Raw genomic sequence first — 50,434 nt, 5'->3', positions numbered from 1 at the left:
AGCCCTGACCGAACAAGCCTTCCCACCCACCCGCCCGATTGCCCCGCATCCACCCCTGGACGAACAAGCTTTCCCGCCCACCCGCCCGATTGCCCCGGGGTGCGTCGGATGGGTGGGGGGGGAGGGGAGAGTTGCAGGGGAGGGGATCGGGCCGAATGCGCCCGCAGTCGGCGACGCTCAGGAGGGGACGTGCCGGTATGTCTGCCCGGAGCACGGTTCGCGGCGCTCCCTAGCCGAAGAACCAGAGCGGCCACCGGACGATAGCGAGGACGGACATACCGGCGCGGCCCCGCCCCACAGACGAACAGCCCCCACTCTCCGGAACCGAAGCAGCCCAGCGCCCACAGACGGCCGGGCCCCGCTCCGCCGCCCAGCACCCTCCCAAAGCCCCGCCCCCCCCAGAGACGACCGAGCCCCACCCCCGGATCCGATGCCACTCAGCGCCCTCCCAAAGCCCCACCCCCCCACAGACAGCCAAGCCCCGCATACCGTGGCCCCATGGCCAGGGAAGGCGTGTGGGTGGGGATGTGGGGGCATGGGGCGGGGGCGTATCTCCGGAGTAGTGCGCCCTGGAGGGGTGTGGGGTATCTGGGCGGGGGTGTGCTGCTGGGGGTGGTTGTTCTTGTCGGTGGGGTGGTCGGCCTCAGCCTCGGGCTTGCCCTCGCCCTCGTGCTCGTAGGCCTCCCCCTCCTCCCCCTCCTCACCTTCGCCGGCATCCCCGTAGCCGCACTCGAACGCCGCCGCCTCACCCTCATCGACCCCGCACCCCCGGCCCCCACCCCCCACCGTACCCCCGAAGCCCCCGGCATCCCCGCCTGGTTCAAGCTGCGCCTCAAGGAGCAGGCCACCTGGCGCGAGCTCGCGTACGCCGTGCTGCTCGCCCTCGTCCTGTGGCCGCTGGACCTCCTCGTACTCGCCTGCACCCTCGGCGCCCCCGCCCTCCTCATCGCCACCCCCGCCCAACTGGCCCTGGACGGCGGCGAGATACGCGCGGCGAAGCTCTGGCTGGTCAGCGACTACCCGCACGCCTTCGCCACCGCCCTCCTCGGCCTCGCCCTACTCGCCCCGCTGCTCTACCCCCTCGGCGCCTACGCCACCGCCCGAGCCGCCCTGGCCCGCCTCCTCCTCGCCCCGCGTGACGTCGAGCTGAACGCCCAACTCGCCGAAGTGACCCGCTCCAGGGCCCGCCTGGTCGACGCCTTCGAGGCAGAACGGCGCCGGATCGAGCGGGACTTGCACGACGGAGCCCAGCAGCGGCTGGTCGCGCTCACCATGACCCTGGGCCTCGCCCGCCTCGACGCCACCCCCGGCAGCCCCCTCGCGGCCCAGCTCGCCACGGCCCACGCCGAAGCGGGGAACGTACTCACGGAACTGCGGGAGCTCATCCGCGGCATCCACCCCCAAGTGCTCGTCGACTACGGTCTGGCCGCCGCCGTCGAGGACGCCGCCGACCGCTCCCCGATCCCCGTCGACACCGACCTGGACGGCCTGCCCCGCCTCCCCGAAGCCGTCGAATCCGCCGCGTATTTCGCCACCCGGGAAGCCCTCACCAACATCGCCCGCCACAGCGACGCGCCCCGCGCCCGCATCGAGGCCCACCATCAGCACGAGACCCTGCGCATCCGCATACGCGACGAGGGCAAGGGCGGCGCCGACCCCGCCCACGGCAGCGGACTGACCGGCCTCGCGGACCGGATCGCGGTGCTCGATGGCACACTGACGCTCGCCAGCCCGCCCGGCGGCCCGACCGTCCTGTCCGTGGAGATCCCGTGCCGAGCCCAGCACCTCACAGACCCCAGGAACCTCAAGAAAGGCGCCACCGACTGAGGATCGTCGTCGCCGAAGACAGCGTGCTGCTCCGGGAAGGCCTCATCGGCCTGCTCACCCGCTTCGGCCACGAAGTGCCCGCCGCGCTCGGCGACGCGGAAGGGCTGCGCGCCGCCGTGCAGGAGCACGACCCGGACCTCGTCCTCACCGACGTACGCATGCCGCCCTCCTTCCAGGACGAGGGCCTGCGCGCCGCACTCGCCCTGCGCGGCGAACGCCCGGAGCTCCCGGTCCTCGTGCTCAGCCAGTACGTGCAGCGTTCGTACGCCGCTGAACTCCTGGACACCGGCGACGGCACCGGCGTCGGCTATCTGCTCAAGGACCGGGTGGGCCAGGTCGAGCAGTTCGCCGACGCGGTGACGCGGGTGGCGGCGGGCGGCACGGTCGTGGACCCGGAGGTCGTACGGCAGTTGATCAGGCGCCGCCGCGACCCCCTCGGACAGCTCACGCCGCGCGAGCGCGAGGTGCTCGGTCTGGTGGCCGAAGGCAGGTCGAACGCGTCGATCGCCGCCGAACTGGTCGTCAGCGAGGCGGCCGTGGGCAAACACATCGGCAACATCCTCGGCAAGCTGGACCTGCCGCCGGGAGACGGAACGCACCGCAGAGTGCTCGCGGTCCTGGCCTACCTCCGCGCGTAGCCCCGCCCGGAAACAGAACGATCGCACCGCTCAGAACCACCGACCTGACGATCCTTGCAGTGGCCACCGTTCTCGTCGATTACGATCCTGAACCATGAGCACGTCAGACCAGATGGGGGCAGGCCGGGCAGGCCTCACGCCGCGCCAGGCGCGGCGCATACGGGTCGCCGCGGCCTCGGTGCTGATGGCCGCGGCGGCCGTGGTGCTCGCCGTACGCCTGGCGAGCCGGTCGTCCGTCCTGGTCGTGGGGGTGTACGGGCTGCTGCTCGTCCTCTGCGGCCTGGTGATCGAACTCAGCAGGCGCGGAAGGACCCGGCTCGGCAGCTATCTCCTCGCCGTCGGCCTGGTGGCCGCCCTGCTCATGGACTGGGTGGTGCTTGCCTGACGAGGTCCCGCTCGGGAGAGGGCGCCTCGCGCAGCCCGTACCGCCGATGGATCTTCCGCAGCCGCGGCGGCGCCCACCAGGCACGGCGGCCCAGCAGCGTCATCGTCGCGGGGACGAGGAACATCCGGACCACGGTCGCGTCGATGAGCACCGCGAGCGTCAGACCGAGCCCGATCTGCAGGATCGGCGCGAAGCCCCCGGTCATGAAGCCGGCGAAGACGATCGCGAGCAGCAGCGCCGCACAGCTGACGACACGGCCCGAGCGGCGAAGACCCTCGACGGTGGCGGCGTGCGGGTCGCCGGTCTCCAGCCATGTCTCGCGCATCCGGGACAGGATGAACAGCTCGTAGTCCATGGCAAGGCCGAACGCGATCGCGATGATCAGCGGCGGTGCGGTCAGGCTCAGCGCCCCGAGCCCCTCGCCGCCGAGCAGGCTCGCGCCGTGCCCGTCCTGGAACACCCACACCACGACGCCGAGCGAGGCGCCCAGGCTGAGCAGGGTGGTGGCGAGCGTACGCAGGGGGAGCAACAGGGAGCCGGTGAAGGCGAAGAGCAGGGCGAACAGCCCGGTCAGGACGGTGAGTACGGCCCAGGGCGCGCGCTCGGCGAGCATCGAGCGGAAGTCGACGAGGCTCGCGGCGTTGCCGGTGACCCGGACGGGCTCGTCGCCCCGCAGGTCGCGCACCTGCTCCACGAGCCGGGTGGCGGTGGGGCCGTCGACCGAACCGGTCGGCGTCAGTTCGAGCAGGACCGTGCCGTCGGAGAGACGCTCGCTGTCGGCCGTCCTGATCCCGGGCAGGGCCCGGATCCTGTCCTCGTGGCCGGGTTCGGCGCCCGGCCCGATGAGCACCTGGACGGGGTCGGTGTCCGTGCCCGCCGGGTAGTGCTCGCGCGCGGTGTCGTACAACTGCCGCGCCTCCGTGTCGTGCGGGAGCTGCCGGGCATCCCCGATGTTGATCCGCATCCCGAAGGCGGGCAGCGCGAGAAGGGTCAGTACGGCGACGACGGTGGCCGTCACGGCCACGGGGCGCCGGGCGGAGAAGAGGGCGAGGCGGGCGAAGAAGGCACCGGGTGCGGGCGGCGCGCTGCCGGGCCCCCGCAACCGGGCCCAAAAACCCTTGCCCGTACGGGACTTCGACCCCGCCGGGGCGATCTTGCCGCCGAACAGGGCGAGCAGCGCGGGCAGCAGCGTCAGCGCCGCCAGCATGTCGACGACGACCACCGCACCGGCCGCTAGGCCCATGCTGCGCAGGAACGGGCTGGGGAACCAGACGAGCCCCGACAGGCTGATGGCCACCGTCAAACCGGAGAAGAGGACGGTGCGCCCGGCGCGGGCGACGGTCGCGTGCACGGCCTGCGCCACGCCGTGCCCCACTCCCTGTGTCTTCGCCCGCTCCTCGCGGAAGCGGATCACCATCAGGAGCGCGTAGTCGACGGCGAGACCGAGGCCGAGCATGGTGACGATCTGCACGGCGTAGACGGAGATCTCGGTGAACTGGCTGAAGCCGTAGAGGGTGAGGAAGGCGCCGGCGACGCCGCTCACGGTGACCAGGAGGGGCAGCCCGGCGGCCCGCAGGCCGCCGAAGATGAGCAGCAGCACGATCAGCACGGCGGGCAGGGTGATCAACTCGGCCTGCGCCACGTCCTCCTGGGCCCTGCCGCCCATCTGCTCACCGAGCAGCGGTCCACCGCTCACCGCCACGTCACCGGCGCTGATCCCGCGGATGCGGTCGGCCGCGTCGCCCACGGCCTCCTCCTCGGCGTCGTCGTCGAGACCGCCCTTGAGCACGACGGGGATGAGCAGGGCCTTGCCGTCCTCGGCGACCAGGCCTCGGGTGGTGTACGGGTCCGGCACCTGGGCGATGCCCGGCCGGCCGCGTACGTCGGCGATCGCGTCGCCCACCTGGGCGCGCAGCCGCGGGGTATCGACAGCGGGGCCTGACACGACGGCGGTGAAGTCCGCGCCCTCCGGGGTGAGTTCGGCCAGGCGTTCCTCCGCGAGGACCGACTCGCTGCCGGGGACGTCCTCGACCGACGCGGTCAGGTCGCCGAAGACGCCGGTGCCGAAGCCGAGGCCCAGGAGGAGGAGCAGGAGCCAGACGAGGACGACGGTCTTGGGGCGTTGGGTGGCTGTGCGGGCGAGAGCGGTCAGCATGGCTGCCCCTCCTCATCGGGCGGAGTGCGGTCGCCCTCCAGCGTCGTGCCTGCCCGGCCGGTGCGGATCGCCGTGAGGAGGGGTCTCGGGGGATCCCTCGCGCGGGTCAGCTCTCCGTCGGACGGGGGAGGCGCGGCCGCAGGGTTCAGTTCCCCGGAACGACGAGCCCCGTCTCGTACGCGCAGATCACCGCCTGCACCCGGTCCCGCAGCGCGAGCTTCGACAGGACGTTGCTGACATGCGTCTTCACCGTGTGCTCGCTGACCACGAACGACGCCGCTATCTCCGCGTTGGAAAGGCCCCGGGCGAGCAGCCGCAGCGTCTCCTCCTCGCGGGCGGTGAGGACCCCGAGGCGTTCGGAGGGCGACACGGCGGGTGCGCCGGACTCCGTGCGGCGGCGCCGCACCACGTCCGCCACCAGGCGCCGCGTCACCGTGGGCGCGAGCAGGGAGTCACCGGCCGCCACGACCCGCACCGCGTGCACCAGGTCGTCCCTGCGGACATCCTTGAGCAGGAAGCCGCTCGCCCCCGCGTACAGCGCCTCGTACACGTACTCGTCGAGGTCGAACGTGGTCAGCATGACCACCCGGCAGCTGGACTGCGCGCACACCTGGCGGGCCGCCTCGATGCCGTCCGTCCCCGGCATGCGGATGTCCAGCAGGATGACGTCGGGGGCGTGCAGGCGCACCGCGGCCACCGCCTCCGCGCCGTCACCCGCCTCCGCCACCACCTCGATGTCGGGCTGCGCCTCAAGGATCATGGAGAAGCCGCTGCGCACCAGCTCCTGATCGTCGGCCACCACCACCCGGATGCTCATCCCCCAAGGATGCCGTGGGCAGCGTGACGGCGACACGGAATCCACCATCAAGGCCGTTCCCGGCTTCGGCGGTGCCACCGCAGGCGGCGGCGCGCTCATGGATGCCGACCAGGCCGTGCCCCGGGTCGGCCGAGGGGGAGGTCCCGGCTCCGTCGTCCTGGACCAGCAGCCTCAACTCGCCGTCGCACCAGGCCAGCTGAACGACGGCCGTCGTCGCTCCCGCGTGCTTGACGCAGTTGGTCAGCGCCTCCTGGACGATGCGGTACGCGGCCACCTCGACGTCGGGCGCGAGCGGACGGGACGTGCCGCTCCCTCTCAACTCCACGCGCAGGCCAGCCTGTTCCACGAGAGCGGTCAACTCCGGGAGGGCCGCCAGCGTCGGCTGCGGGACCCGGCCGCCGCCCGGGGCCGACGGCTCTCTCAGTACGCCCAGGATCCGCCGCAGCTGCACCATCGCGTCACGCCCCGCCCCGGCGATCGCGTCGAACGCCCCCACCGCACGGTCCGGATCGCTGCGGACGACCACGGGGCCCGCCTCGGCCTGGACCACCATCAGGCTCACCGCGTGGGCGAGGATGTCGTGCATGTCGCGGGCGATCCTGGCCCGCTCCTGGCCGACCGCCCGCGCCGTCTCGGTGGCCCGCTCCCGCTCCAGGCGCCGGGCCCGGTCCTCCAGGGCGGCGGTGTACGCGCGCTGCACGCGGGCGAAGGCGCCCAAGGCGTACGCGCTGATGAGGCTGAGCAGGTGGAAGGGGTACTCGTACGGCTCGGCGTGCTCCTTGAACGCCATGGTGACGGCCGCCCCCGCCAGCCACCCCGCGAGCATGAAGCGCCGTTTCAGGGGCGTGCTCAGGGCGGCCACGGTGTAGAGGGCGACCATGCCGCCGAAGCAGACGTCCGGCGGCGGCCGGTGGTAGAGCGCCATGGCGGGCGTGAAGAAGGCGATCACGGCGGTACACGCGAAGGGCGCGCGGCGCCGCCAGATCAGCGGCACCGCCGTCCCGGCACCGAGGGCGAACCCGCCCGCGCTCAACGGGTCGCCGCCCTCGTCCGGGAAGAGGAACTGGAGCGAGACGGCGAAGAGCACCACGGCGGCGAGCGCGGTGTCCACCACATAGGGATGGGTGGTGCGCAGCCGGGACAGCGTGAGCAAGGGACGTCGCATCGGGCGGCTCCTCGGGGCAGGAGGCCGTGCCAGTATCCCGACGGCCCGACGGCGCTGTCCTCACCGGTGCGGGGGATATGTGGGGCAGGGCGAGGCGCGTCAGGACTCCAGGTACCGCAGCACCGCGAGCACCCGGCGGCTGTAGCCGGTGGTGTGCGTGAGGTCGAGCTTGTCGAAGATCATGTTGAGGTTCTTCTCGACCGAGCTCAGCGAGATGTGCAGCTTCTGGGCGATGGCCGCGTTCGTGTGGCCCTGCGCCAGCGCCTCGATGACGGTGCGCTCGCGGGGCGTGAGGCGGGCCAGGGGGTCGGTGTGCGTGGTGCGGATGACCAACTGGCGTACGACTTCGGGGTCGATGGCGGCTCCGCCGGCGTGGATCCGCTCCAGCGAGTCGAGGAACTCGTCGACCTGCGCGACCCGGTCCTTGAGGAGATAGCCGACCCGCTCGACGTTCGAAGTCAACAGCCGCGCCGCGTAGTTGCGCTCCACGTGCTGGGAGAGCACGAGCACGCCGACCCCGGGCCAGCGCTCGCGGATCTCGACCGCGGCGCGCAGCCCCTCGTCGGTGTGGTCCGGCGGCATCCGGATGTCGGTGACCACGACGTCCGGGCGCCGCGCCGCCACCTCGCGCAGCAGCGAGACGGCGTCCCCCACCCCGGCGAGCACCTCGTGGCCCTCCTCGGCGAGCAGCCGGATCAGCCCTTCTCGCAGCAGGGTCGAGTCCTCGGCGAGGATTACGCGCACGGTAGCTCCGCGGTGATGGTGGTGGGCCCTCCGGAGGGGCTGTGGACGATCAGTCTGCCGTCGAGCGCGGCCACCCGGCCGTGCAGTCCGGACAGACCGCTGCCCGCCGGGTCGGCGCCGCCGACGCCGCTGTCGCGGACCAGGACGGCGAGGACCGTGTCGTACGCCGTGACCCTGACGAGGATGTCGTCGGCCGACGCGTGCTTGGCCGCGTTGGTCACGGCCTCGGACACGACGAAGTAGGCGGCCGTCTCGACGGCGGGCGGCAGCGGTTCGGGGGCGTCGTACTCGATCCGTATCGGGATGGCGCACCGCTCGGCGACCCCGCCGAGCGCCTCCCGCAGACCGAGGTTGTCGAGAGCCGACGGATAGACGCGCCAGGCCACTTCGCGCAGTTCGGTGAGGACTTCCCGGGACTCCAGGTGCGCCTGTTCCAGGAGGGCGTCCGCCTGTTCGGGCACCTTGCTGCGGCGGGCGCGGCCGAGCAGCATGGCCAGTGCCACGAGGCGCTGCTGGACCCCGTCGTGCAGATCGCGCTCGACGCGCCGCCGTTCCGCGTCCACCGCCCGCACCACCGCGGCGCGGCTCGCGGCCAGTTCGTCGATGCGCCGTTCCAGGAGCTCGCGCTCCGAGGGCCCGAAGCACTCTCGGGCCAGGCGTGCGTCCAGGGCGGCAAGGGAGTACAGGCCCTGTACGTCGAGGAAGAGCAGGACGCCGCCGAGCACCACCTGGCCCAGCAACTCCCGCCAGGTCAGCGTGGACCGGGCGATGCCCGCGGCGAGCAGCCCGGCCAGGACGACGCCGAAGACGAGCAGCCCGACGACGACACCGCACAGCAGTCCGGTGTACGTACGGGCCGCGAGGTAGCGCAGCACCTGCTGATCGGAGGCGTGGTGCTCGGGAAACCTGTCGCGGAAGAAGAGCGAACGCCGCCCGCGCTCAAGGGCGGTGAGCCTGCGGGCCCCGGTGGCGAGCAGGACGTGGGCCCGGCCGCGGGTGCGCGGCCACAGCAGGAAGGCGCCGAGCAGGGCGCCGGCCAGGATGAAGTACAGCAGGCCGAGCAGGGCGGTGAAGCAGCCGAGCAGGACACCGGCGGCTCGAAGGACGCGCGGATGCGTGTCCGTATCTGCCTGCTCCCCCTTCACGCTTGGCGACAGTAGTGCCGGCGCACCGCCGGGACAAGATCGCCCGGCCTGGGCGGGAGCCTCTGCGGGAAGGGGGCGGCTCTCCGTCGCGTCGCCGGTCATCGCCGCGGGTCAGGGCGTGCGTCGGTGCTGGGGCTGGGTCTGCGGCTGTTTCCTCGACCGGACGCGCGTGACCACGTAGAGGGCGATGGCGACGAGGACCAGGACGAGGACGGCCTTGGACAGGAACCCGACGTAGGTCTCCACGGCGTCCCACTGGTCGCCCAGCCAGTAACCCGCCATCACGAGCACCGAGTTCCAGACCAGGCTGCCGAGCGTGGTCAGGGACAGGAAGACCGGCAGCGGCATGCGCTCCACACCGGCCGGAACCGATATGAGGCTGCGGAAGATCGGCACCATGCGGCCCAGGAGGACGGCCTTGGTGCCGTGCCGGGCGAACCACCGCTCGGTGCGCTCCAGGTCGAAGCCCTTGACCAGCGGCAGCCTGGCCCAGATGGCGTGCATGCGCTCCCGGCCGAAGAGCACGCCGATCCAGTACAGGACGGCGGCGCCGACCACCGAGCCGAGCGTGGTCCAGAACAGCGCGGACGCCAGGCTGATCACCCCCTGCCCGGCGGCGAAGCCGGTCAGCGGCAGGATCACCTCGCTGGGCAGCGGCGGGAAGAGGTTCTCCAGGGCGATGGCGAGACCGGCTCCCGGACCGCCCATCGTGTCCACGAGGTCGGCCGCCCAGCCCGCGATGCCGCCCGCGGGTTCCTGGGGCAGGGCGAGGGTCACGAGATCCATGCGGTTTCTCCAAGCTGGCGGGACGGCGGCTGCGGTACGGCCGCCGGGTGTCACCGGCAACGCTAGGAACCGTGGATCACCGGCGGTACGCGGGTTGCCGTCGGCCGGGGTGGGGTTTTCCGCAGGGTCGCGGGGTGTGCGGGACAGCCGAGAAAGGTAGGCGAGAAACGCGAAAGGGCTTCTCGGAAAACCGAGAAGCCCCAGGTCAGCGACCTAATCGCTAGTGCGCCGTCAGGGACTCGAACCCCGGACCCGCTGATTAAGAGTCAGCTGCTCTAACCAACTGAGCTAACGGCGCCTGCTGACTCGAAAATAATACCTGGTCCTGGAGGGTGCTCAGGACCGCCCGCGATCCCCGGCCGTACGTCCCTAGATCGCCAGCGAGAGCAGCACCGGCGCCGCCCCCCGATTGAGCGTCTCGGCGGCTTCCCGCAGCCGGTGCGCGTGCTCCACCGGCAGGGAGAGCGCGAGGCAGCCGACCGCGGAGCCCGCGGTGATCGGGACCGCGGCGCAGACCGTGCCGACCGCGTACTCCTGGAGGTCGAGGACCGGGACCGTGGCGGGCTGGGCCGCGAGGTGGCTCAGCAGGACCCGCTCGTTCGTGATCGTCCGCGAGGTGAGGCGGGCCATCTTGTGGCGGGAGAGGTGGTCCCTGCGGCCGTTCAGGTCGAGCTGGGTCAGCAGGCTCTTGCCGACCGCGCTGGCGTGCGCCGAGGAGCGGAAGTCCACCCACTCGTTGACCTTCGGGGTCTCGGGGCCGTCCGCGAAGTCGGTGATCTTGATTTCGCCGTCTTCGTACCGGCTGATGTAGACGGCCGCGCCGATCGAGTCGCGCAGCCCGTCGAGCGTCCCCTTGAGCTTGTCCCGCAGGGTCTGGTCGGGGCGCTGGGCCGAGCCGAGGCGGGTGAGGGATTCACCGGTGACGTACGCGCCGTCGGTGATCTGCTCCACGTATGCCTCGCGGCGCAGCATGCGCAGCAGGGCGGAGAGCTGGGAAGCGGGCAGTTTGGTCTGCCGGGCGAGCTCGGCCTCGGTCACGCCGGTGTTGTGCTTGGCGACGATTTCGAGCACCCGCAGGGCGCTCTGTACCGAGTGCTGCGGCGTCGCCGGCTCGTGCTTCAGCGCCACGGCTTCCCCCTGCGTGGAACGGTTCCGGACAGCTGGGCTCTGTCCCACGATAGCCGCCAAGGGGCTGATGTGGGGCTGCTGTTGACGAGATTGGTGGCGCGTCCCGGCACCGTCAGCAGGAACGCGCCACCCTGGCATATGCCAGTGTCACCATCCAAGGCCAGAGCCTGCTCGATGGTGGCGCACGGTCACAGGACCGCGCTGAGGAATTCCCGGGTGCGCTCGTGCTCCGGCTCGGTGAAGATCTTCTCCGGCGTCCCGGATTCGATGACCCGGCCCGAGTCGAACATCAGGACCTGGTCCGAGATGTCACGCGCGAAGTTCATCTCGTGGGTCACGCAGAGCATCGTGATGTCCGTGGTGTGCGCGATGTCCCGCAGGACGTCGAGGACGCCCGCCACCAGCTCGGGGTCGAGCGCGGACGTGACCTCGTCCAGGAGCAGCACCTGCGGGCGCATCGCCAGGGCGCGCGCGATGGCCACCCGCTGCTGCTGGCCGCCGGAGAGCTGGTTGGGGTACTTGTCGATGTGCTCGGTGAGCCCGACCAGTTCGAGCAGGCCGCGGGCGCGCTCCTCGGCCTCGTCCTTGGAAAGCCCGAGGACCTGGACCGGCGCCTCGGTGATGTTTCTCAGGACCTTCATGTTCGGGAAGAGGTTGAACTGCTGGAAGACCATCCCGATGTTCTTGCGGACCTCGCGGATGTACTTCTCGTTCGCCGGCACGAGCTTGCCGTTCTTCTCCTCGTGCGTGAGGTAGCGCCCGCCGACCTTGATCGTGCCCTCCTCGGGCTTCATCAGGGTCATGAGCAGCCGAAGGATCGTGGTCTTGCCGGATCCCGACGGGCCGATCAGCGTGACGTGTTTGCCCGAGTCGACCGAGAAGTCGAGTTCGTCCAGGACGGTGTTCGAGCCGAACCTCTTGGTGACCTTGTCGAAGCGGATCAGCTCGCTGCCGTCCACCGCCGGATTGGTCGTTTCCTTGGGGGTGCTTTCAGACGACAAGACGACGCTCCAGGGCTCGGAGGAGGAGGGAGGACGGGTAGGCGATGACGATGAAGGCGACGCCGACGACGGTCAGGGCCTCGGTGTACTGGAAGGTCTCCGCGGCCTGCAGCCGGGAGCGCTGCAACAGCTCCAGGACGCCGATGCTGGCGAGCAGCGGGGTGTCCTTCAGCATCGCGATCACGTAGTTGCCGAGGGCCGGGATCACGCGGCGGATGGCCTGCGGCAGGATCACCGCGGTCCACGTGTGGCGGTAGGGCAGGCTCAGCGCGGTGGCCGCCTCCCACTGCCCCTCGGGCACGGCCTCGATGCCCGCGCGGTAGACCTGCGCGGTGTACGTCGAGTAGTGCAGGCCGATCGCGATGATGCCGGTCGTCAGCGCGGAGAACTGGATGTCCCACTCCGGCAGGACGAAGAAGAAGAAGAACAGCTGCACGAGCAGCGGGGTGTTGCGGATGAACTCGGTGATGATGCCGACCGGCCACCGCACGAAGCGGCTGGGCGCACGGAACAGGAGCGCCCACACCAGGCCGAGCGAGAACGAGATCAGCGAGCCGAGGGCCAGGATCTGCAGGGTGGTGAGCACGCCGTCCCAGAAGTGCGGCATGAAGTCGGAGACCGCGCCCCAGTCCCACTTGTCAGTTCCGTCGTTCATGCGCCGCCCCCGCTCTTCGGAATCTGTGCAACTTCCATCTCCTGGCGCCAGTTGAGCTTGGACATCAGGCCGCGGGACTCGGTCTTCTGCCCGATGCCCGCCTTGGTCTTACGCTCCAGGGAACGCATCCCGCGGGTGAGCAGGAACGCGATCACGAAGTAGATGACCAGGGTGATCGTGTAGATCTCGGCGCTCTCCGTGGTCGCCAGGCGCACCAGGTTCGCGGCGAAGGACACGTCGCCGATGCCGAGCAGCGAGACCAGGGCGGTGCCCTTGAGGAGCTCGACCAGCAGGTTCGAGAACGGCGGGATCATCTCCGGGATGGCCTGCGGCAGCAGGATCAACCGCATCCGCTGCGCCGGACTGAAGCTCAACGCGACCCCCGCCTCGCGCTGCGCCGGTGCCACGGAGTTGAGCGAGCCACGCACGATCTCGGCGCCGTACGCACCGTAGGAGAGTCCGAGCGCGAGCACGGCCGCCCACATCGGGACCAGCGCCCAGCCCACCAGCTGCGGCAGGACGAAGAAGATCCAGAACATCAGCACCAGCGAAGAGGTGCCACGGAAGATCTCGGTGTAGAAACCGGCCAGGAAGCGCACGGTGCGCAGCCGGTGGGTGCGGGCCATGCCCACGCCGAAGGCGACGGCGGTGGCCAGGGCGGCGCTGTAGATCGTCAGCTGGATCGTGATCCAGATACCGGGCAGAACCCAGTGTTCCCACAGTCCCGCTGTCATTTGCACAGCTCCTCTGCGGTGAGCGTGGTCATCTCGTCCTTGGTGAAGCCGAACGGCTTCAGGAGCCGGAAGAGCTCGCCGCTCTTCTTCATCTTGTGGATCTCCACGTTGAAGGCGTCGCGCAGCTTCGTGTCGGTCGGCCGGAAGGTGAAGCCGCCGCCGTCGATCTGCTTCTCGCCGTCGACGATGGGCGCGAAGGCCTCGGTCGCCTCGGCCTTCGTGCTCTTGCGCACCACGCCACGGCCGGTCAGGGCGGTGCCCGCGAAGAAGTCGATGCGACCGGCCTCGACGGCGTTCATGCCCGCGACCGGGTCCGGGAAGATGGAGATGTCGTCCCGCTTGTAGCCCGCCGCGATCCCGTAGTCGATCTCCGCGTAGGCGGGACCGGTGCCCATCTTCGCCTTGGCCTTGAAGGCGTCCTGGTAGTTGAAGAGCTTCTTCGGGTTGCCTTTGCGGACGATGAAGGAGTCCAGCATCTGATACTCGGGGTCCGAGAAGATGACCTGCTGGCAGCGGTCCTTGTTGATGTACATCCCCGCCGAAACCACATCGAACTGCTGCGTGTTCAGGCCGGGGATGAGCGAGCCGAACTCGGTCGCCACGGGCTGCACCTTGGGGACACCCAGGCGCTTGAAGATCTCTTTGGCGAGCATCACCGCCTCGCCGGTGAACTCCCCGTCCTCGTCGATGTACCCGTACGGCGCCTCACCCGCGATCCCGAGCCGTACGGTGCCCTGCGATTTCAGCCGGGCCAGCGTGTCCCCCGTGGGCACCTTGCTGCAGCCCGCGGCGCCGAGCGCGCCCACCGCGCCTATGGCAGCCGCGCCGAACAGGAGTGATCGTCTGCGGACCCCGGAGTTCCGGGGCACCGCACTCGGTCCCGCGCCGACGGCACGGGAGCTCTCTGTCTCATTGCTCTCTGGGTCGTTCCAAAGTGGTGGAGCCATGGGCGCGCGGCTACCCGACTCGACGCGGAATATGCGGGCCAATTTCAGCCCCTGATGCAATCGTTGTGGTCTTGACCCAGGGAGGAGCATGGGACACATGGCAGACCGATTCATCGAAGTCTCCCTCGCCAAGCGGGGAGTTCAGTGCACGGCAAAGCTGCTCGACGACCGGGCCCCGGTGACCTGCGCGGCGGTGTGGGAGGCGCTTCCGCTCAGCGAGGACGTCTATCACGCGAAGTACGCCCGCAATGAGATCTACGCCCTCTTTCCGGCTTTCGCGGACCGCGAGCCGCCCCTGGAGAATCCGACGGTCACCCCCATTCCCGGTGACCTCTGCTATTTCTCCTTCAACGGGACACAGCTGGGCACCCAGGCCTATGGGTACGAACCGGCCGCGGACGTCAAAGCGGGCGCCACGGTCGTCGACCTCGCCCTCTTCTACGAACGCAACAACCTGCTGCTCAACGGGGACGTCGGCTGGGTCCCCGGCATCGTCTGGGGGCAAGTGGTCGAAGGCCTCGACCAGATGGCCGAGGCCTGCAACGACCTGTGGCGCGCGGGCGCGCAGGGCGAGACGCTGAACTTCCGCAGAGCGTAGGTCCGGCCCCTGGACCCGGACCGCGGGTTCAGCCGGTGGTGGGCGGTGCGATCCTCGCGCCGCCCGCTTCGTACAGCGCGTGCGCGGCCCGCAGGACGAGCGCGTCGGCGTGTCGCGCCGCCACGATCTGTACGCCGATGGGCAACCCGTCCCGGTCCACCCCGCAGGGGACGGTCGCGGCCGGCTGCTGCGTCATGTTGAAGGGGTACGTGAAAGGCGTCCACCCCGTCCACCGGCGATGGCCGGAACCTTTCGGTACCTCCGCTCCCGCCTCGAACGCGGTGATCGGCAACGTCGGTGTGACCAGGAGGTCGTACGTCTGGTGGAAGCGGCCCATGCGACGGCCGAGCTCCATGCGTACGTCGACTGCGGCAAGGTAGTCGAGCGCGCTCGCCCGTGCGCCCTGCGCACAGACCTCCCGCAGCCCCGGGTCGAGCAACTCCCGCTGCGCGGGCGGCAGATGCTGGATCACCCGGGCGGCGCCGCTGAACCACAGCGTGTGGAAGGCCTCCACCGGGTCCGTGAAGTCGGGGTCCGTCTCCTCGACGTACGCACCTTGCGCGGCGAGGGCCTCCACCGCCTGCCGCACCGCCGCGGCGACCGCGGGCCGCACCGCGACCTGACCGCCGAGCGAGGGGGAGTACGCGATGCGCAGACCGCGTACGCCGCCTTCGATACCCGCGCGGAAGCTGCCCGCCGCCGGGCCCAGCTGCGACCAGTCGCGCCAGTCGGGGCCGCTGATGACGTCCATCAGGAGCGCCGCGTCCGCCGCGTCCCGGGTCATCGGGCCGACGTGCGCCAGCGTGCCGAACGCGGACGCCGGATACAGCGGCACCCGCCCGTACGTCGGCTTCAGCGCGAAGATCCCGCAGAAGGAGCCCGGGATCCGCACCGAGCCGCCGCCGTCCGTGCCGAGCGACACCGGCGCCGCGCCGAGCGCCACGGCGGCCGCGCTGCCGCCGCTCGATCCGCCCGCGGTGCGCGAAGGATCGTACGGATTGCGGGTGATCCCGCTCTGCGGGCTGTCCGTGACGCCCTTCCAGCCGAACTCGGGCGTCGTCGTCTTGCCGATGAACACCGCGCCGTGGTCGCGCAGCCGGGCCACCGACGGCGCGTCCTCGTCCCAAGCCCCCGCCGTACGCACGGTCTTCGAACCCCGCAGCGTCGGCCCGCCGCGCTGCAACAGGATGTCCTTGACCGAGACGGGCACCCCGTCGAGCAGGCCCTGCGGCTCGCCCCGCCGCCACCGCTCCGTACTGACCTCCGCCTGAGCGAGGGCCTCATCGGCGTCCACACGCACGAAGGCGTTCACCGCGGGCTGCACGTCCTCGGCCCTGCGCAGGGCCGCCCGTGTCGCGTCGAGCGGACTGAATTCGCCCTTGCGGTAGGCGTCGACGAGTTGCACCGCGGTGAGATCCGTGAGCTCGGTCATGCACGCTCCTCAGGGGGAGGGAAGTGGCTCGGTGGGGGGAGTGATCAATTCCCCGGTACATACCCACGTTTCTTGTCGACCACGTTGGACAGGGGCCTTCCGGCCGCCCATTCCTCGTACAACTCGACGAACTGCGCGCCCAGTTCATCGCGCCAGCCGACCACGTCGCCGCTCATGTGGGGGGACACGAGCAGCCCCGGCGCCGTCCACAGCGGGCTGTCGTCCGGCAGGGGCTCGTGCTCGAAGACGTCGAGCGCCGCCCCCGCGATCCAACGCTTCGACAGGGCCGCCGCGAGAGCGTCCTCCACGACGAGCGCGCCGCGCCCGATGTTGATGAAGCGTGCCGACGGCTGCATCATCCCGAAGCGCCGCTCGTCGAACATGCCGCGCGTCTCGTCCGTCAGCGGCGCCGCGCAGATCACCCAGTCGGCGCGCGCCATGAGCCGGTCGAGCTCGTCGGGGCCGTGCACGCCGTTGCGGGCGCTGCGCCCCACCAGCGCGGTGATGATCCCCAGCCCCTTCAGCATGCGGACGATGGCGTGCCCGATCGGGCCCGAACCCACGACACACGCGCGCGTACGGGCGACACGCTGGGTCTCGCGGTGCTGCCACGTCCGCTCGTCCTGGAGCCGGAGGGTGCGCGGCAGGTCCTTGGCCATGGCGAGGACGAGGGCGGCCACGTACTCGGCGATCGGCTGGTCGAAGACGCCGCGGGCGTTGGTGACCAGCGTGTCGGACTCGGCGAGCTCCGGGCACATGAGGCGGTCCACGCCGGCGCTCGCGGTGTGCACCCAGCGGGGTCTGCGGCCCTCGCCGGGCCAGGCGAGGCGCACCGCGTCCGAGAGGAAGTCCCACACCAGCAGCACGTCGGCGTGGGGGAGTTGGGCCGCCAGGGTGTCCGCGTCCGCGTGGACGATCCGGGTGCGTCCGGTGAGGCTGCCCAGGCGGGGCGGCGGCGCGGGGGACGGGGCGTCAAGGACCAGAACGGTTGTATCGGACATCGGATCAGAGCTTGATTCGGACATCGGGGAGAAACCGTTTCGCAATGAGAGTCCGCTTCCCTGAGATTCGTGTCGGCCAGAGCCGTCTGAGATGCGCGGATTGACCACGCTCGCACCTGAAACTACCTTCGTCAACAGAGGTGCTCTATCACAAGCACCCCACGGCTGAGTACGCTCTGTACGAGGCCGTAGCACACTCTGTAGCGCTTTCTTGGCGCCCTTTGCCCCATCCCGACGTCCCGGCGCGTCGCCGGTTCCGCATCTCCCGGCCCCCGGCCGGTCCCTCAAATGCACGCACGCACGAACTTGGGGCCTGCTCATGGACGTCTCCTTCCTCGGCGGACCACACCCTCAACGCGGTGTAGGTGTCGTCGCCCCTTTCGACTTCGCACTCGACCGGGAGCTCTGGCGCTGGGTGCCGGACGAGGTCTCCCTGCACCTGACACGCACTCCCTATGTGCCCGTCGAGGTAAGCCTTGACCTGGCACGACTCGTCAGCGAGCACGAAACGCTCGCCGAGGCGGTGCGCGCTCTGAGCGCCGCCGAACCCGAAGTTCTCGCGTACGCCTGCACGTCGGGCAGCTTCGTCGGCGGCATCGCCGGCGAGCGCGCGATGTGCGAGGCCATGAACCGCGAAGGCGCCGTCTCCGCGGTCACCACATCGGGCGCGCTGCTCGAAGCGCTCGACGATCTGGGCGCGCGGCGCATCGCGCTCGTCACGCCCTACACCTGGTCGGTGACGCAGTCCCTGGAGCACTATCTGGCCGAATCCGGTGTGTCCGTCACCGGCCGCGCCTACCTGGGCCTGACCCGGCACATCTGGAAGGTGCCGTACAAGGACGTGGCGGAGATGGCCCGCAGGGCGGTGCTCGGCGGGGCCGACGCGCTGTTCATCAGCTGCACCAATCTCGCGACGTACGACGTCATTCCGCAGCTCGAGGCGGAGCTGCGGATGCCGGTGATCTCCGCGAACCAGGTCACGATGTGGTCCGCGCTGCGCCGTCTGGGTACGCATGCGGTAGGGCCCTACCAGGCGCTGATCAATCCGAGCGCCAGGCCGGGCGCGGGCCCGGTCACCGGGCCGGGCTCGATGCCCGGTGTGGTACCGGTCGATCCGCCCCAGGGTCTGTCCGAGGGTCTGCCCGAAGGACCACCAACGCTGCCTTGAAGGAGGCTGGAAGTGACCGCACTTGGTTTCCTCTATCCGGGTCACTCGGCTGAGGACGACTACCCCCGCATGGAGCAGATGCTCGGGAGTGACGTCCGGCTGCAGGTCGTCCACACCGACATCGGCGAGGACGCGCACCGGGTCGACGCGCTCCTGGAGATGGGATCGGCGGATCGGCTCGCCGCCGGGGTCGAGGAGTTGCGCCTGGCCGGGGCGGAGGCGGTGGTGTGGGCCTGCACCAGCGCGAGCTTCGTCTTCGGCTGGGAGGGCGCGCACGACCAGGTCCGCACCCTCGCCCGGACGGCGGGTCTCCCGGCGTCCAGTACGTCCTTCGCGTTCGCCCACGCGGTACGTGAGGTGGGCGCGAGCAGGGTCGCTGTCGCGGCGACGTATCCGGAGGACGTGGCCTCGCTCTTCGCCGGGTTCCTGAAGGCGTCCGGCGCGGAGGTCGTGTCGGCGCAGGGGAACGGCATCATCACGGCGGCGGAGGTGGGTACGTGGGGCTGGGAGGAGGTCAGGGCCATGGCCCACGCGGGCGACCACGCCGACGCGGAGGCGATCCTGCTTCCTGACACGGCGCTGCATACGGCGGCGTACATCCAGGACCTGGAGCGGGAGCTGGGCAAGCCGGTCCTGACGGCGAACCAGGTCACGGTCTGGGAAGCGCTTCGGCTGGCCGCGCGGAGGGTTAACGCTCCGTCCCTGGGCGCGCTGTTCACCAAGGAGCCGGTGGTGCAGGTTCGGGAGTAGGGGCGGGGCCGGAGGGTGCTGGGTGCGGTGCTGCTCCGTCCTGGGGGCGGGGCCGCGCCGGTATGTCCGTCCTCGCCATCGTCCGGTGGCCGTTTTGGTTCTTCGGCTGGGGAGTGACAGGAACCGTGCTCCGGGCGGAAATACCGGCACGTCCCCTCACGAGCGCTCCCGACTGCGGCAGATCGCTGGTCGCTGCGGGGTAATCGGGTGGGTGGGCGGGAAAGCCTGTTCGTCCAGGGTCGGATGCGGGGTGATCGGGCGCGTGGGTGGGGAGATCCGTCCGCGAAGGGGCACCCCACGGGAATAAAGCGGAGTCGGCCTCCTGTTGGCCCTGCGGAGTAAGAAATACCGCAGAAGCACGCGCAGCAGGAGGCAGGCCCCCGTGACAGTGGACCCGAGCGACGACATCCGCGGCGAGCGGCACGGCAGCGCGCCGGTCCCGCTCTCCGTACTGGACCTGGTGACCGTGGGGGCGGGACGCACCGCCACCGACGCCCTGAAGAAGAGCGTCGAGATCGCCAAGCTGGCCGAGGGGCGCGGATACCACCGCTACTGGGTGGCCGAGCACCACTCCATGCCCGGAGTGGCCTCCTCCTCACCGGCGGTCATCCTGGCCCACCTCACCGCCCACACCGAGCGCATCCGCCTGGGCTCGGGCGGCGTCATGCTGCCCAACCACGCCCCCCTCGTCATCGCGGAGCAGTTCGGCACCCTGGAGGCGATGGCCCCGGGCCGCATCGACCTGGGCCTTGGGCGCGCCCCGGGCACGGACGGCGCGACCGCCGCCGCCCTGCGCAGGACGGAGCGTCTCAACGAAGGCGCCGACGATTTCCCGCAGCAGCTCGCCGAGCTGACCCGGTTCCTGGACGACGATTTCCCCGACGGCCACCCGTACGGGCGTATCCACGCCGTCCCCGGTCCCGTCCAGGCCACCTCACCCGGCGGCGTCCAGTCCCCGCACCGCCCGCCCCTGTGGCTGCTCGGCTCCTCCGGGTTCAGCGCCCGCCTCGCCGGAGTCCTCGGCCTGCCGTTCGCCTTCGCCCACCACTTCTCCGCGCAGAACACGATCCCGGCGCTCGACCTCTACCGGGAGTCCTTCAAGCCCTCCGCCGTACTCGACGCCCCGTACGCCCTCATCGGTGTCTCGGCCCTGGCGACCGAAGACGAGAAGGAAGCTCGGCGGCAGGTCCTCGCCGCCGCGCTGAACATGGTCCGGTTGCGCACCGGGAAGCCGGGACTCGTCCCGACTCCCGAGGAGGCCGAGGCGTACGAATTCAGTGAGATGGAGCGGGAGTTCGTCAACAGCTGGAACTCCAACGTCATTCACGGCACCGCCGACCAGGTCCGCACCGGCCTCGACGACCTCGCCAAGCGCACCGGCGCCGACGAGCTGATGATCACGGCCAACGCGCACAGCGGTGATGTGCGGCTGCGTTCCTACGAGTTGATCGCGGACGCGTACGGGCTGCCCCGCCCGTAGCCGTCAACCGGCCGCCAGCAGCGCGGAGATACGATCCGGCGTCACCGGGCGGGAGTACAGCCACCCCTGCCCGGTGTCGCAGCCGATCCGCCGCAGCCGCGCCGCCTGGGACGTGGTCTCCACGCACTCCGCGGTGACGGTCAGACCCAGCCGGTGCGCGAGTTGCACCAAGGCCTCGACGATCACTTCGTCCGCGGGGTTGATGTGCGCCTCGCCCGCCTCCGCGTCGTACTGGAAGCCGCGTACGAAGGAGCCGTCCAGTTTGAGGACGGACACCGGCAGTCGGCTCAGGTAGGCCAGGTTCGAGTAGCCCGTGCCGAAGTCGTCGATGGCGATCCGCACCCCCATGTCGCTGAGCGCCTGGAGCGCCTGGAGGGGGCGGCCCGCCGAGCCCATCACCGCCGACTCGGTGAGCTCCAACTGGAGGAGTTCGGGGGAGAGTCCGGTCTCGGCGAGGATCTCCGCGACGTCCGCCACCAGGTCCGAGTCCCACACCTGCCGCACCGCGACGTTGACGCTCACGAAGACCGGCGGCCGCTCGGGATGGTCGAGCTGCCACTGCCGGGCCTGGCGGCACGCCGTCCGCAGCACCCAGCGGCCCAGCTGCACGATCGAACCGTCCTCCTCGGCAAGGCCGATGAACCGATTCGGCGTGAGGAGGCCGAAGTGCGGATGCTGCCACCGCACCAGCGCCTCGACCCCGCGCACGCCGCCGTCCTCAAGGCGCACCAACGGCTGGTAGTCCAGGACGAATTCACCGCGTTCGACGGCAGGGCGCAGTGAACTCGACAGTGACTGGCGCGTCATGCGGTGCGCGTTGCGCTCGGGGTCGAAGAGCGTCCAGCGGGCCTTGCCGTCCGACTTCGCCCAGTACAGCGTCGTGTCGGCGGCCTGCATCAGGCCAACCGTCGTCGTCCCGGCGGCCCGCCGCTCCACGACGCCGATCGACGCCGATACGGAGAGCCGCTGGCCGGAGAGGTCGAAGGGCTCCTGGAGGGCCTTGAGCGCCGCGTCGGCGAGGTCGGCCAGCTGGTCCGTGCCCGTCGAGTCCTCCACAAGGAGCGCGAACTCGTCGCCGCCGAGCCGTGCGACCAGCGGCGCCGCCATCCTGCCGTGCCCGGCCTCGTCGGCGCACCGCGTGAGCCGCTCGGCGACCGCCGTGAGCAGCCGGTCGCCGACGCGGTGGCCGAGGGTGTCGTTGACCGCCTTGAACCCGTCGAGGTCCAGATAGCAGAGCCCGATCCGGCCGGTGCCCGTGTCGTCGTACGCACCCGCTTCGAGCGCGGCGGCGAGGCGCTCGAAGAACAGGCTGCGGTTGGGGAGCCGCGTCACCGGGTCGTGCATCTGCAGATGCCGCAGCCGGGCCTGGAGCTCGCGGCGTGCGCTGATGTCGGTGGCGGCGAGCAGCACCGTACGGTCGCCGGGCATCGGCGAGACGGTGATCTGCACCCAGAGCGAGTGCCCATCGGGGTGTTTCAGCCGCCGGGTGCAGCGCAGCTTCGCCTGGCGTCCCCGGAGCACCTCGCGGTAGGCGTGCCAGGTGCGGGCGTCCGACGCGAGGTCCACCAGATCGGCGGCGAGACGCCCCACGAGGGCGTCCGGGGTCGCGCCGAGCAGCTCGGCGAGCGCGTCATTGGCGTCGACGACGAGGCCTTCGCCGTCGACGACGCCGAGCGCGAGGGGTGCGGCGGCGAAAGCGGCCCGGTGATCGGGCAGCCGCCCAGGAGTGTGACGCTCCGTAGTGGACGCCCTGGCGAGGTCGGGTGCTGTGACCGCTGGGGGCGCTTGGCCTTCAGACGTTCCGTTCACCACTTGCTCCCGCAGTGCAGTTGTTCGGCGAGGCCGGGCCCGCGCAGGAAAGTGTGCCGATCATAGGGGCTGGCCCGAGGGCGCATCCAGCCACGGCGCGGTGCCGCGTGGCGGCCGTTCTCGGCATAGGACAGGTGCATGCCCGGCATGGGTTTGGCACCCGGCCGGCGGCAGATCGTTTCTGCTCATGCCAGCACTGGTTCCTTGCGCCTCAATCTTCCCCGCGACCACTTGTGACGTTCCGTGAGCGCACCCGGAGTCACTCGTCACCCGGCTGGCTCAGGCAAACAGGGCATATTTGAATAAATCAACACAGGGTGGGTGGGATGCCCCGTAATCCGCACCCGGAGGTCGACGTGCCGCGTCAGCTACCCCCCTGGGGACTCACCCGTGGAGGGGGAGGGGAGAGACCCCGGCTGCGCAGCGCAGCCGCCGCCCTCACGTCCCTGACCGCACTCGCCGCCACGGGGCTCGTCGCGGGCCCCGCGATCGCCCAGACCTCGGCGGTCCCGTGCGCGCTCCAGCGCACACCGGCGCATCACTCGGAGGGCCTGGACTCCTGGAACGGCGCCTACACGCGCCCGAACCGGACCCTCGACGCGGTGATGGTCTTCCTCTCCTTCCCCGACTCACCGCCCCGGAGCACCCCCGAGGAACTGGCGGCCGACTACTTCCCCGCCACCAGCCAGTTCTTCGACCGCGCCTCCTACGGCAAATTCGCGCTGCGCCCGCACCCGCAGCGCGAGTGGGTCGAGATGCCGGACTACTCCACCTCGTACGCCATACGGCGCGACTGGAACCCGGCCAGGCGCAGCGCCTATCTGCGGGACGCGGTGGCCGCCGCCGATCCGCAGGTCGACTTCTCGCGGTACGACGTCGTCTACTTCGTCGCCGACCCGGACGCGCCCGGCGTCGACTCGGACGCGACGAAGGTCGTCAACTTCGACCGGCCGATGCGGGCCGACGGCGCGGACATCAGGCGCATCGTCACGGTCTTCGAGCGGCACCCGCCGGACCGCAACGTCCTCGCCCACGAGACGGGCCACGTCTTCGACCTGCCCGACCTCTACCACCGGCCGACGGAGGGCAAGGGCGACTGGGACACGCACGTCGGCGACTGGGACGTCATGGGCAGCCAGTTCGGGCTCTCCCCCGACCTCTTCGGCTGGCACAAGTGGAAGCTCGGCTGGCTGGACGAGCGGCAGGTGGTGTGCGTGGAGGGCGGCAGCCGGCGGCTGACCCTGGAGCCGCTGTCGACACGGCCCGCACGCGGAGGCGTCGGCGGCACCAAGCTGGCGGTCGTCCGCACGGGCCGCGGCAGTGCCATCGCCATCGAGGCGCGCGGGGCGGCGGGCAACGACCGCGCGACCTGCAGCGAGGGCGTGCTCGCCTATCGCGTACGCAACGAGGCGCCGTCCGGCGGTGGTCCGGTCGAGGTCGTCGACGCGCACCCGGACTCGGAGGCGTGCTGGGGCGAATCGGTGTATCCGCCGCTCGCGGACGCGCCGGTGGCGGCGGGGGAGAGCTTCACGGTGCCGGACGACGACGTGCGGATCGAGGTCGAGGGGCGGACGGCTTCGGGGGCGTGGACGGTGAAGGTGTCGGTGGACTGAGCGGGACCGGCCTGGTGCTGGTGCCGGTGCTGATGGTGGTGTTCGCGCTGGCGCCGGACATGAAAGAAGCCCCTCGCTTGCGCGAGGGGCTTCTTTCTGTCTGTGCGCCGTCAGGGACTCGAACCCCGGACCCGCTGATTAAGAGTCAGCTGCTCTAACCAACTGAGCTAACGGCGCCTGGTGACGTCGTAGACCTTAGCACTCTGATCGCCGCCAGGAAAAATCGAAATACGGACCGCGGAGCTCGCCGCGGAACGGGCCGCGCGGACGCAGGCCCAGAGCGTCACCTCGGGCCCCGGGAGCCAGGGGTGCCGGGCGTCGGGGGCGACCAGCCAGCGCGATTCGAGGTGCTCCTCGAGGCGGCTGGCCGGCGGGATCTCCCGGTGTTCCGCGGCGAGCGGCGGCACGGTCACGGCGTCCCCCATGCCGTGACAGAGCACGCCGGGAACGGCGCGGCCCCACTCCTCCCATGCGAGCAGCGAGGGCAGCCGCTGGGCGGTGCCGGGGGCGGTGAAGAGCAGCATGCGGCCGCGGTGCGCGGCGACGGGGCCCGAGCCGGGGCCTTCGTCCCACAGGCGGTCGAGCATCCGCCGGCCGAAGACCGCAGGGACGCTCACCACGTCGAACACGGAGCCGCAAGGAAGGATGGCCGGGGCGGTGGGGCGGCTGCGCCAGTGGGCGAGGGTGCTGCGCGGATACGTTTCCGCGGAGGCGAGCCAGGCGGCTCCCTCGGTGGTGACGTCGGAGATGTCCTGGACGTCGGCGGGGGTGGGATCCGGGTGGAGACGTGTGCTGCTCATGGCGAATACGTCTACCGGTAGTGAGCGTTCCATTTCTGAGAGTTGTGAGAAACCGGGACAACGGGGGGTGGGAGGGAGTACCTTGCCCTTCTGGCATATGCCCCGCGATCTTCCGGGGCCCCTCAGATCCCTCAGGTCCCTCGGGCTCCTCAGCCCTCCCAGACGCCGCCCCTCAGGCTTCCGGACCGCCGCCGCCCGCGCCCGCCCCGCGCAGCAGATCCCGGCCGAACTCGACCATCTTCTTCGCGTAGTCCTCGGTCCACTGCGCGCCCTCGGCGATCGCGGCGGGCGTCAGCCGGTCGAAGCGGCGGGGGTCGGCGAGCTGGGCGGCCGCGATGGCCTGGAACTCGACCGCCCGGTCCGTCGCGGCGCGGAAGGCGTGGGTCAGCTCGGTGGCGCGGGCCAGGAGCTCCCGGGGGTCCTCCATCGACTCCAGGTCGAAGAAGTGCTCGGGGTCGGCGACGGCTTCCGCGGGCTCGAAGAGCAAGGGCGCGGGTCGCAGACGCTGCTCGGTCCGGGGCCGCTCGGGCTCCGCCATGGTTCTTCCTCCTCGTACGGTTTCCGGCCATCGGGCCGCTTTCCATTCTCCCCCGCCGCGCAAGAGGGCCACGGGCCTTGGGCCGCGCGGGATCCGGGATTCCGGGCCGCCCGCCCTAGGGCCGCCACGCCACTCGGTGCTCGGCGAGGCGGGCCAGTACCGCGTGGTTCGCTTCCCAGCCATCGGGGAACTTCACCGTGACGCCCAGTTGGACCGGTTCCGTCGACGGGTGGTCGTCGAGCAGTTCGCTGACGCCCGCGCGGCAGATCACGATGCAGGCGTGGCGGTGGCGGGAGGCCAGGACGCAGAGGCGGCCCGTCTCCAGGTGGAACGCGGTGGCGTCGGGGCGGCCGGAGAGCGGGTGCAGGAACACCGTCACGTCGAACTCGCGGCCCTGGAGCCGGTTCGCGGTGTCCACCGTGACGTCCGTGACGCCGAGCGCCGTGAGAGCCGCGCGCACCGCCGCCGCTTGGTCGCGGTGGGCGGTGCCTACGGCGATGCGGTCGGCCGTCAGGGGAGTGGGGTCCGGGCCGCGCTCCGACGTGGCCGCGCCGCCCCGGTCCAGGAGGCGCCGGACGACCTGGGCCACCGCGCGCACGGCCTCGGGGTCGGTCCGGGGCGTGTTCCGCGCGGGCAGTTCCAGCAGGCCCCAGCCGGACTCCGCCGCCTCGTCGATCACCCGGTCGGGGCCCGAGCCGTCCGAGGGCACGCCGAAGCCGAGCTTCCTGTCGCCGTGGTCCGTGCCGCTGCGGAAGGGCGTGTACGGATAGAACGCCGCCGAGACCAGCGGCGCCGCCGACGCGGGCAGCCGCCAGGACACCGGGAGGCGGTGCTGCGGCAGTTCGGGGTTGTGCGCGAGCAGCGTCGTCACGGCGCTCGCCGAAGGGTCGTACGCCAGACCGGCCCACTGCTCGGCGCCCACGATCGAGAACGGGTCGAGCTGGCCCGGGTCGCCCACGAACAGGGCACGCTCGAAGAGCCCGGCCACGGCGAGCAGCGCGTCCGAGCGCATTTGGTACGCCTCGTCCACGATGGCGTGCCGCCAGGGCTCCACGTCCTTGACGTGCGCCCACTTCGCCGCCGTCGACACGACGACGTCGAGCCCGGCGAGATCGGCGGCCTTCGTGGACGTACGCACGAGGGGCAGGTCGTCCAGTGCCTTGTCGTACGCGTCCGGGTCACTGCTGTGCAGGCGGCCGACCGGCAGCTCGGGGTCCTTCTCGGCGAGGCGCAGGACCAGGTCGTCGACCTGCGCGTTCGTCTGCGCGATCACCATCAGGGGGCGGCCCGCCGCGGCCAGTTCGCGGGCCGCGCGGACGACGAGGGTCGACTTGCCCGCGCCGGGCGGCGAGTCCACGACGACACCGCGGTGCGCGCCGTGCAGCGTGTCGTGCAGGATCGCGTCCGTGGCGCGGGTGGCCGCCGCGCCGGGGTCGAACGAGGCGCGGTCGAAGGGAGCGGTCGGACTCACAGGGTGTCCTCCGGCGTCACGGGGTCAGGGCGCTCGGCGGCCTCGCCCGGCGGGCCGCCGTGGGTCCAGGGGGTCGCCTCGGGTTCGGGCAGCTTGGGGCCGCCGCGCTGCTCGTGCTCGAAGAGCGTCCAGCAGATGCGGTCGCCCTTCTCCGGCAGGGAGCCGGGCTCGGGCTCCTTGCCGCGCCCCATCTTGTCGGTGATGCGCAGGACGACGGAGGTGCTGCCGCCTTCGCCCTCGTGCCCCGCTCCAGCCCCGTGGCCCGCTCCACCCTCGTACCCGACGAACTCGGCCGTCTGCGGCTTGCCTTGGAGTGAGCGGTACACCTTCGCGCGCTCGGCCAGGTGCGGGTGGTCGTCCGTGCGGACCGTGACCAGGGGGCGCGGCCTCGGGCTCTTGGCCTCGCTGTACGCCATGACGACCTCGGTCACCTCACCGGCGAAGGCCTCGCCCGCGAGCCGGCGGCCGGCCATCACCAGCGGGTCGTCGAGCGCTTCCTGGGCCTCGAGCCTGGCCTGCTCGCGCTCGCGCGTGGCGAGCTTGTTCGCCGCCGTCACCGCGTCGTCGACGCGGGGCTGCGGGGGCTCGCCCGCGCTCACGCGGTCCCGGTGGCCGGTGAACGACCAGCGGTCGCGGGTCCAGCGGTCGGCGGCGCGCGGGGCCTCGGGCAGCGTGCAGAGCACGTCGAGGCCGCGCCACACCGCGTCCCAGGTGGGGCGGGTCCTGCTCTCGATCAGGGAGCGGATCTCCCGCTCGGCCGCGGCCAGTTCGGCGAGGCGGGCGTCCGCCTCGATGCCATCCTCGGCGGTGGCGAGGGTGGCACGCGCGCGGTCGTAGCGCTCGATGGCCGGGGCGAGCAGGCGGTTGTCGAACGCCGGGTCCGTGGCGGGCCCCGCGGGCGGGCAGCGCAGCTGGCCGTCCTTGTCCCGCGCCAGCTCGGCGCGGAGCGCGGCGTCGGCGCCCGAGGTGCCTTCCGGGGCTTCGATCCAGGCGAGCAGGGCGCCGAGATGCTGGTCCTCGAGGCTGCTCTGGCCGGTGGCCCAGTGCCGGGAGAGCAGCTCGGTCATGGCGACGAGCAGCGAGGAGCCGGGGACGCGGGCCCGCTCTCCGAAGTGGGTCAGCCAGCGGCCGAGGAGAGGGACGCGGGGCGGGGCGGGATACGGGGTCTCCGGGTCCTGCTCGGCGGTGCGGCGGAAACGGGTGGAGCGCCCGATGAGCCGTACGAAGTCGATGCCGGCGCGGCTCGGGACGATCAACTGCGGCGCGTCCGAGCAGAGTTCGACCTCCACCTTGACGCGCTTGCCGGTCTCCGGGTCCGTCTCGCTGCGCTCGGTCGCTTCGACCTCGTCCGCGAAGGAATCGACGTACTCCAGGACGGTGTCCGCGAGTTGGGCGAGGAAGGTGAAGCGGAGGTCGCGGTCGCGGGGCTGGGGCACGAGCAGGACGCGGGGCGAGGTCCGCTCGGTCCCGACGAGCGCGCCGAGCGGGGCGCCTGCCTCGCCCGCGGTGGTGAGGGGGACGAGGACGAGGGGGCGCTGGGAGAGGTGGCGGTGTCGTACGGTCGCCCTCGGCTGGGCGCGACCGGTGTCCACCGCTTCGAGGCGGGCCAGGTTGTCGATCAGCGGCACGGTCGGGGGGCCTCCTTCGTCTGCGGGCCGTCGTTTGCCGACCCGCCGCTTCGCGGCGGGATTTCCCCACCCGCCCACCCGATCACCCGGCGCCATTCGCTCACGAGGCGCCCCCGCCGGCCAACGCCTCTTCCCGCAGCGCCGCCGCCCTCCGCAGCGCCGCCACCGCCGGGTCCGCGGGGTCGCCCGATGTGCCGTTCGCCGCCGACAGGACCTCGGTGACCGTCGTGAGGCCGCCCAACTCGCCGCGTACCGAACGGCCCAGGGACGTCACCGCGCCCTCGTCGCGGGAGCGCTCGCGGCAGTGGAAGGCCAGTTCGCAGGCGGCCAGGCACTCGGGGGCGTACGTCGCGGGGACCGCTTCGACCGCTGCCGTCAGGTCGGCGGTGGGGCGGGACACGTCGAACGTCGTGCCCTCGGGCAGTGCTGCCGCGATGTCCTCGATGCGGGTCAGACGCGCCAGCTGGCGCCGCGTCACCGAGAGCTGTTTGCGTACGTCGATCGCCGACGCCGTGGGGAGGTTCGAGAAGTCCTTGGGGCAGACCAGGAGCACGTGGTGGCGGACCTGGGGCGCCGGGTCCATGCGCGCCGCGACCCGCTCGAGCGCCAGTGCGTACACCGCGGCCTGGCGCGCCGCCGCGCCCACCTTCGCCGCGTCCGCCGAACCGTCGATCATCGGGAAGGACTTGATCTCGACGACCGTCCAGGTGCCGTCGGGGTGGATCACCACCGCGTCCGGTTCGAGGAAGGCGGGGGTCCCGGCGACGTCCAGCGCCAGCATCGGGTGGTCCAGGAGGGTCCAGCCCTCCGCCGACGTCGCCTCGCGCAGCGCGAGGGAGGTGCGGGCCGCGCGGCCCTCGGGGCCCACCGCGGCGAGGTCCGGGACGGCTGACTCTCCCGGCACCGGCTCAGGGCCGCCCCCGAGGCGCCCGTGCACGAGCCGCAGCAGCTCCGCGCCGCCGTCCGCCTTGACCTTCGCCTCGAAGGCATTGCCCCGTATGAACGCGAACTGCGACTGCCCGAAGGAGCCGGGGGAGCCGAGCGACTGCGCCAGCGTCGCCTTGTCCACGCCCGCGCCGTCGAGCAGCGCTCGCCTCTGGCACCCCGGATTCGCGGCGAGGGCCGCGAGCGCGCGGGCGTCCATCGGCTGGGCGGGGACGTCGGGTCCCCGCAGCTCAGCGAGCCGCTGTCGAAGCGCTGTCCCCTGCCTCGGCGGGCGCGGGTCGGGGACTGGCGGCCTCGGCGCCTGGCTCGGCAGGCCGCTGTCGCGGCAGGGGAATTCGCTCACCCGCCGAAGTCTGGCACCCAGCACTGACAATTGAGGACTGCGGGGCGGACGAGGCTGAGGGCGCGCCCGCGACGGACGCCGAGTGCGCCCCCGTCACGACCCCGGTCGAAGGCCGCGCGGCAGCGAGCGGCAGCCCCACCCTTGCCTTCACCCGGTCCGCGAGCCCCAGCACCGGCCGGACGAGAAGCAGCCCGAGGCCCATCACCACGGCGCCCGCGACCGCGTCGAGGAAGTAGTGGTTGGCGGTGCCCATCACGACGATCGTGGTGATCAGCGGATAGCCCACCGCCGCGACCCTGGTCAGCGGCGAACGGCCGTGACGCCAGAGCATCACCCCGCACCACAGCGCCCACCCGACGTGCAGGCTCGGCATCGCCGCGTACTGGTTGGTCATGCCGCCGAGCCCGCGCGGGGCGCTCGCCTCGCCGCCCCACCACCCGAAGTCGCTGTACTGCGCCATGGTGTCGACGAAGCCGTGGCCCTTGCTCAACAGGCGGGGCGGGCAGGTCGGCAGGAGCGTGAAGCCGACCAGGCCGATCATGGTGGAGATCATCAGCCACGCGCGTGCGGCGCGGTAGTGGACCGCGCGGCTGCGGAAGAGCCAGACGAGGATCACAGGCGTCACCAGATAGTGCAGCGACGCGTACCAGAAGTCGGCGGGGACACCTATCCACGATTGGTCGGTGAAGAGACGGTTCAGCGGGTTCTCGGCGTTGATGCGCAGGAACTGCTCGACGCGGAGTATGCCCACGCCGTGGTCGACGGCGGTGGACACGTCGCCGCGCGCAAGGAGTCGTCCCGCCGAGTACGCGGCGTACACCAGCACGATCAGCGGCAGCTCCGTCCACCAGCGAAGCCGAAGCCCGTTGCTGCCCCCGGTGCTCGGAGCGTCGGTCTGCGGCATCCGGTCGGTCCCCCATCCGTCTTGTGTCATGCGGTGTCCGGCAGTCATGCGGTGTTCGCCGCCGCCTCACTTTACGGCGTACGCGAGAGCGCCCCGCAGCGGTCCCCGGTCGTCTTAGACGCTGAGATCGCCGAGCGGGTTGCTCGTTGAGGGAACGTGATCGCCAGGTGGCACGTGAGTGATGATGGAGGGGACGGACAGCTGTCTGTCCACAGAATTCGCTCTATGACGGCTGATGGTCTCGACTGGTCTCGACCGACGACCGTCGGCCCGGAAAGGCTCGACATGGCACCGCGCATCCTGCTGGCCCGGCACGGACAGACCGAGTGGTCCCTGTCCGGGAAGCACACCGGCAGGACGGACGTCCCGCTCCTCGAAGAGGGCCGCGACGGCGCGAAACTCCTGGGCGAGCGCCTGCACCGTGCCCCCTTCGACGGCCTCCCGGACGCCGAGGTGCGCACCAGCCCCCTCGCGCGTGCGCGCGAGACCTGCGAGATCGCCGGCTTCGGGGACCGTGCCACCACCTGGGACACTCTCATGGAGTGGGACTACGGCTCCTACGAGGGGATGACCCCGGCCGAGATCCAGGACGTGCGCCCCGGCTGGTTCATCTGGCGCGACGGCGTCCCCAGGGGCGAGACCCTGGAGCAGATCACCGCCCGCGCGGACGAGGTGGTGGCCTGGGCCCGCGGCGCGGACCGCGACGTCCTGGTCTTCGCGCACGGACACATCCTGCGGTCGATCGGCGCGCGCTGGCTGGGCCTCGGCATCGACTTCGCCGCCCGCATCCGCCTCAACCCGACCTCGGTCTCCACCCTCGGCTGGGCCTACGGCGAACCGGCCATCGAGTCATGGAACGACACCGGGCACCTGGCATAGCCGCCGCGGGCGGTACGGCTGTCTACACGGCCCGCGGCAGCGAAGCATGCCGCTCCAGGAAGCCGCACACCCCCGAAGCCCGCCGGTGCGGCAGCAGCACCCGGGCCGTCGTGGCGAGCATCGCCTGGATGCGCGACGACTGGACCTCGTCCAGGAGCCCCAGCACCCGCAGGCCCGCCGTCGCCGCCTCGTCCGGGCGGCCCGCGCGGGCCAGGTCGTCGGCGAGCTCCGCGGTGTAGAGGGCGATGTTCCGGGTGAACTGCGGGGTCTGCGCCGATGCCACGCCCGCCGCGCGCCGCGCGTGCCGGGCCGCCCGCTCCCAGTCGCCGAGCGCCGACCAGCACTGCGCCTCCAGGCCTTCCAGCTCGGCCGGGCCGTAGAAGGTCATCCACTCCGGGTCGGCGTCACAAGGCCCCCGGTCGAAGAGGGCGTGCGCGCGGGTCAGCGCCTGCTCGCAGCCCGGCCGGTCGCCGAGCCCCGCCCAGCCTCCGGCCTCGCGCAGCGCGAGGAGGGAGAGCAGCCGCGGCGACGAGAGATGCCGGGCGGCCCGCGTGGCCGCCTGGGACGCCCGCACCGCTTCCCGGGGCCGCCCGGAGTCGCGCGCCAGGAACGCCGTATTGCAGAAGGCGTGTGCTTCGAGGGCCGGATCGGCGGTCATCCTCGCCGTCGCGAGCGCCTCCGCGTAGTGCGAGCGCGCGTCGTCGAAGCGGCCTGAGTCGTGCGCGAGCCAGCCCACCGAGATGGCCAGTTCACCGGCGCCCGCGTGCAGCCGGTCCGCCGTGGACTGGCGGGACGTGCCCGCGTCGAGCAGGGCGTAGGCCGTCCGCAGCGGGGCGGAGGCGCGGCGGTACAGGCCGTCGGCGCCGTGCCGGTCGTCGAGCAGCCTGATCTTCCGTACGGCCTCTTCGACGGCGCTCACCTCGGCCTCGCCCGCCCGGCTGCCGCGCTGTGCGGCGGCCACGGCAGGACTCGGTTCGGCGAGCCCGAAAGGCCCCAAAGAGGCGGCGGCCACGGTGGCCGTGCCGCTCATGAATGCGCGACGCCGCACGTCGCTCTCCTCGTGGCTCTGGAGCTCGTACGGGTCGCACTCGTGCATTTCGGGGCCGAAGGGCCCGGACGGAGATGACTCATACAGCTGGATCGTGGTGTGTGACGCGGGCGCTTGGGACCCGGCGCGCGCCCCCCGTCCGCGCACTGCGGAGCGGGGCGTGAACCCCAGATCCGTCAGAGTCCGGCCGGGGAACATGTGAAGGAAAACCCGCTCGTAGGCATAGTTGGGACAGCGGATCTCGCCCGCCTCTACGCGCCCGATGTAACGGGCGTCGCAGCTGACGCGCTCACCGATCTCGCGACCTGCCCGACGGATCACGGCGGCGAACTCGCCCGGCGAGCGCAGACCGCGCAGTCGCCGGAAGAGGAGATTCGGTCGTGGGGACGGAATTGACGATGCCATCGGTGACGACGCCATGGCCTGACCCTCTCGTACGGATCGTGCCGGAGTGTGCCGGATCCTGCGGATCCGGCGACCGCCCCCGTTCCGGGGGCTGCCCCTGTTCCGGCGGAGCACGAACTTACCGGCTGTGATGGGGACGGCACACGGAGTTTGGCTACAAACCGGATATCTCACCCATGATCTGCCATGAACTGCCATCCTTTGCGGCGGCATTACGCCGTAGCTGTTGACGCCTTCCCGCGTTGAACCATGAGGAGAGGGAGCGACGCGGCTTCCGCCCTTGCGAGGAGGGGTCCCCTTTGTTGGAGATCAGCGTGGAGAACGGTGAACCGCGGGCGTCGTTGACCACGGCGCGACACCTGCCGACCCAGGACCGCAGCGCACCACCGCAGCAGGGCGCCAGGCCCGCCGAGCCCGCCGACTTCTGCGACCTCGTCACCGTCCCGGCCCGTCAGGGCCTCGAAGCGGTCGACATCCTGCGCCGCGGCGCGGGCGACGCCGTCGGCCCCGTCCTGCACGACGGGAGCTGCGACACCCTCGGCTTCCTGGTGCCGCCCGGCACCGCCGACGCCTGGGACCTGCCGGGCAGCGCGTGTACGCAGACCTTCGGCCGCGGCTCGCGGCCGCACGCCGAGCCGGAGCCCGTCCCGCCGCCGCCCCCGGTCGCGGGGACCGGCTGGCTGCTGCCCCCCGGCGAGAGCGAGCCGGTCACCGACCCCGACGTTCTGCGCGCGGCGCTCGGCCAGGCGGCCCGCACGATCGAGGCCGCCGACAACTGCCGCTGAGGCCGCGGTGGGGCGGCGCCCCAAGGTCATCGGGCCGGGCCGTCCGCGTACGCCGATAATGGTTCGATGGCAAGGAACAGGCGATCCCGGGAAGAGGCGCAAGCCGTCGTCGAGAAGGTGGACGGCGGGCTCGCCGAGCTGATGCCCGACCGGGACCGGGCGCGCGCGTGGACGCTGCTCGTGGACGGCGCCCCGCAGTCCCATGTCGACCTCGACGACCCGGCGTATCTGGACTTCGAGTACCAGCGCAGGCTCGGCCACGTCGCCGACCTGGTGGCGCCGGCCGGCAAGCCGATCCAGGCCCTGCACCTCGGCGGCGGCGCCTTCACCCTCGCCCGCTACATAGCCGCGACCCGGCCGCGCTCCACCCAGCAGGTCATCGAGCGCGACACCGCGCTCATCCAACTCGTCCGCCGCGAACTGCCCCTGGACCCGCAGGCCCGGGTCCGTGTGCGCGGTACGGACGCCCGCGAAGGGCTCGCGAAGATCGCGGACGGCTGGGCGGACCTCGTCATCGCCGATGTGTTCAGCGGCGCCCGCACCCCAGCTCACCTCACCAGCGCCGAGTTCCTCGGTGACGTACGCAGGGTCCTGAAGCCCGGCGGTCTCTACGCGGCGAATCTCGCCGACGGGCCGCCGCTCGCGCATCTGCGCGGCCAGCTCGCCACCGCCGCCGCGCTCTTCCCGGAGCTCGCACTCATCGCCGACCCGGCCGTACTGCGCGGCAAGCGCTTCGGCAACGCGGTGCTCGTCGGCTCCGACGCGGCGCTGCCGGTCGCCGAGCTGACCCGGCGCAGCGCGGGGGACTCGCATCCGGCCCGGGTCGAGCACGGGCGGGCGCTCGTCGACTTCAGCGGGGGAGCGGTGGCGGTCACGGACGCGAGCGCGGTGGCGTCACCGGCGCCGCCGCCTTCGGTGTTCCGCTGAATCGGCCGGGCGTCAGTATGTGTTGATCTCGACCACCGGGGCGTGGTCGTGCCAGGTGCAGAACACCGAGACCTTGTCGGCGCCCGACGTGAACTCCACCCGGATCCAGGTGTCCTGCTTCCACACCTGCACCGACCAGCCCGCCGCCGGGGTCGCGGAGACCAGCGTCGCGGAGTCCTTGCCGAGGTCGAAGACGACCCGGCCGCCGTCGGAGGAGTAGCTCTTCACGTTGCCCGGAGTGGAGGAGGGCTCGGCGGGGGCGCTTGGCTTGCCCGTGCTCGTCTTGGACGGCTTGCTCTCGGGGGGCTTCGCGGTCTTCGAGGGGTCCTTCGACTTCGACCGTGAGGGGGTCGGCGTCGGATCGGGGCGGTGCGTGGAGGACGAGAGCGGCTCGGCGACGTCGCCGTCGGCGGCCAGCGGGACGGCGCGCGGCGGGTCGTAGGCGGTGCCCGCCATGACCGTGTGGACACCCCACCAGGAGAGCGTGACCGCCGCGCCCGTGGCGAGCGACCAGGCTATTGCGTGTATGAGTCCTCTGCGCATCGCGAGCCATACTGCACCACGGGACCCGCCGGTGTCGCCGGTCTCCCGGGAGGACCGGGGTCACTCGTATGGCGTACGGTGCCGCCCATGGCAAGTGTGCTCGTCGTCGAGGATGACCAGTTCGTACGCTCCGCTCTCATCCGGCATCTGACCGAGGCATCGCACACCGTGCGCAGCGTCGGCACCGCCCTTGAGGCGCTGCGCGAAGTGGCCCATTTCCGTTTCGACGTGGTGATCCTGGACCTCGGTCTGCCCGATCTGGACGGTTCCGAGGCATTGAAGATGCTCCGCGGGATCACCGACGTCCCCGTGATCATCGCCACCGCGCGTGACGACGAGACCGAGATCGTCAGGCTCCTGAACGACGGCGCCGACGACTACCTGACCAAGCCGTTCTCCGTCGAGCACCTGTCGGCGCGGATGGCCGCCGTCCTGCGCCGCTCGCGCGTATCGGCGGGCGAAGCCCCGCCGAGCCGGGAGCTACGGGTCGGTGGGCTCGCCATCGACCCGTTGCGCCGCCAGGCGGAGCTGGACGGCGCGCGGCTCGATCTGACGCGGCGCGAGTTCGACCTGCTGGCCTTCCTCGCCGGGCGCCCCGGCGTCGTCGTACCGCGTAAGGAGCTGCTCGCCGAGGTGTGGCAGCAGAGTTACGGCGACGATCAGACCATCGACGTCCATCTGTCGTGGCTGCGCAGGAAGTTGGGCGAAACGGCCGCACGGCCGCGCTATCTGCACACGCTGCGGGGTGTCGGCGTCAAGCTGGAGCCACCGCAGTGAGGTGGGCACTGGTCAAGGTGTGCCTCGCCGTCACGACGATGGTCGTGGTGGCCTTCGCGGTGCCGCTCGGGCTCGTCATCCAGGAGATGGCGCGTGACCGGGCCTTCTCGAACGCCGAACGGCACGCGGCCGGCATGGGCCCCACGCTCTCCATCACCACCGACCGCGACCAGCTGACGCGGGCCGTCGCCACCTCCGAGGCGGGCGGCGAGGGACGGATGGCCGTGTACGTACCGGCCGTCGACAAGGCACCCGCCCTGGAGATCGGCGACCGGCGGGCGGACCCGCACGCGGTGGAGACCACACGCAAGGAGGGCCGGGCGCGGACCGCCACGGTCGAGGGCGGCTTCGCGCTGCTCCAGCCGACGGCCCTGAGCTCCACCCAGATCGCCGTGGTCGAGATCTTCGTGCCCGAGGGCGAGGTCAGCAACGGCGTGACCACGGCGTGGCTGGTGCTCGCCGGTGTCGGCGTCGCGCTGATCATCGGGTCCGTGGCGGTGGCGGACCGGCTCGGCGTACGCATGGTGCAGCCCGCCAAGCGGCTGGTGGGCGCGGCGCAGTCCCTGGGGGAGGGGAAGCTGGGGGCGCGGGTGCCGGAGGAAGGCCCGACGGAACTGCGCCTGGCCGCGGTGGCGTTCAACTCGATGGCGGACCAGGTGGTGCAACTCCTCGCCAACGAGCGGGAGTTGGCGGCCGACCTCTCGCATCGCCTGCGCACCCCGCTGACGGTGCTGCGGCTCAACGCGGCGTCCCTGGGGGACGGTCCGGCGGCCGAGCAGACCCGTATCGCGGTGGAGAAGCTGGAGCGCGAGGTCGACACGATCATCCGTACGGCACGGGACGCCAAGCCCCAGACCGCCGCGGTCGGCCCCGGCGCGGGCTGCGACGCCTCCGAGGTGATCCAGGAGCGCATGGCCTTCTGGTCGGCGCTCGCGGAGGACGAGGGGCGCGAGGTGCGGGTCGCCGGGGTGGAGCGGCCGGTGTGGATCCCGGTGGCACGCCCCGAACTCGTCGCCTCCCTGGACGCGTTGCTGGGCAACGTCTTCCGGCACACGCGGGAGGGGGCGGCGTTCGCGGTGGACGTGCACAGTGGCGAGGACGCGGTGATCGTCCTGGTGTCGGACGCGGGGGGCGGGATCGCCGATCCCGAGGCCGCGTTGGCGCGGGGCGCGGGGTCGGGGGCCGATGGGTCCACCGGCCTGGGGCTGGACATCGTCCGGCAGCTCGCGGAGTCCTGCGGCGGGGATGTCCGCATCGGGCGGTCCGTGCTCGGCGGGACCGAGGTCCGCATCTGGATCCAGCTGGACGGTCGTCGGCCTGTTGCCGGAGGGCGTGGGCACGGGGGTTCCGTACGCCGCCGCAAGCGCACCCCTAGCGTGCGCTAGGCCTTGGCGGGGAAGGCACTGCTCCAAGCCGCCGCTTCGCGGCGAGTCTTTCCCGCCCACCCACCCGATACCCCGCGGGACCCCGTGGGGTGTGGGATGTGAGGGATCGGGTGGGTGGGGTGGGGAGCGAACCCCGCCCCCACCATTAACCGCCCCCGATCGCTCCCTTAAGCCCGCCCTAAGATCCAGTGCAGAGCCCCAATTGCCCGCAATGTCCTGCCGCCGCGAGGCTAACGTGCTGACGCACCCCCACCCCCCACGCACAGCTAAGGCAGGCACGCGATGAGCAGCACGCATCGGCGCACGGTGAGCACCACGTCCAAGGTCATGGGCGGGCTCGCAGCCGCCGCCCTCGTCGGGGGCGGCGCCTTCGCCTTCTCCGGGACGGCCCTGGCCAGCAAGGCTCCCGCCGAGGACACCGCCAAGGCCGCCGGCAGCGCCAAGTTCGCCCCGTTCGTGGACACTTCGCTCGCCCCCGCCTACGACCTCGTCGACACCGCGGAGAAGACCGGCGTCAAGGAGTTCACCCTCGCCTTCATCACCTCGGGCGGCAGCTGCGAGCCCCTGTGGGGCGGCACCACCGGGCTCGACGACGACAAGGTCGCCTCGCAGATCGAGGCGCTGCGGGCCAAGGGCGGCGACGTACGCGTGTCCTTCGGTGGCGCGGCGGGCTCGGAGCTGGGCCTCAAGTGCAACAGCGCCGACGAGCTTGCCAAGGCGTACGGCAAGGTCATCGACAAGTACAAGCTGACGAAGGTCGACTTCGACATCGAGGGCGCCGCCCTCCCCGAGACCGCCGCCAACACCCGCCGCGCGCAGGCCATCGCGCAGCTGCAGAAGGACCACGAGGGCCTGGACGTCTCGTTCACGCTGCCCGTCATGCCCGAGGGCCTGACCCAGCCGGGCGTCGACCTCGTCGCCGACGCCAAGAAGAACGGCGTGAAGGTCTCCGCCGTCAACATCATGGCGATGGACTACGGCCCCTCCTACAGCGGTGACATGGGTCAGTACGCCATCGACGCCGCGACCGCCACGCAGAAGCAGATCAAGGGAGCCCTCGACCTCTCCGACGAGGCGGCCTGGAAGGCCGTCGCGGTCACCCCGATGATCGGCGTGAACGACGTCACCACCGAGGTCTTCAAGGTCGACGACGCCACGCAGCTGGTGAAGTTCGCCGAGGAGAAGGGCCTGGGCTGGCTGGCCATGTGGTCCTCGACCCGCGACAAGGCCTGTGAGGGCGGCGCCAACAACGGTGCGCAGCCCACCTGTTCGTCGATCGAGCAGGAGCCGCTCGCCTTCACCAAGGCGTTCGCCGCCTTCAAGTAGCGGCCCCGGAAGGCCCCCCGTAACCACCGCCCCCCACGGCGCCTCGACCGGCATCCCCCCACCCGGTCGGGGCGCCATTCATGCTCAGGCCTTGCTCGCCTGCCACTCCGACGCGTAGTCGTTGAAGATCGCCCGCAGATGGTGGCCGATCTTCAGGTAGTCCAGGTCGTCCAGGTTGGCCAGGGACACCCGCACCGACCACTCGGGGCCCTCGAACCCGCCGCCGTTCAGCAGCACCACATGGGTCTGCTCGGCGAGCCGGAACAGCGGGTCGACCGGCTCGTAGTTCTTCTCCAGGAAGTCGGCGAAGTCCTTGCCGTGGACGCGTTCCGCCTCGGCGAGCAGATCGAGCTCGATGTAGTAGCCCGCTCGCTTGGGGTCGTCCGAGATCTTCATCTCGGCGCCTTCCAGGAGGAGTTCGAGCCGCTGCTGCACGATCGCGCGGATGCGCCGCTTGTAGGCCTGTCCCTCCTCCAGCATGTCGAAGAGGGAGAAGAGGACCATGACCATCTGCTGCGGGAGCGAGAGCCCCGAGGTGTGGTTCAGCGCCACCTGGCGCGAGTCGGCCACCAGCCGGTCGATGAACTTGATCTTCTCGGGCTCCAGCGTGAGCGTCCCGTACCGCTTGGCGAGCCGGTCCTTGTCGGCCTGCGGGAGCGCCGCGATCAACTCGTCGATGACGTTGTCGTCGTGCAGGCCGATGACGCCGAGCCGCCAGCCGGTGGCCCCGTAGTGCTTGGAGTACGAGTAGACGAGCAGCGTGTTGCGCGGCAGGTCGGCGGCGATGGAGCGGAACCCCTCGACGAACGTGCCGTACACGTCGTCCGTCACGATCAGCAGGTTCGGGTTGGAGGAGGCGACGATGTCCTTGATCTGGTTCGCCACCCGCTGACTCAGCGCGAGGGAGGGCGGGTTGGAGGGATTGACCAGGCACACCATCTTGATGGCCGGGTCCGCGAGCTTGGCGACCTCCTCCTCCGGGTAGCGCCACTCCCGCACGCCCGCCTCGGTGAACTTGCTGGCCTGGACGTACGTCACGTCGAACTCGTACGTGTCGAGCTCGGGGATCTCGATGTACGGCGTGAACACCGGCACCATCAGGGCGATCTTGTCGCCCTTGTGCAGGATGCCGTTCTTCATGAGCGAGTCGAAGATGTAGCACATCGCCGCCGTGCCGCCCTCGGTGGCGAAGAGCGAGAGGTTGTCGGCGGGCGGCTTCTTGTCGAACATCTCGTCGGCGACATAGCCGCGCACGATCTTCTCCGCGTGCTTCAGCATCCGGTCCGGGACCGGGTAGTTGTCGCCGACGGAGCTGTCCGTCAGCTCGTGGACGAAGTCGTCCCGGTCGAAGCCGAAGCGCTCGACGGCGTACTCGACGCACTTCTGGAGCAGCTCGATGCCGGGCAGGTCCGGGTGCTGGCGTACGAAGGTGTCGAAGCGGGCGCCCGATCCCTCCTTCTCCGGCATGCCGCCGAGGTCGTCGGCGGTCCAGACGCGGCGGGACTCGGAGAGGGCGAAGTAGCCGAGCGCGTAGAACGCCTCGCGCGGTCCGGTGGCGATCCAGTTCGGGTTGCCGCGGCCCGCGTTGAGCATCTGCGGGATGGACTTCTCCTTCTGGCCCGGCTTGTCGGCCTGCACCGCCTGGGCGATCTGGATGAACTTGTCCTTCAGCTCGAAGGGGCTGAGCTGGGCGAACGACTGGATTTCCGCGCGGGTGAAGGTGGTCTTGGGCACGGCTCATTCCTCACGTCAGTGGTGGAGGCCTCAGTGGTGGAGACCTCAGTGGTGCAGCAGGACGATGACGGCGCCCCAGATGGTCAGGAGCACATTGCTGATGGCGTACGGGATCGTGTAGCCGAGCGTCGGGATCTGGGACCTGGACGTCTCGTTGATCGCGCCGATCGCCGCGGTGGTCGTCTGGCCGCCCGCGAGCACTCCCATCAGGATCGGGAAGCGGATCTTCTGCACGTAATGCCCGAAGAGGAAGCCGACGAGCAGCGGGATCAGCGTGGCGATCGCGCCGAACAGCAGCAGTCCCCAGCCCGCCGTCGCGAGGCCCGAGGTGAAGCTGGGCCCGGCGTTGATGCCGACGACCGCGACGAAGAGGCAGAGCCCGAGGGTGTCCATGAACCACTGGGCGCCGGGCGGCACGTTCCCGTACGTCGGGTACCTGCCGCGGATCCACCCGAAGACGAGCCCCATGATCAGCGCGCCGCCGGACGTGGAGAGCGAGATCGGCACGCCGCCCGCGGTGAGCGCCGGGATGCCGATGCAGCCGCCGAGGAAGATGCCGAGGCCCACCCAGATCATGTCGGTGGCGAAGGACGTCGGCACGGGCTTGCCGAGCGCCTTGCCCGCCGGGTCCACCAGGCGCTTGGGTCCCGTGAGGATCAGGGTGTCGCCGCGCTCCAGCTTCGTGGAGAGGCGGTAGGGGAACTCCGAGCCCGAGCGGTACAGCTTGTCGATGTAGACGCCGACCATGAACGGCTCGCGGCGCAGGTCGCCGATCGTCTTGCCGAGCTGGGACTTGTCGGAGGCCACGACGTGCAGCGACTCGGTCTGGTAGCCGAGGAGTTCGACGTCGTCGGTCTCGGTGCCGATGTGCGTACGCGGGTCGAACTCGACGAGCGAGCCGCGCAGCGCGCTCAGCGCGACGACGTCTCCCTCGCGCAGCGCGGTCTGCTGGTCGTGGTCGAGGATGTTCCCCTCCCTGCGTACGCGCGTGATGTAGACCCGGCGGCCCAGCTCGCGCTGCTGGTTCTCGAAGTCCTCGATGGTGCGGCCCGCGAGGTCGGGGCGCTGGATGGTGTAGGCGCGCAGGACGACCTCGTAGTAGCCCTCGGCCAGGTCGGGGTTGTCGCCGGGGGCGTCCAACTCCTTGGCCAGGGCGGCGGATTCGACCGCCAGGTCGCGGCGGTAGATCTTGGGCAGGACGTTGGCGAGCAGCATCGCGCACAGGATCGTGCCGAGGGGGTAGGTCACCGCGTACCCGATGGCGACCAGGTTCGACTCGCTCTTGACCTGCGCGGAGCTGAGCCCCGGCAGGTTGGAGATCGCGTCGCCCGCGACACCGATGACGGCGGACTGGGTGAGCGCCCCGCCGAGCAGGCCCGCCGAGAGCCCCGGCCCGTAGCCGAGCATCGAGGCGAAGGCCCAGCAGACGAGCAGCCCCGTCACACAGACCACGACCGCGTTGAGCACCTGCGGAAGGCCGTCCTTCTTCAGGCCGCGGAAGAACTGCGGGCCGACCTTGTAGCCGAGGGCGAAGAGGAACATCGTGAAGAAGAGGTTCTTCACGGTCCCGTCGATCTCGACCTTGAACTGCGCCCCCAGCAGCAGCCCCGCGATGAGACAGCCGGTGACGGCGCCGAGCCCGATCGCCTTCCAGCGCAGCTTCCCGAAGAGGAAACCGATGGCCACGGTGATGAAGACGAGCAGCTCGGGGTGGGGCTGGAAGATGTTCCGGTTGAGGAAGTCGATCATTTCTTACCCTCCGGGGGTGCTGTCTCAAGCACCGAGTACGCCGACGAGGATCGGCCCGGTCAGGGGGAGCAGGAAGTTGGACAGTGCGTAGGTGATCGTGTAGCCGAGGAGCGGGACCGAGCTCTGGGCCACCTGGGTGACGGAGGTGATCGCCGGGGTCGAGCACTGCTGGCCGGCGATGGCACCGATGAGGAGCGGTTTCTCGATCTTCAGGAGCTTGCGCCCGACGATGAGCGAGATCGTCGCGGGTACGAGGACCATCGCGATCCCGGCGAACGGGAGCAGCACGCCGTACTCCTTGAGCAGCGGCCAGGCCTGCGGCCCCGACACGAGCCCCGTACAGGCGATGAAGATCGCCAGGCCCATGTCCTTGAGGGTGTTGGCGGCCTGCGGCGGGAACGCCCCGAAGGTCTGCTTGCGGGAGCGGAACCAGCCGAAGAGCAGCCCGGAGATCAGACAGCCGCCGCCCGTGCCCAGCGACATGGGCACGTCGCCGAAGTGCACGACGACCTGGCCGAGCAGGGAGCCGGCCGCGATGCCCAGACCCAGATAGATGAAGTCGGTGGCGTCGTTCTTGACGACGGCGCCGATCCTGGCGACCAGCTTGTTCAGCCCGGAGCGCGCACCCACCAGGGTGAGCACGTCCCCGCGGCGCACGGTGGTGCCGCCGGCCGCGGGCAGATGCTGATCGCCGCGCAGTACGTCGGTGACGTAGACGCCGTCCTTGATGAACTCCGGATGCTGCTGCTGGAGCTGGTCCACGCTCAGGCCGTCCGACGACTTCTCGGTGACGGCGACCTGGGCGGTGGCCAGCGGGGTGTCGACGCCGGGGATGCCGGGGGTCTCGGGGCCGATGAGGTGCCCGGACTCGATGACGTTGGCCCGGCGGCCGACCACCAGGACCATGTCGGAGAGGGTGAGGGCGAGGCCGGGCGCGGGTGTGAGCTGCTTGCTGCCGCGTTTGACGGCCTCGACGGTGACCCGGCCGTCGAGCTCGCTCTCCAGGTCGCCCACCGTCCTGCCGTCGGCCTCCGTCACCAGATAGGTGCGGCCGACCATGCCGGGCAGGGCCTGGCGCTCGTCGGACTCCAGGCCGCCGCCCGAGCCGCGCAGCTTCTCCCACAGTTCGCGCGAGGCGTCCCGCAGGTTGATGCGCAGCATCATCGGCATGATCTGGCTGGTGTAGAGCACGATCGTGATCAGGCCGAAGAGGTAGCAGACCGTGTACGCGGTGGCGACGTGCCCCTGGTACTGGGTGATCTGGTCCGGGGTGAGGCCGTCCAGCTTGCCGATGGCCTCGGTCGCCGTACCGACGACGGCCGACTCGGTGGCCGCGCCGGCCAGGATCCCCGCCGCGGTCCCGACGTCCAGGTCGAAGGCCTTGGCCAGGCCGAGCGCGATGCCCAGGACGCAGACGAGCTCGATCCCGCAGAGCACGAAGAAGCGCAGGCTCTCGCGGTTGAGGTTGGAGAAGAACTGGGGGCCCGCGAGATAGCCGAGGGCGAAGATGAAGAGCGCGAAGAAGATCGTCTTGACGTCGTCGGAGACGACGACCTTGGCCCAGGCGCCCAGCAGCAGCGAGACGATCAGGGTGCCGCAGATGCCGCCCAGGGTGATGGGGCCGACGCGCACCTTGCCCACCAGGTAGCCCAGGGCCAGGCAGATGAACAGCGCGAACTCGGGGTGGTCACGGAGTACGCCCACCGGCGCTCACCGTGCCTGATCTATTGCGATAAGTGGCATATGGGAAACCTAAGGAGCCGGGTGGCGGCGTGCCACTCGGCTCCTCGGCCCGGTTCCCCTCGGGTCAGCTCCGCGCGCCCTCCAGCGGCAGCTCACCGGCGGCCGCGACCGCCGCGTACCAATGGGCGCTGGACTTCGGGACGCGGGCCTGCGTCTCGTAGTCGACGTACACCGCGCCGAAGCGCTTGCCGTAGCCGTACGACCATTCGAAGTTGTCCAGCAGGGACCAGAGGTAGTAGCCGCGGACGTCGGCGCCGTCCGTGATGGCCCGGCGAACGGCCGCCAGGTGGCCGTGGAGGTAGGCGATGCGCTCGGGGTCGTGGACGCGGCCTTCGGCGTCGGGCTTGTCGTCGTAGGCCGCGCCGTTCTCGGTGACGTACAGCGGGAGGCCGGGGGCCTCCCGGGTGTAGCGCATGATCAGCTCGTGCAGCCCCGTCGGGTCGATGGTCCAGCCCATCTCGGTGCGGTCGCCCGGCGTCTGGTGGAAGGCCACGTCGTCGGAGGCGGGCCAGGGGGAGTGCTCGCTGGCGCCGTGCCCGTCGTTGCGCGCGTTCGCGGAGTCCTTCTGCGCGGCCGAGACGAGCGCGGGCGTGTAGTAGTTGAGGCCGAGCGCGTCCAGCGGCTGATGGGCGGCGGCCAGGTCGCCGTCGTGCACGAAGGACCAGTCGGTGACCCGGGCGGTGTCGGCGAACAGGTCAGCGGGGTAGGCGCCGTGCAGCATCGGGCCGTGGAAGACGCCGTTGGCGAGGTTGTCGATGCGGCGACGGGCGTCCTGGTCCTCGGGGCTGTCCGAAACGGCCCTGACCACCGAGGAGTTGAGGCTCACCGCCACCTTGGCGCGACTGGGCAGGGCGGCCCGCAGCGCCTGGGTGCCCAGGCCGTGCGCGAGGTTGAGGTGGTGCGCGGCCTGGAGCGCTGCCGCCGGGTCGGTGCGGCCGGGGGCGTGCACGCCGGAGCCGTACCCGAGGAAGGCGCTGCACCACGGCTCGTTGAGCGTGATCCACGACTCGACGCGGTCACCGAGCGCCTCGGCGACGAAGCCCGCGTACTCCGCGAACCGGTAGGCGGTCTCCCGCGTCGGCCAGCCGCCCGCGTCCTCCAGCTCCTGCGGCAGGTCCCAGTGGTAGAGCGTCAGGGCGGGCTTGATGCCCTTGGCAAGCAGTTCGTCGACGAGCCGCCGGTAGAAGTCGAGGCCGCGCTGGACGGCGGGCCCGCGTCCGGTGGGCTGCACCCGCGACCAGGAGACGGAGAAGCGGTAGGCGTCCAGACCGAGGTCCGCCATGAGCGCCACGTCGTCGCGGTAGCGGTGGTAGTGCTCGACGGCCACGTCACCGGTGTCGCCGTCGGCGGTCCTGCCGGGCGTGTGGCTGAAGGTGTCCCAGATGGAGGGGGTGCGGCCGTCTTCACGTACGGCGCCCTCGATCTGGTACGCGGACGTGGCCGCGCCCCAGAGGAAGTCGGCCGGAAAGGTAATGGGTTCAGGCATGGAAGCGCTCCCATGGGAAGGGGGACAGGGAAGAAGAGGGCGGACCGGTCGCCAGGGCCGAGGTGGCGGCGGCCCGGCCCTGGCGGGTGAGAGGTGGAGAGGCGGAGAGGTGTGCGAGACGTACGGGAGAGGAGTACGGCAGGCGGAAGCGGGTCTCAGCCCTTGACGGCGCCCTGCATGATGCCGCTCACGATCTGCTTGCCGAAGAGGATGAACGCCAGGAGCAGCGGCAGTGTGCCGAGCAGGGCGCCCGCCATGATCACCGCCCGGTCCGGGATGTAGCCCGTGCCGAGCGAGTTGAGCGCCACCTGCACGGTGGGGTTCGACTGGTTGAGCGCGATGATCGGCCAGAGGAAGTCGTTCCAGGCCATGACGAACGTCAGCAGACCGAGGACCGCCATCGCGGGCCGCGCCGCGGGGAACACCACGTGCCAGATGATCCGCAGGCTGCTCGCCCCGTCCATCCGCGCCGCCTCGATGAGCTCGCTCGGCAGCGCCTGGAGCAGGTACTGCCGCATGAAGAACACCCCGAAGGCGCTCACGAACGTCGGCAGGATCACCGCCTGGAGCTGGTTGGTCCACTGGAGGTCGGCGACCCACAGATAGAGCGGTACGACACTCAGCTGCGGCGGCACCATCATCGTGCCGATCGTCAGCAGGAGCAGCAGACCGCTGAACCTGAACTTCAGCTTGGCGAAGGCGAATCCGGCGATCGTGGAGAACAGGACGGTGCCGATGGTGATGCTGCCCGCCACGATCGTGGTGTTGAGCATCGCGTCGCCCAGGCTCGCCTCCGTCCAGGCCCGCTCCAGGTTCTTGAAGAGGTTCCCGCCGAACCACAGGGGCGGCGGGGTCTGGGCGAGCCGCCCGCTCGTGCGGGACGCGGCGATCGCCGTCCAGATCAGCGGAGCGAGGGAGACGGCCGTGAACAGCGTCAGGACGACGTACGTCACGGGCCCCGCGTGCATCGTGCGCCCGGCCTTGAGCCCCAGGGGGCGGCCCGACTTCGGGCTCGTCGCCACGGCGGTCGGCGGGTCCGCGGCGACGTCGGTCACCGGGCCCGCGGTGCGGGAGTTCATCGGTCCTTCCTCAGGCGTCGGGCGATCAGCAGATTGACCGCGGCGATGAGCAGCAGGATCACGAGCATCAGCCAGGCGACGGCCGATGCCCGGCCCAGATGGCCGTTGATCCAGCCCTGGTCGTACAGATAGAGACCCAGCGTCTGGAACTGGTGGTCCGCGCCGCCCTTGGACCCGGACGTGCCGCCGAACAGCAGCGGCTCACCGAAGAGCTGCGTCGCCCCGATGGTGGAGACGACGACCGTGAACAGGATCGTCGGACGCAGCATCGGGATCGTCACGTGCCGGAACTGCTGCCAGCGCGACGCCCCGTCGAGCGATGCCGACTCGTACAGATCGTGCGGCACGGCCTGCATCGCCGCCAGATAGATCAGCGCGTTGTAGCCGGTCCACCGCCACATGACGATCGAGGAGACCGCGAACTGCGAACCCCACGACGATTCACGCCAGTTGACGGGATCGATGCCGACGGACCCGATGACCCAGTTGACCATGCCGCCGTCCCACGCGAAGAGCAGCGTGAAGACCAGCGACGCGCTCGCCACCGATGTGGCGTACGGAGCGAGCATCGCCACGCGCCACAGGGTGGAGCCGCGCAGCTTGTAGTTGAGCAGATGCGCGACGCCCAGGGCGATGGCCAGTTGGGGGACGGTGGAGATGACGCCGATGGTGAAGGTGTTGCCGAGCGCGTTCCAGAAGTAGTCGCTCTGGAGCAGGTTGGTGTAGTTCTCCAGGCCCAGCCATGTGCTGTCGTCGAGGTTGGTCAGCTCCAGGCGGTGCAGCGAGGCCCAGCCCGTGTAGAGCAGCGGGAACAGGCCGAAGGCGCCGAAGAAGAGGAAGAAGGGGGCGACGAAGACGTACGGCGACGCCTTTATGTCCCAGCGGTACAGGCGGCTGCGCCACGAGGACGTGGGGGAGGCCTTGCGCCTCCCGGACGCGGCCGGGGCCGCGTCCCCCTCACCGGGGGACGCGGTCTCGGCGTACTCAGCGGTCTCGGACATGCGCGTCACTGTCCCAGAACATCCTTGATCTCCTTCTGAGCTGCCTCCCAGCCCTCAGCGGGAGACTTGCCCTGTTGCTCCACCTGGAGCACACCGATGTCCGTGATGGACTGGCCGATCTGGGCGTCCTTGATGCCGTAGATGGCCGAGGGGGTGTTCTTCGCGATGTCGGCGTAGATCTCCGTGATGGGCGCGTCGTTGAAGTACGCCTTGGTCGCGGGCGAGGGCTTCAGCGTGTCGTACGCCGACGGGGTGGAGGGGAAGCTGGCCTGCTTGGCGAAGACCTTCGCGAGCTGCTCGGGCTGGGTCAGCCAGACGGCGAGCTCGGTGGCCTCCTTCTTGTGCTTGCCCGCGCTCGGCACGCCGAGGAACGTGCCGCCCCAGTTGCCGTCCTCGGGGGCCTTGGCCATGTCCCACTGGCCCTTGCCCTCAGGGCCCGTCTTCTCCTGGATGTAGCCGGCCATCCACGCGGGGCAGGCCACGGTGGCGAACTTGGCGTTGGCGAAGCCCTGGTCCCACGTCGGGTCGAACTGCTTGAGCTTGGAGGACATGTCGCCCTGCGCGACCTTCATCGCCGCGTCCCAGGCGTCCTTGCGGCCCTGGGAGTCCTCGTAGATCTCCTTGCCGCTCTTGTCGTAGTAGCGCTCCTTCGCGCCGGCGAAGACCGCGTTGTAGACACTGGAGGCGGAGTCGACGAACTTGGTGCCGTCCGGGGCCTTCTTCATGTACTTGTCGCCCAGCGCGACGTACTTGTCCCAGTCGCCGGCCCAGGCCTTCGCGAGCTCCTCGCGGTCGGTGGGCAGACCGGCCTTCTTGAAGAGGTCCTTGCGGTAACAGAGCGCCGTCGGGCCGATGTCGACGCCGAGGCCGACCGTCTTGCCGTCCTCCGTCGTGGCCTGCTTCCACTTCCAGTCGAGGTACGTGGACTTGTCCACGCCCTTGGCCTTGCTCAGGTCCTCGAACTTGGCGCCCTGGGTCTGCACGACCTCGGTGATGTTGCTGACCTCGATGGCGGCGACGTCGTTCACGCCCGCGCCCGACTGGAGCTGGGTCAGGAGCTTGGGGTAGTAGGCGTCGTTGCGCTCGATGACGTTTTCTTTGATCTTGATGTTCGGGTGTGACTTCTCGTACTCGGCGTAGAGACCTGCCTGCTTCAGGCCGAGCACGCCGAACGTGCCCACATTGAGGGTGACCTTGCCGTCGCCGCCCTCCGAGCCGCTGTCGTCGTCGCTGGAACATCCGGCCAGCAGGCCCGTGGCCAGCGCGGCCACGGCCGCGATAGCCACCAGACGGTGTGGTCGGCGGGTACTCGTGCGCATCTCGTCCTCCTGTTGCCTGACGTGCCGACCCCCCGGCCAACTGCGCTTCTTGCCCCGTTGTTTGACTCTTCGGCTCGGGCGGGGAACGTGCGGGTTGTGTACGTGTCAGGTAGTGTGGGAGCGCTCCCACAAGTGATGAGTTGAAGAGTCGTGGCTGGGGGCGGGGGTGTCAAGGGACCGGACAGAGAGATATGTCTTCAGTTATCGGGCTGTTACGAGGACGACGCTCGCGCCGTTACGGGGACCCTCACACGTTCGGCCCATCGGCCCGGCGATGATCAGGCTGTTACATTCCTCTACATTCCTCGCCGGGGGAAGTGCGACGGGAGGCGGACAATGGCAGCTCACGGTGCGCGCGGACGCGGTGGCGGGCGACCGACCCTGGAGGAGGTCGCCGCGAGGGCGGGAGTGGGCCGCGGCACGGTCTCCCGGGTGATCAACGGCTCGCCGCGGGTGAGCGAGGCGACCCGGACGGCGGTCGAGGCCGCCGTCGCGGAGCTCGGCTATGTTCCGAACACGGCGGCCCGTGCCCTCGCCGCCAACCGCACGGACGCCATCGCCCTGGTCGTGCCCGAGCCGGAGACCCGCTTCTTCGCCGAGCCGTACTTCTCCGACGTCCTGCGCGGGGTCGGCGCGGAGCTCGGCGAGACGGAGATGCAGCTCCTGCTGATCTTCGCCGGGAACGACCGCAGGCGTCAGCGCCTGGCCCAGTACCTCGCGGCCCACCGGGTCGACGGGGTCCTGCTGGTCTCCGTCCACGCCGACGATCCGCTGCCGGACCTCCTGGCCCAGCTGGAGATCCCCGCGGTGATCAGCGGCCGCCGCTCGGCCGACGAGGCGCTGCCCTCCGTCGACTCCGACAACTTCGCGGGCGCCCACTCGGCGGTGGAGCACCTCCTGGCACGCGGCCGTACGCGGATAGCCACCATCACGGGCCGCCTGGACGTCTACGGCGCCCAGCGCCGCCTGGACGGGTACCGCGCGGCGCTCTCGGACGCGGGCCGCCCGGTGGACGAGCGGCTGATCGCACCCGGCGACTTCACGGAGGAGGGCGGCCGCCGTGCGATGACGGAGCTGCTCGCGGTCTGCCCCGAGGTCGACGCGGTGTTCGCGGGCTCGGACGTGATGGCGGCGGGCGCCCGCCAGGTCCTGCGGGAGGCCGGGCGCCGGATACCGGACGACGTGGCGCTCGTCGGCTTCGACGACTCGGCGATCGCCCGCCACATGGACCCGCCCCTGACGAGCGTGCGCCAGCCGATCGAGGAGATGGGCCGGGCGATGATCGACCTGCTGCTCGCCGAGATCGCGGACGACCGCCCGGCCTCCGCCCGCCGCCTGGAACACCGCCAACTGGTGCTGCCGACGGAGCTGGTGGAGCGGGCGTCGTCCTGAAGTCTCTGCGGGCCGCCGACGCGGGAGGCAACCGACGGCCCTTGCGCCCCGGATTCCCGTGCCGACACGGGCCCCACGGAGCGCCACACGCACTCTGCACCCGGCCCGCGCGGGAGGGAAGGGTGCGCGCGGGGCGGGTGCGGGGGCGGCTTTCGCGCCCCGTGTGAGAGCACGGAAGCCGCCCCCACGTACCTAGGGCGCCGAACATGAAAGCCGAACATGAAAAAGGCCCGGTCCGCTTTCGCGGAC

43 protein-coding genes, 2 tRNA genes and 1 pseudogene are annotated in these 50,434 nt (G+C 70.9%); 15 read left to right on the top strand and 31 right to left on the bottom strand.

Annotation, left to right across the window (positions count from 1 at the left end):
• Positions 1 to 525: 525 nt before the first annotated feature.
• The 3 genes from ACFUPX_RS34360 to ACFUPX_RS34350 all read left to right on the top strand — a co-directional run bounded on the left by ACFUPX_RS34360 (position 526) and on the right by ACFUPX_RS34350 (position 2,850).
• The gene (locus tag ACFUPX_RS34360; protein ID WP_383331821.1) at positions 526 to 1,827 is read left to right on the top strand and encodes a sensor histidine kinase; all 1,302 of its coding nucleotides are present in this window, start codon (positions 526 to 528) and stop codon (positions 1,825 to 1,827) included.
• 23 nt (positions 1,828 to 1,850) lie between these two features.
• Positions 1,851 to 2,465 (top strand): LuxR C-terminal-related transcriptional regulator, encoded by a 615-nt coding sequence (locus tag ACFUPX_RS34355; protein WP_383331813.1) that lies wholly within the window; start codon positions 1,851 to 1,853, stop codon positions 2,463 to 2,465.
• A 94-nt stretch (positions 2,466 to 2,559) separates the two neighbouring features.
• Positions 2,560 to 2,850, top strand: a complete 291-nt coding sequence (locus tag ACFUPX_RS34350; protein WP_383331811.1) for a hypothetical protein — start codon at positions 2,560 to 2,562, stop codon at positions 2,848 to 2,850.
• On the opposite strand, the gene ACFUPX_RS34345 is transcribed toward ACFUPX_RS34350, so the two are convergent.
• The 12 genes from ACFUPX_RS34345 to ehuB form a co-directional block, all read right to left on the bottom strand.
• The gene (locus tag ACFUPX_RS34345; protein ID WP_383331809.1) at positions 2,825 to 5,005 is read right to left on the bottom strand and encodes an MMPL family transporter; all 2,181 of its coding nucleotides are present in this window, start codon (positions 5,003 to 5,005) and stop codon (positions 2,825 to 2,827) included. The two genes, ACFUPX_RS34350 and ACFUPX_RS34345, sit on opposite strands and share 26 nt — an antisense overlap.
• Positions 5,006 to 5,150: 145 nt before the next feature.
• Positions 5,151 to 5,822 carry a response regulator gene (locus ACFUPX_RS34340; protein WP_383331807.1) on the bottom strand — a complete coding sequence of 224 codons (672 nt, stop codon included), beginning with the start codon at positions 5,820 to 5,822 and terminating at the stop codon, positions 5,151 to 5,153.
• Positions 5,755 to 6,987, bottom strand: a complete 1,233-nt coding sequence (locus ACFUPX_RS34335) for a sensor histidine kinase (protein ID WP_383331805.1) — start codon at positions 6,985 to 6,987, stop codon at positions 5,755 to 5,757. The genes ACFUPX_RS34340 and ACFUPX_RS34335 overlap by 68 nt, the downstream gene beginning before the upstream one ends.
• Positions 6,988 to 7,086: 99 nt before the next feature.
• The gene (locus ACFUPX_RS34330; protein ID WP_383331803.1) at positions 7,087 to 7,731 is read right to left on the bottom strand and encodes a response regulator; all 645 of its coding nucleotides are present in this window, start codon (positions 7,729 to 7,731) and stop codon (positions 7,087 to 7,089) included.
• Positions 7,722 to 8,876, bottom strand: coding sequence for a sensor histidine kinase (locus ACFUPX_RS34325; RefSeq protein WP_383331801.1), 1,155 nt, complete (start codon positions 8,874 to 8,876; stop codon positions 7,722 to 7,724). Before ACFUPX_RS34325 ends, ACFUPX_RS34330 begins: the two co-directional genes overlap by 10 nt.
• 111 nt (positions 8,877 to 8,987) lie before the next feature.
• Entirely contained in the window at positions 8,988 to 9,662 is a 675-nt protein-coding gene (locus ACFUPX_RS34320) for a DedA family protein (protein ID WP_383331799.1), read from the bottom strand.
• 224 nt (positions 9,663 to 9,886) lie between these two features.
• Positions 9,887 to 9,960, bottom strand: a tRNA-Lys gene (locus tag ACFUPX_RS34315).
• Positions 9,961 to 10,031: 71 nt separating this feature from the next.
• A complete protein-coding gene (locus ACFUPX_RS34310; RefSeq protein WP_383331797.1) occupies positions 10,032 to 10,790 on the bottom strand; it encodes an IclR family transcriptional regulator in 759 nt (252 codons plus the stop codon).
• Positions 10,791 to 10,978: 188 nt separating this feature from the next.
• On the bottom strand, positions 10,979 to 11,791 hold the full coding sequence (ehuA, locus tag ACFUPX_RS34305) for an ectoine/hydroxyectoine ABC transporter ATP-binding protein EhuA (RefSeq protein WP_383331795.1): 813 nt from the start codon (positions 11,789 to 11,791) through the stop codon (positions 10,979 to 10,981).
• Positions 11,781 to 12,446, bottom strand: a complete 666-nt coding sequence (ehuD, locus tag ACFUPX_RS34300) for an ectoine/hydroxyectoine ABC transporter permease subunit EhuD (RefSeq protein WP_383331793.1) — start codon at positions 12,444 to 12,446, stop codon at positions 11,781 to 11,783. The genes ehuA and ehuD overlap by 11 nt, the downstream gene beginning before the upstream one ends.
• On the bottom strand, positions 12,443 to 13,180 hold the full coding sequence (ehuC, locus tag ACFUPX_RS34295; RefSeq protein WP_383331791.1) for an ectoine/hydroxyectoine ABC transporter permease subunit EhuC: 738 nt from the start codon (positions 13,178 to 13,180) through the stop codon (positions 12,443 to 12,445). The genes ehuD and ehuC overlap by 4 nt, the downstream gene beginning before the upstream one ends.
• A complete protein-coding gene (ehuB, locus tag ACFUPX_RS34290) occupies positions 13,177 to 14,049 on the bottom strand; it encodes an ectoine/hydroxyectoine ABC transporter substrate-binding protein EhuB (protein ID WP_383331789.1) in 873 nt (290 codons plus the stop codon). The genes ehuC and ehuB overlap by 4 nt, the downstream gene beginning before the upstream one ends.
• A 175-nt stretch (positions 14,050 to 14,224) precedes the next feature.
• On the opposite strand from ehuB, the gene ACFUPX_RS34285 reads away from it, so the two are divergent.
• Positions 14,225 to 14,725, top strand: coding sequence for a DUF3830 family protein (locus tag ACFUPX_RS34285; protein ID WP_351164686.1), 501 nt, complete (start codon positions 14,225 to 14,227; stop codon positions 14,723 to 14,725).
• Between the two features lie 28 nt (positions 14,726 to 14,753).
• On the opposite strand, the gene ACFUPX_RS34280 is transcribed toward ACFUPX_RS34285, so the two are convergent.
• Positions 14,754 to 16,157: an amidase gene (locus ACFUPX_RS34280; protein WP_383331787.1), complete on the bottom strand. Its 1,404-nt coding sequence runs from the start codon at positions 16,155 to 16,157 to the stop codon at positions 14,754 to 14,756.
• 44 nt (positions 16,158 to 16,201) lie between these two features.
• Entirely contained in the window at positions 16,202 to 17,158 is a 957-nt protein-coding gene (locus ACFUPX_RS34275) for a D-2-hydroxyacid dehydrogenase (RefSeq protein ID WP_383331785.1), read from the bottom strand.
• A gap of 319 nt (positions 17,159 to 17,477) precedes the next feature.
• Here ACFUPX_RS34275 and ACFUPX_RS34270 point away from each other — a divergent pair, with 319 nt between their 5' ends.
• The 3 genes from ACFUPX_RS34270 (at position 17,478) to ACFUPX_RS34260 (ending at position 20,556) form a co-directional block, all read left to right on the top strand.
• Complete coding sequence (locus ACFUPX_RS34270) at positions 17,478 to 18,326, top strand: decarboxylase (protein WP_383331783.1); 849 nt, start codon at positions 17,478 to 17,480, stop codon at positions 18,324 to 18,326.
• Positions 18,327 to 18,338: 12 nt separating this feature from the next.
• Positions 18,339 to 19,076: a decarboxylase gene (locus ACFUPX_RS34265; protein WP_383331781.1), complete on the top strand. Its 738-nt coding sequence runs from the start codon at positions 18,339 to 18,341 to the stop codon at positions 19,074 to 19,076.
• A gap of 382 nt (positions 19,077 to 19,458) precedes the next feature.
• Positions 19,459 to 20,556 carry an LLM class flavin-dependent oxidoreductase gene (locus ACFUPX_RS34260; RefSeq protein ID WP_383331779.1) on the top strand — a complete coding sequence of 366 codons (1,098 nt, stop codon included), beginning with the start codon at positions 19,459 to 19,461 and terminating at the stop codon, positions 20,554 to 20,556.
• A gap of 3 nt (positions 20,557 to 20,559) precedes the next feature.
• Here ACFUPX_RS34260 and ACFUPX_RS34255 read toward each other — a convergent pair whose 3' ends face one another.
• Entirely contained in the window at positions 20,560 to 22,365 is a 1,806-nt protein-coding gene (locus tag ACFUPX_RS34255) for a putative bifunctional diguanylate cyclase/phosphodiesterase (RefSeq protein WP_383331777.1), read from the bottom strand.
• Positions 22,366 to 22,691: 326 nt separating this feature from the next.
• Here ACFUPX_RS34255 and ACFUPX_RS34250 point away from each other — a divergent pair, with 326 nt between their 5' ends.
• Positions 22,692 to 23,978: a M6 family metalloprotease domain-containing protein gene (locus ACFUPX_RS34250; protein WP_383331775.1), complete on the top strand. Its 1,287-nt coding sequence runs from the start codon at positions 22,692 to 22,694 to the stop codon at positions 23,976 to 23,978.
• 103 nt (positions 23,979 to 24,081) lie between these two features.
• On the opposite strand, the gene ACFUPX_RS34245 is transcribed toward ACFUPX_RS34250, so the two are convergent.
• The 7 genes from ACFUPX_RS34245 to ACFUPX_RS34215 all read right to left on the bottom strand — a co-directional run bounded on the left by ACFUPX_RS34245 (position 24,082) and on the right by ACFUPX_RS34215 (position 30,607).
• A tRNA-Lys gene (locus ACFUPX_RS34245) sits at positions 24,082 to 24,155 on the bottom strand.
• Entirely contained in the window at positions 24,146 to 24,778 is a 633-nt protein-coding gene (locus ACFUPX_RS34240; RefSeq protein ID WP_383331773.1) for a bifunctional DNA primase/polymerase, read from the bottom strand. The genes ACFUPX_RS34245 and ACFUPX_RS34240 overlap by 10 nt, the downstream gene beginning before the upstream one ends.
• 172 nt (positions 24,779 to 24,950) lie before the next feature.
• Positions 24,951 to 25,316, bottom strand: coding sequence for a hypothetical protein (locus tag ACFUPX_RS34235; protein ID WP_383331771.1), 366 nt, complete (start codon positions 25,314 to 25,316; stop codon positions 24,951 to 24,953).
• Positions 25,317 to 25,431: 115 nt separating this feature from the next.
• Entirely contained in the window at positions 25,432 to 26,787 is a 1,356-nt protein-coding gene (locus ACFUPX_RS34230) for an AAA domain-containing protein (protein ID WP_383331769.1), read from the bottom strand.
• Positions 26,784 to 28,415, bottom strand: a complete 1,632-nt coding sequence (locus tag ACFUPX_RS34225) for a hypothetical protein (RefSeq protein ID WP_383331767.1) — start codon at positions 28,413 to 28,415, stop codon at positions 26,784 to 26,786. Before ACFUPX_RS34225 ends, ACFUPX_RS34230 begins: the two co-directional genes overlap by 4 nt.
• A 100-nt stretch (positions 28,416 to 28,515) precedes the next feature.
• The gene (locus tag ACFUPX_RS34220; RefSeq protein WP_383331765.1) at positions 28,516 to 29,703 is read right to left on the bottom strand and encodes a hypothetical protein; all 1,188 of its coding nucleotides are present in this window, start codon (positions 29,701 to 29,703) and stop codon (positions 28,516 to 28,518) included.
• Positions 29,591 to 30,607, bottom strand: coding sequence for a phosphatase PAP2 family protein (locus tag ACFUPX_RS34215; RefSeq protein ID WP_383331819.1), 1,017 nt, complete (start codon positions 30,605 to 30,607; stop codon positions 29,591 to 29,593). Before ACFUPX_RS34215 ends, ACFUPX_RS34220 begins: the two co-directional genes overlap by 113 nt.
• Before the next feature lie 285 nt (positions 30,608 to 30,892).
• Between ACFUPX_RS34215 and ACFUPX_RS34210 the strand changes: the two genes are divergently transcribed.
• Positions 30,893 to 31,486, top strand: coding sequence for a histidine phosphatase family protein (locus ACFUPX_RS34210; protein ID WP_383331817.1), 594 nt, complete (start codon positions 30,893 to 30,895; stop codon positions 31,484 to 31,486).
• A 22-nt stretch (positions 31,487 to 31,508) separates the two neighbouring features.
• On the opposite strand, the gene ACFUPX_RS34205 is transcribed toward ACFUPX_RS34210, so the two are convergent.
• Entirely contained in the window at positions 31,509 to 32,954 is a 1,446-nt protein-coding gene (locus tag ACFUPX_RS34205; RefSeq protein ID WP_383331763.1) for a tetratricopeptide repeat protein, read from the bottom strand.
• Between the two features lie 284 nt (positions 32,955 to 33,238).
• Here ACFUPX_RS34205 and ACFUPX_RS34200 point away from each other — a divergent pair, with 284 nt between their 5' ends.
• Both ACFUPX_RS34200 and ACFUPX_RS34195 read left to right on the top strand, forming a co-directional pair.
• On the top strand, positions 33,239 to 33,724 hold the full coding sequence (locus tag ACFUPX_RS34200) for a hypothetical protein (RefSeq protein WP_383331761.1): 486 nt from the start codon (positions 33,239 to 33,241) through the stop codon (positions 33,722 to 33,724).
• Positions 33,725 to 33,790: 66 nt separating this feature from the next.
• A complete protein-coding gene (locus ACFUPX_RS34195; protein ID WP_383331759.1) occupies positions 33,791 to 34,651 on the top strand; it encodes a spermidine synthase in 861 nt (286 codons plus the stop codon).
• 12 nt (positions 34,652 to 34,663) lie between these two features.
• On the opposite strand, the gene ACFUPX_RS34190 is transcribed toward ACFUPX_RS34195, so the two are convergent.
• Positions 34,664 to 35,194 carry a hypothetical protein gene (locus ACFUPX_RS34190; protein ID WP_383331757.1) on the bottom strand — a complete coding sequence of 177 codons (531 nt, stop codon included), beginning with the start codon at positions 35,192 to 35,194 and terminating at the stop codon, positions 34,664 to 34,666.
• Between the two features lie 87 nt (positions 35,195 to 35,281).
• Here ACFUPX_RS34190 and ACFUPX_RS34185 point away from each other — a divergent pair, with 87 nt between their 5' ends.
• The 3 genes and pseudogenes from ACFUPX_RS34185 to ACFUPX_RS34175 form a co-directional block, all read left to right on the top strand.
• On the top strand, positions 35,282 to 35,971 hold the full coding sequence (locus ACFUPX_RS34185) for a response regulator transcription factor (RefSeq protein ID WP_383331755.1): 690 nt from the start codon (positions 35,282 to 35,284) through the stop codon (positions 35,969 to 35,971).
• Positions 35,968 to 37,356 (top strand): sensor histidine kinase, encoded by a 1,389-nt coding sequence (locus ACFUPX_RS34180; protein WP_383331753.1) that lies wholly within the window; start codon positions 35,968 to 35,970, stop codon positions 37,354 to 37,356. Before ACFUPX_RS34185 ends, ACFUPX_RS34180 begins: the two co-directional genes overlap by 4 nt.
• Before the next feature lie 349 nt (positions 37,357 to 37,705).
• Positions 37,706 to 38,682: pseudogene (locus ACFUPX_RS34175) on the top strand (chitinase); the annotation flags it as partial.
• 84 nt (positions 38,683 to 38,766) lie between these two features.
• Here ACFUPX_RS34175 and ACFUPX_RS34170 read toward each other — a convergent pair.
• The 7 genes from ACFUPX_RS34170 to ACFUPX_RS34140 all read right to left on the bottom strand — a co-directional run bounded on the left by ACFUPX_RS34170 (position 38,767) and on the right by ACFUPX_RS34140 (position 48,793).
• On the bottom strand, positions 38,767 to 40,416 hold the full coding sequence (locus ACFUPX_RS34170; RefSeq protein ID WP_383331751.1) for a bifunctional aspartate transaminase/aspartate 4-decarboxylase: 1,650 nt from the start codon (positions 40,414 to 40,416) through the stop codon (positions 38,767 to 38,769).
• A 45-nt stretch (positions 40,417 to 40,461) separates the two neighbouring features.
• Entirely contained in the window at positions 40,462 to 42,165 is a 1,704-nt protein-coding gene (gene aspT, locus ACFUPX_RS34165; RefSeq protein WP_383331749.1) for an aspartate-alanine antiporter, read from the bottom strand.
• A gap of 24 nt (positions 42,166 to 42,189) precedes the next feature.
• Positions 42,190 to 43,869 (bottom strand): aspartate-alanine antiporter, encoded by a 1,680-nt coding sequence (aspT, locus tag ACFUPX_RS34160; RefSeq protein ID WP_383331747.1) that lies wholly within the window; start codon positions 43,867 to 43,869, stop codon positions 42,190 to 42,192.
• A gap of 103 nt (positions 43,870 to 43,972) precedes the next feature.
• Positions 43,973 to 45,394, bottom strand: a complete 1,422-nt coding sequence (locus ACFUPX_RS34155) for a GH1 family beta-glucosidase (protein WP_383331745.1) — start codon at positions 45,392 to 45,394, stop codon at positions 43,973 to 43,975.
• Positions 45,395 to 45,549: 155 nt separating this feature from the next.
• The gene (locus ACFUPX_RS34150; RefSeq protein WP_383331815.1) at positions 45,550 to 46,362 is read right to left on the bottom strand and encodes a carbohydrate ABC transporter permease; all 813 of its coding nucleotides are present in this window, start codon (positions 46,360 to 46,362) and stop codon (positions 45,550 to 45,552) included.
• A gap of 107 nt (positions 46,363 to 46,469) precedes the next feature.
• Positions 46,470 to 47,474 (bottom strand): carbohydrate ABC transporter permease, encoded by a 1,005-nt coding sequence (locus tag ACFUPX_RS34145; RefSeq protein WP_383331743.1) that lies wholly within the window; start codon positions 47,472 to 47,474, stop codon positions 46,470 to 46,472.
• A gap of 5 nt (positions 47,475 to 47,479) precedes the next feature.
• Complete coding sequence (locus ACFUPX_RS34140) at positions 47,480 to 48,793, bottom strand: ABC transporter substrate-binding protein (RefSeq protein ID WP_383331741.1); 1,314 nt, start codon at positions 48,791 to 48,793, stop codon at positions 47,480 to 47,482.
• Between the two features lie 336 nt (positions 48,794 to 49,129).
• On the opposite strand from ACFUPX_RS34140, the gene ACFUPX_RS34135 reads away from it, so the two are divergent.
• Complete coding sequence (locus ACFUPX_RS34135) at positions 49,130 to 50,185, top strand: LacI family DNA-binding transcriptional regulator (protein WP_383331738.1); 1,056 nt, start codon at positions 49,130 to 49,132, stop codon at positions 50,183 to 50,185.
• The last annotated feature ends 249 nt before the right edge of the window (positions 50,186 to 50,434 follow it).

This window comes from Streptomyces sp. NPDC057302, from assembly GCF_042667685.1.
In the GTDB taxonomy this organism is placed as follows: domain Bacteria; phylum Actinomycetota; class Actinomycetes; order Streptomycetales; family Streptomycetaceae; genus Streptomyces.
This window is presented reverse-complemented; position numbering and strand designations above follow the sequence as displayed.

Excerpts from the sequence above, each read along its gene's own strand:
- ACFUPX_RS34360 (WP_383331821.1), top strand. The coding sequence starts at position 526 with ATGTGGGGGCATGGGGCGGGGGCGTATCTCCGGAGTAGTGCGCCCTGG.
- ACFUPX_RS34350 (WP_383331811.1), top strand. The coding sequence starts at position 2,560 with ATGAGCACGTCAGACCAGATGGGGGCAGGCCGGGCAGGCCTCACGCCG.
- ACFUPX_RS34345 (WP_383331809.1), bottom strand. The coding sequence starts at position 5,005 with ATGCTGACCGCTCTCGCCCGCACAGCCACCCAACGCCCCAAGACCGTC.
- ACFUPX_RS34340 (WP_383331807.1), bottom strand. The coding sequence starts at position 5,822 with ATGAGCATCCGGGTGGTGGTGGCCGACGATCAGGAGCTGGTGCGCAGC.
- ACFUPX_RS34335 (WP_383331805.1), bottom strand. The coding sequence starts at position 6,987 with ATGCGACGTCCCTTGCTCACGCTGTCCCGGCTGCGCACCACCCATCCC.
- ACFUPX_RS34320 (WP_383331799.1), bottom strand. The coding sequence starts at position 9,662 with ATGGATCTCGTGACCCTCGCCCTGCCCCAGGAACCCGCGGGCGGCATC.
- ehuD (WP_383331793.1), bottom strand. The coding sequence starts at position 12,446 with ATGAACGACGGAACTGACAAGTGGGACTGGGGCGCGGTCTCCGACTTC.
- ehuC (WP_383331791.1), bottom strand. The coding sequence starts at position 13,180 with ATGACAGCGGGACTGTGGGAACACTGGGTTCTGCCCGGTATCTGGATC.
- ACFUPX_RS34285 (WP_351164686.1), top strand. The coding sequence starts at position 14,225 with ATGGCAGACCGATTCATCGAAGTCTCCCTCGCCAAGCGGGGAGTTCAG.
- ACFUPX_RS34280 (WP_383331787.1), bottom strand. The coding sequence starts at position 16,157 with ATGACCGAGCTCACGGATCTCACCGCGGTGCAACTCGTCGACGCCTAC.
- ACFUPX_RS34275 (WP_383331785.1), bottom strand. The coding sequence starts at position 17,158 with ATGTCCGATACAACCGTTCTGGTCCTTGACGCCCCGTCCCCCGCGCCG.
- ACFUPX_RS34270 (WP_383331783.1), top strand. The coding sequence starts at position 17,478 with ATGGACGTCTCCTTCCTCGGCGGACCACACCCTCAACGCGGTGTAGGT.
- ACFUPX_RS34250 (WP_383331775.1), top strand. The coding sequence starts at position 22,692 with ATGCCCCGTAATCCGCACCCGGAGGTCGACGTGCCGCGTCAGCTACCC.
- ACFUPX_RS34240 (WP_383331773.1), bottom strand. The coding sequence starts at position 24,778 with ATGAGCAGCACACGTCTCCACCCGGATCCCACCCCCGCCGACGTCCAG.
- ACFUPX_RS34235 (WP_383331771.1), bottom strand. The coding sequence starts at position 25,316 with ATGGCGGAGCCCGAGCGGCCCCGGACCGAGCAGCGTCTGCGACCCGCG.
- ACFUPX_RS34215 (WP_383331819.1), bottom strand. The coding sequence starts at position 30,607 with ATGCCGCAGACCGACGCTCCGAGCACCGGGGGCAGCAACGGGCTTCGG.
- ACFUPX_RS34210 (WP_383331817.1), top strand. The coding sequence starts at position 30,893 with ATGGCACCGCGCATCCTGCTGGCCCGGCACGGACAGACCGAGTGGTCC.
- ACFUPX_RS34205 (WP_383331763.1), bottom strand. The coding sequence starts at position 32,954 with ATGGCGTCGTCACCGATGGCATCGTCAATTCCGTCCCCACGACCGAAT.
- ACFUPX_RS34195 (WP_383331759.1), top strand. The coding sequence starts at position 33,791 with ATGGCAAGGAACAGGCGATCCCGGGAAGAGGCGCAAGCCGTCGTCGAG.
- ACFUPX_RS34190 (WP_383331757.1), bottom strand. The coding sequence starts at position 35,194 with ATGCGCAGAGGACTCATACACGCAATAGCCTGGTCGCTCGCCACGGGC.
- ACFUPX_RS34185 (WP_383331755.1), top strand. The coding sequence starts at position 35,282 with ATGGCAAGTGTGCTCGTCGTCGAGGATGACCAGTTCGTACGCTCCGCT.
- aspT (WP_383331749.1), bottom strand. The coding sequence starts at position 42,165 with ATGATCGACTTCCTCAACCGGAACATCTTCCAGCCCCACCCCGAGCTG.
- ACFUPX_RS34155 (WP_383331745.1), bottom strand. The coding sequence starts at position 45,394 with ATGCCTGAACCCATTACCTTTCCGGCCGACTTCCTCTGGGGCGCGGCC.
- ACFUPX_RS34150 (WP_383331815.1), bottom strand. The coding sequence starts at position 46,362 with ATGCACGCGGGGCCCGTGACGTACGTCGTCCTGACGCTGTTCACGGCC.
- ACFUPX_RS34145 (WP_383331743.1), bottom strand. The coding sequence starts at position 47,474 with ATGTCCGAGACCGCTGAGTACGCCGAGACCGCGTCCCCCGGTGAGGGG.
- ACFUPX_RS34140 (WP_383331741.1), bottom strand. The coding sequence starts at position 48,793 with ATGCGCACGAGTACCCGCCGACCACACCGTCTGGTGGCTATCGCGGCC.
- ACFUPX_RS34135 (WP_383331738.1), top strand. The coding sequence starts at position 49,130 with ATGGCAGCTCACGGTGCGCGCGGACGCGGTGGCGGGCGACCGACCCTG.